This window comes from Ewingella americana ATCC 33852 (assembly GCF_000735345.1).
Taxonomy (GTDB): domain Bacteria; phylum Pseudomonadota; class Gammaproteobacteria; order Enterobacterales; family Enterobacteriaceae; genus Ewingella; species Ewingella americana.
Genome location: NZ_JMPJ01000064.1, coordinates 171766 through 228423, shown reverse-complemented (window position 1 = coordinate 228423; position 56658 = coordinate 171766). Strand labels below are relative to the sequence as shown.

Genomic DNA, 56658 nt, shown 5'->3' with positions numbered 1-56658 from the left:
GTGCGGCCTGAGTCTCTTCGCCAAGAGCCGCCAGTTTGCCATTGCGCGCCAATAGCTGGTCGAGTGCCATGGCCGCCGGAGCAGCGCCATTGCTGACGATAAGCAAGCGCTCACCTCGCAGCGGATGCATGTGGCTCAGGGTCTCTACGGCGGAGAACAGCTCGTGGGTGTCCTGCACGCGTAGCAAGCCCGCGCGCTGAATGGCCGCGTCATACGCCACGTCCAGACTGAGCGGGCTATTGAGCAATTTCTGCGCCTGCGTGCTGCGGCCGCTTTTGATCACCAGAATCGGTTTGTTGCGCGAAGCACTGCGCGAAGCTGACAGGAAGCGCCGGGCGTCGCTGACGTGCTCCAGATAGAGCAAAATGGCGCTGGTTTTGCTGTCTCGGGCTAAGAAATCCAGCAGGTCGTCGACATCAATGTCGAGGCTGTCGCCAAGAGAAATAAAGTAGGAGAAGCCTACCGAGCGCTGCTGCGCCCAGTCGAGAATGGTGTTTGCCACGGCGGCCGACTGGGAGATAAATGCCAGTTTGCCGGGCAGGATTGGCACCGGCGAGAAGCTGGCATTGAGCCTTTGCCACGGAGCGAGTATCCCAAGGCTATTCGGCCCGAGCAGGCGCATGGCGTAACGTTGGGCACAGGCTTTGAGTTCAGTAAATTGCTGGGAATGCGAAGAGAGGATGATCACCGTCTTGCAGCCGCGCTCGCCCAACTGTTCGAGCAGCGCGAGGTTGCGCTCGGCGCGGGTGCAGAGAATGGCTAAATCTGGCGTAATGGGCAGGCTGGCGACATCGACATAAGCCAGCACGCCGCACACCGCGCGGTAGGCCGGAGTGACTGGCAGGACTGGCCCGTTAAAGCCGCCATTCAGCAGATTGCGCATCATCAGATACCCGGCGCGGCCCGGCTTGTCGCTCGCCCCTAATACCGCAATGGATTTAGGTCTTAGTAAGGCTTCTAGTCCACGCTGGCTCATTCTCTTTCCTCAAATCCGTGATGCTTTTGATTCTAGAAGCTTTCCGGCTCTTTTGCTGTGAGTTGGTGCACCGGATGATGAGGTTTTCCGGCTAAATATTGGGTGCGGAAGTGGGTAAAGTGGCGCGAAAGGCCCGCCGAGGCTGCGAGGTCTCCGGCTTTTTCTAGTGCCGCCGCCGCCACTTCCACCGTGCAGTGCAGCTCCGGGCGCGAGGCTTCGCGCAGGATGTAGTCGGAGCTAGCACTCACATCAAGCGAGAAGACTGGGAGATGATCCAGATAAGGACTTTTGCGGAACATCTTGCGCGCTTCGGTCCAAGTGCCGTCGAGCATGATAAATAGCGGCGGCTTACTGTCTGGTGGGATCTCAGTAAATACCTGACGCGGAGGCTGGGCGAAGGAGGCCGGGAACACCACGTAAGCCTGGCGCGTTGGGTCTGCGATGGCTTCCAGCAAGGCCGGATCGGTTTCAGTGCGCGACCACATAAAGGCTTGAGTATCAGGCAGCACGTCCGCGATCAATCGCCCGGTATTGCTCGGCTTCATCGGTTCGGTGTCGAACATCACCAAGCAGAAGCGGCTGGTGGCCTGATGAGTCTCGCGCGTGGCGCAGATGCAGTTGCGTTTAGGCAGCAGGCAAGACTGGCAGCGAATAGCCCGCGAGCCGCGCGCCAGAAAGGGACGAGTAGATTGAGCTAAACGCTGCGCACGCAGGCGAAGAACGGCATTGTCTGACATAAGCATTCCGCGGGTGGAAAACCGGCTATTCTAATCGCCGTTGCCCGCAAGTGGTAGGTTCTTGTCAGTATAAAAGCCAATGGCCCGCATCAGCAGGCCATTGGTCAGGGCTTAATTCTGACTTATGCGTTACAATGATTCATTCAGCCAATTGTTGAAAGGCGTCTTGGGCATTGCACCGCCCAGAGAGTCGACCATTTTGCCTTCATTGAATACCATAATGGTAGGAATGCTGCGGATGCGAAAACGCGCACTCAGCTCCGGCTCGGCTTCAGTATTGACTTTAATGAAGCGGATTTTACCGGCACGTTCCTGCGCGACGTCTTCGAAGATCGGCGCAAAGCTCACGCAAGGGCCGCACCACGGGGCCCAGAAGTCGATCACTACCGGCAGATCATCTTGCAGGTATTTATCCAGCGTACTGGCAGTTGCATGAACCACACTGCCTGAGAATAGGGCATGGCCGCATCGGCCACACTTAGCGCCGTCATTGATACGATCCTCTGGCAGGCGATTAGTGGCCTGACATGATGGACAAATCGTATTCATAAAATAGCCTCTGTATTGCTCAAATGGGATCGGATCAACCCGAACCTGTAGCGGTAACCGCGGGGCTGATATGTTACTTATTTGTTGTAAGTATGGAGAGATGCGGGCGGGTGGACAACGTGGTTTATTCAATGAATACGATAGTTTTAAGCTTTTGGTCCAAAGCAAGTGGCTTAGCACCCAGACATCAGGTAATCTTCGCGCCCTGCGCGTAGGTGGAGAGAGAAATGAACGATTCATTCAGTGGCAAAAACGGCAAAGTCAAAGTGATGTACGTCCGCAGTGACGACGACGGCGATAACCGCAACAACGATAAACGTCCTTCCAACAATAAAGGACGTCCAGGCGATAAACCTCGCCAAGGCTCCCGTCCAGACGATGCCCGCCGCAATGAGCGTCGTAGCAGCGATAACCGTGGTGATTCACGCGGTCCTGACGCACGTCGTGGCGATGCTCGCCCGCAGCGTTCAGGTCGTGATGCACCTCGTCCTGCGCGTTCCACGCGTGACGATGACGGCCCGTATTCTTCTCCGTGGAAAACCGTTTCCCGCGCGCCAGACGATGAGTCTGCTCCGGACCACGGTGGTATCAGCGGCAAGAGCTTTATCGATCCCGAGCAGCTGCGTCGTCAGCGTCAGGAAGAGACGCGTGTTTACGGCGAAAACGCCTGTCAGGCACTGTTCGCTAGCCGTCCTGACTCTATCGTTCGCGCTTGGTTCGTGCAGTCTGTGACGCCACGTTTCCGTGAAGCACTGCGCTGGATGGCGGCGAATCGCAAAGCGTACCACGTGGTTGAAGATGACGAGCTGGCGAAAGCCTCTGGTACTGAGCACCACGGCGGCGTTTGCTTCTTGATCAAAAAACGTCAGGGCTTGGATGCAGAAACTTACCTGCAAACGGCTCCGGCGAAAGATTGCGTACTGGCGCTGGAAAACGTCGGTAACCCGCACAACCTCGGCGGCATTATGCGTAGCTGCGCGCACTTCGGCGTGAAAGGTTTGCTGGTCCAAGACCCGGCTCTGTTGGAGTCTGGTGCTGCGGTGCGTACTGCCGAAGGCGGCGCGGAACACGTTAAAGCCATTAGCGCTGACAACTTCCTCGACGTGCTGGCTAGCTTCCGCAAAGCCGGTTACACCATCGTGACCACTTCCAGCCACAAAGGCACCGCGCTCGGCAAAGCCGAACTGCCAGCCAAAATTGTGTTGGTGCTGGGTGAAGAGAGCGACGGCCTGTCCGATAGCGCATGGCAGCAGGGTGACATCAACATCTCTATCGGTGGTACCGGTAAAGTGGAAAGTCTGAACGTATCTGTTGCAACCGGCATCCTGCTGGCCGACTGGTGGCGTCAGAATCAGGGGTAATTCCCGGCAGATTCACTCGCCGTAAGCATTAAAAAAGGACGCCTCAGGGCGTCCTTTTTATTTGTGATTTACTTGGCGAAAAGCCTATTCAATCAGCGGCTTAGTGCGCACCGCCACCGTCCTTGCTGCCACCCGCACCGCCAAACGGAGGTCGGGCAAACCAGATTAAGACCAGCAACACCAAGAAGGCTCCACCGGATAGCCAGAAAATCTCATTGGCAGAGATGATCAGCCCCTGATTGGTAATCTCCCGCGCAATCCAGCCTGACGCCTGCTGGTGGCTCATTCCCATCCCTTCCAACTGCTGATAGGTCTGCTGCGCCTCTGGGTTGAACGGTGTGATGTTCTCACTCAAGTGCGCATGGTGCAGCGACTCGCGATTGGACCACATGGTGGTGGTGATCGACGTGCCAATCGAGCCGGCCAGCGTACGAATAAAGTTCGACAAGCTGGACGCCGCCGCCATGCGTTCTGGCGGCAAGCCGGACAGAATGATGGTGGTCAGTGGCATAAAGAAGCAGCCGACGGCAAAGCCCTGAATAAACTGCGGCCACGCCGAAGCGCCAAAGTCCATGCCCGGTTCGAAGGTGTAAGCTCGCCAGTAGAAGCACACCGCGTACATGATAAAGCTGAAGGTGATCAGCTTACGCATGTCCAGCCGGTGGGCGAAGCGGCCGATGATCGGCGACATCACTACCGGCAATATCCCCACCGGCGCGGATGCCAGACCCGCCCAGGTCGCGGTATACCCATAGACCTCTTGCAGTAACTGCGGCAACAGAACGATTGCGCCGAAGTAGAGCATGTAAGCCAGACTGATACAGAGCACGCCGATGGTGAAGTTTCGCGACTTAAATAGCGACAGGTCGACTATCGGGTGGTCGTCCGTCAACTCCCAAACCACCAGGAAGCAGAGCGCCACCACCGCCACGGCGGCAAGCACGATGATTTCCGTGGAGTTGAACCAGTCGAGCTCTTTGCCCCGGTCGAGCATCACCTGCAAGCAGCCGATCCCCAGCACCAGCAGCACCAGCCCAACGCTGTCGATTGGCCGGATCTGCGTTGCCGTTTCGCGCCCTTTAAGGGTTTTCAGCGTCAAGGCCACCACGGCGATACCGATCGGCACGTTGATGAAGAAGATCCAACCCCAGTGGTAGTTATCACTGATATAACCGCCGAGGATCGGGCCGCAAATTGGCGCCACGATCACCGTCATCGACCATAGCGCTAAGGCGGTACTTCGCTTGGCTGGCGGGTAGTTATTCAGTAATAAACTTTGTGACAGCGGGATCAGTGGACCTGCCACCACGCCCTGCAATACACGGAAGAAAATCAGCATTTCAAGGCTGTTGGAGATGCCGCACAGCCATGAGGCGAAGGCAAACAGCACCGTCGACCACAGGAACAGTTTGACCTCGCCGATGCGCTTCGCCAGCCAGCCGGTGATCGGGATCGAGATGGCGTTTGCCACCCCGAACGAGGTGATAACCCAAGTACCCTGTGAGTTCGAGGCACCGAGGTTGCCGGCAATGGTCGGAATAGCCACGTTGGCGATGGTAGAGTCCAGCACCTGCATAAACGTGGCCAACGACAGCGCCACCGTCATCCAAGCTAACGGCGCGCCGACGAGTGGTTTCTTATCCACATTGGCCTCCGAAGCCTTTAGCCAGCATTGGCGTTGATCACATCAGCAATAATGGCGTTAACCGGTGCCAGATCCAGCGTCAGCGCGGTAGTCTGGTACAGAGGTTCGGTACGCACTTTATCTGCCAGCACCAAGCCGTTCAGGTCTTGGGTATCGACCGTCACCAGCGTGGACAAGCCAATGCGCAGCGGGTGTTTCGCCACTTGTTCGTCATCGAGCTGAATACGCACTGGCAGGCGCTGAACCACTTTGATCCAGTTACCGGTGGCGTTCTGAGCAGGCAGCAGGGAGAACGCGCCGCCGGTACCCATATCCATCCCGACCACTTTGCCTTTATAGGTCACGTCGTCGCCGTACATATCGCTGACCACGGTAGCGGATTGGCCGATACGCATGTTCGCCAGCTGAGTCTCTTTGAAGTTAGCATCCACCCATACGTGATTGGCTGGAACTACTGCCATCAGCGCGGTTCCTGGGGTGATTTGCTGACCTACCTGCACTGTACGGCGTGAAACCAGACCGTCGATTGGGCTGACCACTTTGGTACGTTGCAGGGATAACCAGGCATCGCGCACCTGTGCGGCGGCCTGCAACACCTGCGGCTGTTTATCAACCGGGGTATTGAGGATCATCGCCTGATTGGCGTTGTACTGCTGCACGGCAACGTCGAGCTGGGCCTTGGCGGTGTCTACGGCATCATGAGCATGTTGCAGCTCTTCGCGACCAATCGCATCGACGCTTCCTAGTACCACGCGGCGTTTCAGGTCAGCTTCAGCCTGTTTCAGCTGGGTCTGGCGCAGGGCAACGTTCGCCTGATATTGACGGCCATTGATGATTGACTGGTGCGTTTGACGCACGCTATTGGCCAGCGCGGTTTTGGCGCGCTCGAAAGCCTGTTGGGCGTCAGTCGGGTCTAATACGACCAGCGTGTCGCCTTTCTTGACGTAGTCGGTGCTATCAAAGTTCACGTCGGTCACGCTACCCGATACCTGAGCCATGATCTGCACTTGGTTACCGGCGACGTAGGCGTCATCGGTACTTTGGAAATGACGCAACACCAGCAGCCAGTAAATCAAGTAGGCGATGGCGATGATGACAAACACACCCGTTAAGAACAGCAAGGCAATTTTGCGTGATTTCTTCTTGTTATGTGGCTGCTTAGTCGCAACCGGCTCCTGCGGAGGCGTTGACTGAATGCCCGCATTATCGCTCATGGTTTTCTCCATCCACGCTTAGGTTTTTATTATTGGTTTTTGTCCGCTGCCGGGGCCTGATAACCGCCGCCGAGCTCGCGAATTAGACTGATTTTTGCCTGCAACAAGTTGCTGCTGGCATTCAACTGCGTCTGTTGCTGCTGCAACAAGGCGGACTGGCTGGTGAGCAGTTCATCGCGCCCAATCACCCCGGCTCTATAACGCGCATCCGCCACCCGATAGACATCTTCAATCGACTTCACGGCAGAAGAGGCTTGCTGCAACTGAGCCGCGCTGCTTTGAGCGACGGTCATGGCATCAGCCGTTTGCTGAACCGCAGTCAGGATAGTCTGGTTATAAGACTCCACTGACTCGTCGTAGCGCGCGGAGTCCCCGGCTAACTGGGAACGCAATTCGCCGCCGTGGAAGATTGGCAGAGAGAGGGCCGGTGTGATGTTCCACGCCTTGCTCGCTGCTTCTAACAGGTTCGGGTGCGTACCGCCGTAGTCAGTGGTGTTCAACCCGGCAAAGGCGCTGATAGTCAGGCTTGGGTAGAACTCTTTCTTAGTGGCTTTGACGGTCTGCAAATAGGATTCAACCAGCGAGCGCTGCGCGGCAATGTCCGGGCGTTTACCCAGCAAGTCCAGCGTCAATTCACTCTTCGGCGAGATAGCATCGTCGGCAGGCAGCGACACTTCGCGCAGATTATTCATCGCGTCAGGACCTTGACCTGCAAGAGCCGCCAACTGGTGTTTCAGTTGATCAATCTGGGATTGCGATTCAATCAGCTGCTGCTTGGCGCTGTCGGCCTGAGCCTGAATCTGCTGCGGCACGTCCACGCCGTAGATCCCCGCCTGATACTGCGCTTTACGCAAATCGGCCAGACGCTGATTGTTGTCGACTTCCTGCTTCAAGACTTTCTGCACCGCCAGATTGGCCTGCAACTGATAATAAGCAGAGGCGACGGAGCTGGTCAGATTAAGCGCGGCCTGAGCCTGCTCGGCGCGGGCGGAGTCAACCTGCGCTTTGGCAGCATTGACCTGATTTTGGAACTTGCCCCACCAGTCCAGCTCATAGTTGAAGTTCAGCCCGAGCGCGTTACTGGTGTCATAGATAGGCGCTGACGGGTAGCTGGTCAGGAAAGGCGGGATGGTATTTTGGGAAATACGTTCGCGACGCCGAGAAGCCGTAGCATCAATATTCGGGGTCTGCGCCGCGTGAGCGCCTCCAAGGATGCTTTGCGCTTCGCGTACGCGAGCCGCGGCCTGACGCAGTGACGGCGAATTTTGCAATGTCGTCGTCATCAGGGCATCAAGTTGCGGGTCATTAAGACTGCGCCACCACTGCGGGCTTATCGCCATTGAACTGACTTTCGGTTGTGCCAGTTTCAACTGCTGGGTATCCAGCAAGGTTGACTGCGGAGCGAGATTATCGCTGGAGGCGCAGCCCGCCAATAACAGAACGGCGAACAGCGGCGTAAGTCTCCAGCTGGCTTGGAGTGACATGTGTGGTTTACCTGAACAGAAATTAGAAAAATTGTGTCGCGGTGACATCCATCTGATCGAGGCGGGTTAACAATTTGCGAGTCAGGATTTCCAACTGCTTTTGTTCATCAGCATCAAGAGTCGACCAAAGGAAATGCAGGCACTTATGTTGAGGCGGTAAAACCTTCTGGATGAAAGCTTCGCCATCCGTCGTTAAATGCAAATGTAGGCATCGACGGTCATTATCGCTCTCACGGCGCTCAATCCAGCCGCGCTTCTCCAGTTCATCGGCAATACGGGTGGCGTTGGTACGCGAAGAACCCAGTGCGGAACTCAGCTCTGAAGGCTGAATGCTGTGGCTCTCCTGAGCATCCAGAGTCAGAAGCGCCATAAACAGCGTTTCATTAATACCCTGTGCTTTCAGCATCTTATTGCGATTTTCTAACAATTTACTTTGCATGTGCATCGACAACCGAGTCAGCAAAATTTCCTGATAAGGGAAATCTTTCTGTTTCTTGGCGCGGATATTTAACATGTTTTCAATTGGCGCGAACGAGCTGTCCATATGAGAAGCCTCATTAGTTACGGTTGACATAGTAACGATCGTAATTAGTAATATCAATGTCAGGAATCACCAAAACTTTAGCAATAAGTGTGATTCATAACTCCGGTGAATTATTCGAAAGGTAATACGTTCCACTGGCGGAATTGCGCCTCGACCAACGAATGTTTTTCTGTCTGGTAGCAACCAGAATCTAAACGCCTGCCCAAGGAAAACGGCGCCAAAAAGCGCGAATTGACGGGCGCGAAAAGGCCGCCAAAGGCAAAAGGGAATGCGAAAGGGAGATAACCAGTAGTGATGGGCGGACCGTCAACCATTCCCAGCGTGCACAAAGCGTCATGCGGGGTAAGTGTCGTTTTTAAGACTCTGTGGGTTTGCATAGGACAGTCGGTGCGGCGTCAACGATGTATATCGTTCATGAATAATTTATAGCGCAAACATTACCAGACTGTCAGTAGTGATAACACCCTCGGAGGAAAATAAATTTCCTCCATTATTATTTGCATGCTAATCAGGGGGCGTGATGATTGCCCCCGTTTGTCAGTTTTTATAAAGGCTTAGCCAGGCTGGGCTTCAGGCCATTTTGTACTTGTAGCCCGACCACCAGACCAGCAGGTTTAGGGTACTCATCACCACGCCAGCGGCGGAAACGCCATACCATCCGGCCCACTGGAAGGCTGAGGCAGAGACGACCGAACCTATCGCGCCGCCGATGAAATAGGTGGTCATGTAACCTGCGGTGAGGCGGTTACGCGCCTCCGGCATCGACTTATAAATCACGCTCTGGTTGGTGATGTGCACACCCTGCGCCGCCAAATCCAGCACGATAATGCCGATGATCAGCGAGACAACCGAGTGCTGGCCGTAGGCGATTGCCGCCCATGACAGCAAGATCAGAATCAGGCCATAGGTGGTGGTCAGGTGCGCCTTGCCTTTATCCGCCAACTGCCCGGCGCGAGTTGCCGCCAATGCGCCCGCCGCGCCGACCAAGCCGAACAGCCCAATCACCCCTTCGGAATAACCATAGGCCGGGCCCGCCAGCAAGAAGGCCATTGAGGTCCACAAAATGCTGAAGTTGGCGAAGGAGCACAGGCCGATCAAGGCGCGGGTACGCAGCACCGGCGTCTTGAAGAACAGGCTAAAAATGGATTTCAACAGCTGGCCGTAGTTCAGGTCAGTGTGCTGTTTGTGGGTCGGCAGACGGCGCCAAAGCACGACCGCCATTATCAGCATCAGCACGCTGGCTACCCAGTAGACGGTGCGCCAGCCGCCAAGCTGCGCCAGCGCGCCCGCCACGGTTCGCGCCAGCAGAATACCCAGCAGCAGGCCGGACATAATCAGCCCGACTACTTTGCCGCGTTTCGCCGGTTCAGCCAGCGTGGCGGCCAGCGGTACCAGAATCTGCGCCACCACCGAGAACAGCCCGGTCAGCGCGGTACCAATAAGCATAATAGTCAGCGTCGGGGCCATCGCGGTGATAAACAGGCCGGCGGCGGAGAGGGCGGTCATCACCACGATAAGCTTGCGGCGCTCGAACATATCGCCCAGCGGGACAATAAACATCAGGCCGCAGGCATAGCCGAGCTGGGCGATAGTGACGATAAAACCGGCCTGATTGACCGACAAACCAAAGGCGCGAGCGATGGTTTCCAGCAGAGGTTGCGGATAGTAGTTACTGGCGACCGCCAGACCCGTGGCTATCGCCAGCAGAATGATCAGCCCCGGTGTGAGAGGAGAATGTTTGGTTGAATTAGTCATTTTGTTTTCATTTTTAGAGAGGGAAGCAGGTTTTGGCCCATTCGCGGCGTTGCGCCACATTGAGCGAGGGCGAGTATCACCCAGCTATAAATAGTAAACCAATGTATAATTTTCATCTTAACTATCTCATTTCGCGATGAATCGATGAACCTCAAACAGATCCGTTTTGCCCTAGCCGTGGCGCAAGAACAGAATTTCACCCGTGCGGCCCAGCGCTGCCATACGGTGCAGTCGGCCCTCAGCCACCAGATAGCCAAATTGGAAGAAGAGCTAGGCTGCGTGCTGTTTGAGCGCACCTCGCGGCAGGTGAGATTGACCGAGGCGGGGCGAGCGTTTATCGGGCCAGCGGAGCAGTTACTCGCCGCGCAAACCCATCTGCTGGATACCATGGACGCCTTGAAAGGCGAGGTGAGCGGCACCCTGACCGTCGGCATTATTTCAACGCTTAACGCGATAGATGTTATTGGCCAATTGGCGAGCTTTACCAAGCGCTACCCACGGGTGAATATCCGCATGTATGTCGCGATGAGCGAGAAGCTGCTGGAGGATGTGCAACAGCTGCGCACCGACGTCGCCTTTGTCGGTTTATGGCCGGGAGACAGCGCCGCGCTGCGTTTGCCCAACCGCCTGCTGGCCGACGAACCGCTGGTGGCGCTGCTCAGCCCAACGCATCCCTACGCCAACTGCCCGCAGCTGACCCTCAGCGAGCTGGCGCAGGTGCCGCTGGTGGACTTCTATGCCGGAGCCGGAGCAAGGCGGCAAACCGACAGCGCCTTTAGCGAAGCGGGGATCACTCGCCACGTCAGCTTTGAAATCGACCACATCGAGTGGCTGGAAAGCATCGTTCGCCGCTCGCTGGCGGCGGGCATTGTGCCGCTGTCTCACGCCCAACACGCCAAAGACCTGATCTCGGTTCCTATCGAAAACGCCCCGCGCCGACAAGTGTTGTGCGTCTGGCAAAACAGCCTCTCCACCGCCGCCGAACGCTTTTTGGCCTTTGCTCAGGAGGAGGAAAAATAAAAAGGCGCTGAATAATCATTCAGCGCCTTGGTCGACTTCACCCCATGAGAACTCGAGGCGTTTATAAAGAAGCTGTTACGACTTCGCTGCCGCGGCCGCTTCTTTTACCCAGCCATCGAAGGTGGCTTGGTGAGCTTTGATCCAACCGTCGGTCTGGTTGTTGATATCCGCTTCAGAACTTTGACCTGCGTGCATCGCTGAGTTCTGTGCGTTGATGTCTTTCAGAGGCAACTGCATGATGGCGAACAGTTTGGCGGCGGCTGGGTTAGCTTCGGCCCATTTCTTGTTCGCGACGATGTGCATGGTGCTGACTTTGAAACCGTAGTTTTTGCCATTCGGCAGCGCGGTGTCGGCGTCTTTCTCTCCCGGAACTACGGAGAACGGCACCTGCATCCACAGCACGTCTTTACCCGGCACTAACACGTCGCTGACCCAGTACGGCGTCCACGTGTAATAGAAGATAGGTTTACCTTCTTTATAACGGGTGATGGTGTCGGCGATCATCGCCGAGTAGTTGCCCTGATTGTGATTGACGGTTTTTTCCAAACCGTAGGCTTTCAGCTGTTCATTCAGCGCGGCCTCACAGCCCCAGCCCGGCGTACAGCCCGTCAGGTCTGCTTTGCCATCACCGTTGGTGTCAAACAGCTTGGCGATTTTGGGATCTTTCAGCTGTTCGATATTGGTGATGTGGTACTTCTCGGCGGTTTTCTTGTCGATCAGGTAACCCTGCGCGGCGCCGTTGACATAGGTCCCTTCGCGATAGAAGGTCTTGTCGCCACCGGCGGCTTTGTACATTTCGTCATGCAACGGCGACCAGTTTACGGCGGTGAAAGTGGCATCACCGGCGGCGATGGTGGTGTAGCCCACGTTGTAGTCCACTTCGCGAATTGGCTGAACGTCATAACCCAGTTTTTCCAGCGCCTTGCTGACCAGCAGCGTCTGGAAGGTCTCTTCACTGATGGTGCTCTGAATCGGGGTGGCGGTGACGCCTTTACCCGGCAGGTCAGCGGCGAACGTGGTGGCCGAGGCCAGCGTGGTCAGGGCGGCGGCCGCCCAGAGAGTTGATTTACGCATAGAAGAATGTCCTGTTTATTGTCGATTTATCGTCATTGTTATTGCTGCTGTGCGGATTAGGATTTTTTAGCTGCGGCGGCAGCTTCGGCAATCCAACCGTCGAAAGTGGCCTGATGGGCTTTGATCCAGCCATCCACGTGCTGCTGAATGTCAGACGTTGAGGCTTCGCCTTCGTGCATCCGTAGGTTCTGCGCATTCACGTCAGCCAGCGGCAGTTTCATGATGGCGAACAGCTTGGCGGCGGCCGGGTTAGCTTCGGCCCACTGTTTGTTGGCCACGATATGTTCATTGTTGACTGGGAAACCGTAGTTCTTGCCGTTAGGCAGCTTGGTGTCCAAATCTTTGTTCGAACCCGGATTCGCCGAGAATGGCACCGTCAGCCAGACCACGTCTTTGCCCGGCTTCATCTCGTTGCTCACCCAATACGGCGTCCAGGTGTAGTAGAGCACCGGCTTGCCGCTTTTGAAGCGCGTCAGGGTGTCGGCGATGATGGCCGAATAGTTGCCCTGATTCTGCTGCACCGTGCTGTCGAGGCCATAAGCCTTGAGCTGGGTGCTAATCACGTTGCCGCACTCCCAACCCGGATCGCAGCCTGCGAGGTCGGCCTTGCCGTCGCCATTGGCGTCAAATAGCTTGGCGAGCTTGGGATCTTTCAACTGATCGAGGCTGGTGATGTGGTATTCATCGGCGGTTTTTTTGTCGATCAAATAACCCTGCGCTGCGCCGCTGATGAAGGTGCCCTGACGGTAGAACTTCTTGTCGCCGCCCGCGCCGTCATACATATCAACCTGCATCGGATCCCAGTTCACGGCCATGTAGGTGGAGTCGCCGCTGGCGATGGCGGTGTAGGCGACGTTGTAATCCACTTCACCCGTCGGCTGCACGTCATAACCCAGCTTTTGCAGGGCGCGATTGACCAGTTCGGTCTGGAAAGATTCTTCTGGAAGCGTGCTTTGCAGCGGCTTCACAACCACGCCTTTACCCGGCAGGTCGGCGGCGAAAGCAGCGGGCGCTGCCAGTAATACGGAGAGAGCAATCGCTCTGATGTGTGTGTTGCGCATAGTGAACCCTTATTGTTTTATTAAATAATTTAAGAGTGGACTGCGTTTTGTGAGGCGAAGGAGCGTTAACGCGTAGCGGGACAACTTTATGTCCCGGCGGCGAACCGCCGGGATGAACAGCGAGCTGTTAGGCTTTTTTGGCGAAAGGCTTGGTCAACAAGCCAATCGGGCCACGGGTAAACCAGCGATGGCCACCCTTGCTGCGGGTATCTTGACCCATAGACTGCGTCAGGCGGTCGAGGATAATGGCGAGGATAACGATACCTGCACCACCCACTGACGCCAGACCCATATCCAGACGGCCGATGCCGCGCAGTACCATCTGACCCAGACCGCCCACGGCGATCATCGAGGCGATAACCACCATCGACAGCGCCAGCATCAGCGTCTGGTTAATACCGGCCATGATGGTCGGCATCGCCAGCGGCAACTGCACTTTGAACAGCATCTGGCTTGGGCTGGCGCCGAAGGACTGCGAAGCTTCAATCAAATCTTCCGGCACCTGATTAATCCCGAGGATGGTCAGACGCACGATTGGCGGTAGGGCGAAGATAATGGTCACCACGACGCCCGGCACGTTACCGATACCAAACAGCATGACGATCGGCACCAAGTAGACGAACGCTGGCGTGGTCTGCATGGCATCAAGCAGCGGACGAATGATTTTCGCCGCGCGCTGGCTGCGTGCCAGCCAGATACCGAGCGGAAGCCCTATCAGCACACAGAAGAACAGCGAGGTGAGCACTAACGCCAAGGTGACCATGGCTTGTGACCACGCGCCGATAGCGCCAATCACCACCAGAGAAACCAGCGTTGCCACACCCATGCCTAGACCTGCCATCTGCCAAGCAATTAGAGCAAAAATCAGCATGGCGATAGGGGCCGGGAGTGACTCAAGGCCGTGTTGGAAACCACTGAGCACGAAGTCTACCGGCACGCGGATCCCTTGGAACACCGGGCGGAAATTGGTTACCAGCCAGTCAATCCCCTCGGTGACCCAGCGGTCGAGAGGAATGAGCGTGGTGTGAAACGGGTCGAGAATGTTGAACTGGTCATGCTGCGCCGGGGCGACGTTCAGCCAGTCATTGGCCTGTGACGCAGCCTGATGCGTGGCATCCGGCGCGCTGTGGGCAGTCGTTGCTGCGGCATCGCTGCCGCCGGACGTGCCGCCCCAAGGGTCACTGCTGCCCGCATCGGCAGGTGCCGAGGTGGCTGACTGCGCGGCATCAACATGGCCGCCGCTGGCGTTATCGGCACTCCATGGATCGACGGACGGATCGAGTTCTTGAGTGGCAGCCTGCGCGTGTTGGACGATGCTATCGTTATGAATTGAATGCTTCATTATTCGTTACCCCCTTCTTTGTCCAGAGCACGAAGTAGCATGGCTTTGGAAATAATACCGATATAGTTATTGCTCTCATTGACCACCGGCACGGCGTACGGCGCGGCGGCAACGTGAGAGATCAGTTCACTGAGCGGCATGTCTGCCTGCACCGGTGCCGGGAACTCAAGCAGGGCGGATTCCAGTGAAAGATTGGCTTTTAGCGCGGTTTTCAGTGAGTCAATCGACACAACGCCGATAAAGCGCTCACCACGCTCCAGCACATAACCATATTCGCGGTCGGCGTCTTCCAGCAGCTTGAGGGCTGCCCTCGGACCAAAACCGGGGGTTTTACGAATTAATGTCCCGCGACGGCGGGCGATATCTTTGGCGCTGAACACCTGACTGATGTCCACGCCGCGGAAGAAGGTGCGCACATAGTCATTGGCCGGATTATTCAAAATCTCTTCCGGCGTGCCGACCTGCACCACTTCGCCGCCCTGCATAATGGCAATACGGTCACCAATGCGCATGGCTTCGTCGAGGTCATGGGAAATAAACACAATGGTGCGCTGGTGCTGCGATTGCAGCTTCACCAGTTCATCTTGCATCTCGGTACGGATCAGGGGATCGAGCGCGGAGAAGGCTTCATCCATCAGCAGGATGTCGGGGTTATTGGCCATGGCGCGGGCAAGGCCAACGCGTTGACGCATACCGCCGGACAGCTCATCGGGATAAGAATTAGCGTAATTTTCCAAACCGACCTGACGCAGCGAGTCGAGGGCTTTTTGATTGCGCTCCTCGGTCGGCACGCCAGCCAGCTCCATACCAAAGGCAGTGTTGTTCAACACGGTCAGATGGGGCATGAGGGCGAAGGATTGGAAAACCATGCTGATTTTGCTGCGGCGAACCTGACGCAGTTTGGATTCGGAGATCTTGGCGATGTCTTCGCCGTCAATCAGCACTTCACCGCGGGTGGGTTCTATCAGACGATTGAGAAGGCGTACCATAGTGGATTTACCGGAGCCGGATAATCCCATGATGACGAAAATCTCGCCTTCTTCAATGGCCAGACTGGCGTTTTTAACACCCAATGACAGCCCGGTTTTCTCAAATATTTCTTCTTTACTCTTGCCGGAATCTATCAGCTTAAATGCGCGCTCAGGGTGCTCGCCAAATACCTTATACAGGTTCTTTACTTCGATTTTAATTGTCATGCAATGTGCATTCCTTGGAAAGAAATAGCCATCGGCTATAAATGGGTCTAGTTGTGTTTGAACTCTATAGAATCTACTTAGTACGCAAAGTACGGAAATATCGAACGGTTTACACCCTACCACAACGAGAGACTGAGACAAGTCTCAATCTTTCTGAATAATATTCCTCGGCGCGTTTCCCATTGGCTAATTCGGCATGAAATTTTGTTGGAGAAATTTGTTATTTCACGCCAATTATTGGCTGTTTTTTGCATAAATTAGTGCAATGAAATTACAGGTTTTTTTGACTATTATTTCATGCTGAGATAATTATTATATTTGATTTAATTAATTGATTTTTATGAATTTAATTTCTGCATTGTTTTTGTGGTTTATGCGCAGAATAATATTCTGTTAGCGCAAAATAGAGATATTTCAAGTGATTTTGTCTTTTGGGTGAAATAGTCATTTCACTAACGGGCTGAGAAGAGGTGGAAATCAGCTGAAGAAAAAAGTTGTCAGCTGGGAATAATCCACCCGATATTGGTGGAGAATCTGTCGAAATGTAACGTAGTTGTGTCGGCGAAACGAAAAAATTATCCGGCCCTTGAGCCGGATAATTTAGTCATGAATAGGGGCCTGATCTTCGCGGAATATCAGCCGGTAAAGTCGCCTTGGATGGCCAATATTTCCGTACTGCATTTCCACCGCGATAAAGCCAATTTCCACGCAATATTCCAGATATCGCCGCCCGGTGGTTTTGCTAATTCCCACCTGTTCCACCACCTGATCGACTGACCAATTGCGGTCCGGCTCGGCGATAAACACCCGGCGAACCAGCTCCAGCGTATTCGGCTCAATGCCTTTGGTCGCGGGGGCTGCGGGCATGTCGGTGGCGGGCAGGTTATACAGCCTGTCGAGGGCCTGCTGGTCGAGCACCTTCACATTGCGCAACTGGTGCACAAACTGCAAAAAGCGCTCGAGCGAATTGCGCAGGCGCTGGAAAGAGACCGGCTTGATGATGTAGTCAAACGCGCCATAGCGCATCGCCTGACTACAGGTATTCATGTCACTGGCGGCGGTGATGAAAATCACCGAGCAGTCGAGGCTTTTCAGCAGCGCGCTGTCGATAAGCTCAATGCCTTGGCCGTCCGGCAGATAGTTGTCCAGCAGCACTAGCCGCGGCCGGTAGAGTTGCAGCTGAGTTCTGGCCTGCGCCAGCGTGGCGGCGATGCTCACCACCCGCAGATTGAAGTTTTGCTCAATAAAGTCACGGTGCAGGCCGGCCAGATAAGGCTCGTCTTCGACAATCACCACGTCCAGCGCGCTGCCGTTATTGATACTGCCCCCGTTGTTGAAACTACTCTTGTTCATCGTGTTTCCTGACATGCTCATAAAGTAGGTTAGGTCATGATTTTCTTATTAAAATAGTGCGCTTAGCGCTGTTCCAGTCTGTCAAATTTTAGCTGTTGCTGCCCGGCGGTTTCGGATTGGGGATAAACAGTGAGAACACCGTGCCCCGAGGCTGATTGTCTGAAATCTCAATCATGCCCTGCGCCTGATGCACGTAGCTGGCGACCACGTACAGCCCGATGCCGTGCTCCCCGCCGGTTTGGTCAGCCGAGGAGAGTGGCTTGGTGGTCGCGCCCTGTTCGAAAATACGCGGACGGATCTCCGCCGACAACCCCGCGCCCTGATCCGCCACTTCAATCAGCAGCTCGTCATTGCGGTCAGTCAGATAGAACTCTACCGGCTGATGCGGCCCCGGCGCGGCCAGCGTGGCGTCTACCGCGTTATCGATCAGATTGCCGATAATCGACATCAGCTCCGACTCGCTCAACGCCGCGGGCATGCGCTGAAGTTGGCAAGCCGGGTCGAAGGTCAATTCAATGCCTTTTTCCCGCGCGCTGGAGTACTTCCCTAACAATAAACCGCAAATCGTCGGCGAGGCAAAGCGCTCTGAAACAAAATCCAGCACCGCCTGCGCTCCTTCGGACTGCGCCTGAATGTAGCCCATCGCCTCGTCATAGCGTTTCATCTGCAACAGGCCCGCCAGCGTCGCGGTCCAGTTAAGCTGCTCGTGGCGCATGATACGCAGGTTGTCAGCATAGCGTTTCACCTGACTGAGCTGGCTGCTGAGGGTGTTGATGTCGTTTTTATCGCGGAAACTGACCACCCAGCCGATCTCCGACGACGGCCCAAGCTCAATGCGCACCCGGTTGACGATCACTTGCCGCTGGTTGAAGCGCGTCACCTCATCGTGGCTGTTGGGCGTTTCGCGGTCGCCGGTGAAGAACTCCGCGCCGGTGTGGATGATGTCGCGGATGTGCTGGCCGACCAGCAGGTCTTCCGGCTGGTGTATGTCCAGCAGCTCACGGGCGGCGTGGTTGATAGATAAAATCCGCTGCTGGTGATCAATGGCGATCACCCCTTCATAAATAGCTTCCAGCAGCGCTTTCTGTTGGCGAACTAATAACGCAATTTCTTTAGGTTCCAGCCAGAACATCTGTTTCTTGAGGTTCTTACTGAATAGCCATGAGAAGAGGAACAGCAGGGCTAATAGCAGAATGCCGGACAGCGCGGTCTGCGCCAGCAATTTCACCGTCACGTCATCAATATAAGAAATCAGGTAACCGACGGAGACAATACCGATGACTTTATTATTGGCGTCCACAATGGGCGCTTTGCTGCGTAAAGAGATTCCGATGCCGCCCTGACGCACGGTAATAATGGTTTTGCCCTCGAGCACTTCGGCGTTATCCCCGCCGACCAGCGGCTTGCCGAGGCGTTCTGGCGACTGCGAATGGTAGAGGTGGTCGGCATGCACATCGCCAATAACGATATAACTGGCGTCGCTTTTAGCGCGCAGCGGCGCGACCAGTTTTGCCACTCCCGCGCTGTCTTCGGCCTCGACGCGCTCAGCCAGGCCGGGCATCAGGGCGATTTGCGAAGCCTGAACTTTGGCGCGGCTGCCCAAATCTTTATGCAGTTGTTCATCAACGGTGCGGAATAAAAGCAGCCCGAGCACTGCCAAAAGCACGCAGGAAAAGCCCACCAGTGAGAGAAAGAGCTTTATTTGAAAAGTGAAACGTAATCGCATTCTGGCAGCCACCAAGTCAACAGAGAATAAGCCTAACATGGCGTTTTCGGCGGCGTCATTCCCAGAGCGCGGTGTTGTGAGGAAATACGCAACTGCCGCGCGCCACGGGGCTTAATAGCCACAAAAATAAAAAGGCTAAAGGCGTGATTTACTACAAAGCTGATAAGCTTTGCAGACTAAGTAACATTAACGCCATTAAAACCATTACAACCTTTAAATCAGCGATTTTAATTTGAACAGCCTCACAACGATGCGGGGTCGCTATTTTTTATCCTCATTACTAATGAAGTTTTAAAGCATGAGGAAAGTATTATGAGCACCACTGATGATTCCTACGTTGTTGTGAAAAAGAAGGAAACCCCGGCCGTTTCTGCCAAGGAGCGCTGGTGGCATATCTTGGATAACTACAAGATAGGGATCATTCCGCTGCCTTTCTTCCTGCTGGCGGGCGTGCTGATCCTGCTTGATTGCCTAAATGGCAAACTGCCGAGTGATATCGTGGTGATGGTGGCGACGCTGGCCTTCTTCGGCTTTGCCTGCGGCGAGTTCGGCAAACGCCTGCCTATCATCGGCAAGCTGGGCGCGGCGGCAATCTGCGCCACCTTTATCCCTTCCGCGCTGGTGCATTATGGCCTGCTGCCGGACGTGGTGGTCGACTCAACCATCAAATTCTATAAATCCACCAATATTCTCTATCTCTACATCTGCTGCATTATTGTCGGCAGCATCATGAGCATGAACCGTCAGGTGCTGATTCAGGGCTTCCTGCGTATCTTCATCCCGATGCTGTGCGGCGAAATCGTCGGCATGGTGGCCGGGCTGGCGATGGGCATGGCGCTAGGCCTGCCGCCGTTCCAGACCTTCTTCTTCCTTATTCTGCCGATCATGGCCGGTGGCGTGGGCGAAGGCGCAATCCCGCTGTCGATGGGTTATGCGACCATTCTGCACATGGAGCAGGGCGTGGCGCTGGGCCGCATTCTGCCTATCGTGATGCTGGGTGGTTTGACCGCTATCGTGCTGGCGGGCGTGCTGAACCAAATCGGTAAACGCTATCCGCACCTGACTGGCGAAGGCCAGCTGATGCCAGCGAAAAACGGCCTGATTGGTCACGGGTTGGAAGAGTTCAAAGGCAAGCCTGACGTCAACGCGCTGGCCTGCGGCGCGCTGCTGGCGGTGCTGCTGTACATGGTGGGGATGCTGGGTCAGCGCCTGATTGGCCTGCCAGCGCCGGTCGGCATGCTGTTCGCGGCGGTGGTGGTGAAACTGCTGAATGGCGTGTCGCCGACTATTCAACAAGGGTCGATGACGGTGTACAAATTCTTCCGCACGGCGGTGACTTACCCAGTACTGTTCGCGGTGGGCGTGGCTATCACCCCGTGGCAGGAGCTGGTTAACGCTTTCACCATTTCGAACCTGTGCGTGATCGTGACCACGGTCTGCGCGCTGGTCGGCACGGGCTATTTTGTCGGCAAGAAAATCGGCATGCACCCTATCGACGTGGCTATTGTTTCTTGCTGCCAGAGCGGGCAGGGCGGCACCGGCGACGTGGCTATCCTGACCTCGGGTAACCGCATGGCGCTGATGCCTTTCGCGCAAATCGCCACCCGCATTGGCGGCGCGATCAATGTGTCGGTTGGCCTGCTGGTCTTGGCGAAATTCTTCGCCTGATTGCTTCTTCTGTGTCACCAAGGCCCGGTTAATCACCGGGCCTTTTTCGTTTTAGCATTCCGCCGTTTATGCTTCGGGGTGCGCTACACTGACAGTATGAAATTCGCCGCAACCACACTTCAGGGACGGAGCTGTTTATGTTGAAAATGATGTACGTGACGATGCGCGACCGCGCCAGACTCAAGCAGATCACCGAGGTGCTGATCCGCTACGGTTTGCAGGATTTACTGGCTATCGTGGGCCTAGGCGGGCTGGTGAAATCGCGCCTTGCCGCCAATGATGACGCGGATATCCAGACTATGCCGCAGCGGCTGCGCGCCGCGCTGGAAGCCCTCGGACCAACTTTTGTGAAGTTCGGCCAGATACTGGCGACGCGCTCCGACCTGCTAGACCAGCGTTGGATTGATGAGCTGGACAAGTTGCACAGTCAGGCGCAGTTTCTGCCATGGGAGGCCATCAGAGGACAGGTGAGTCAGGATTTAGGTGGCGACCCGCAACAAGTATTCGCCCAGTTTGATTTAGAGCCGCTGGCGGCGGCTTCCATGGCGCAAATCTACCGCGCCCGGCTGCACAGTGGCGAAGAGGTGGTGGTTAAGGTTCTGCGACCAGAGCTGGAGAAAACCATTCGGGCTGATTTACGCCTGCTGGCCTATCTGGCGGATACCGCCGCCGAGCAAAGCCCGATGATGGCGCGCTTTCGCCCGCAGCAGATTGTCAGAACGCTGGAAATTGCGCTCAACCACGAATTAGATCTCAGCCACGAATGCTACAACTGTCGGCAGATCGGCGACTATTTCCGCGATCAGCCGGAGATCGTCATCCCTAAGATCTACAGCGAATTCTCTTCGCCCCGCCTGCTGGTGCAGCAATATTTGCCCGGCGTCTCACCCTCTAATCCGGCTGATTTGATCGCCGCAGGTTTTGATCGCCCGCTGCTCGCGCGCCGTGGGGCGATTGCCTTTATGAAAATGGTGCTGGATCTGCGCCTCTACCATGCCGATCCCCATCCGGGGAACCTGATGGCGCTGGCGGGAGACAAAGTCGGTTTTATCGATTTTGGCATGGTCGGCAGCCTCTCCGAGCGGCGGCGCAATCAGCTGCTGCTGTTGCTGCACGCGCTGGTGGAGCGCGACACGGCGGGGATCGTCAACACGCTGGTGGCCTGGACCGACACCGACGCGGTGGATTTGATGGACCTCGAGCTGGCGGCGCAGAACTTCTTTGACCGGCAACTCTCGGCCCCGATGACCCTCGGCGGCGCATTAACCGATTTCCTGCTGATGGCCCGCGAGCATCAGTTGATCCTGCCGTCCGATCTGGTGCTGTTGTTTAAGGCGCTGATCACCGCCGACGGCGTGCTGCACAGGCTCGATCCGCAGTTTGATATTGTCGCCACGCTGCGCCCGATGCTGGAAAAAATGATGCTGCAACGCTTCTCGCCGGAGGCAACGCGCCAGCGTCTGGTGAACTTGGGGATTGAAGCCGTGGAGGCCAGCGAGGAGTTGCCGCAAACCCTGCGTCTTATCACTCAACGGCTGAAAAGCGGCAGGCTGCACGCCGGAGTGGAGATCAAAAACCTCAGTGAACTGAGCCGTTCGCTGGAACGCTCGGCCATTACGCTGGCGATAGCCATCGTCACTGCCGCCTTCGCGCTGGGCATCGCGCCCTATTTGATGAATTCGACCGTCAATCTGTGGGGAATTCCGTTGTTCCCACTGCTGGGAACAACGGTGTGTATCGCGGGATTGGTACTGCTGGTGCTAAGACTGCGGCGTTAGAAGTCCCAGTCTTCGTCTTCGGTATTCACCGCCGTGCCAATCACGTAGGACGAGCCGGAGCCGGAGAAGAAGTCGTGGTTTTCATCGGCGTTCGGCGACAGGGCTGACAAGATGGCCGGGTTAACGTCCGCCATGCTGGCCGGGAACAGGGCTTCATAACCCAGATTCATCAGCGCCTTATTGGCGTTGTAGTGCAGGAACTTCTTCACGTCCTCGCTCCAGCCCACGTCGTCATACAACTCTTCGGTATAGCGAATTTCGTTGTCGTACAGATCCTGAATCAGATCAAACGCCTGCGCTTTGATCTGCCGCTGGCGCTCTTCGCTTTCCAAAGCCAAGGCTTTCTGGAACTTATAACCGATGTAATAGCCGTGAACAGCCTCATCGCGAATGATCAGGCGGATCAGGTCGGCGGTGTTGGTCAGCTTGGCGCGGCTCGACCAGTACATCGGCAGATAGAAGCCGGAGTAGAACAGGAAAGATTCGAGGAACACGCTGGCGACTTTCTTCATCAGCGGATCTTGCCCGTCATAGTAGGAGAGAATGATCGCCGCTTTGTTTTGCAGCGCGACGTTCTCTTCACTCCAGCGATAAGCTTCGTCTACGTCCGAGGTGGCGCACAGCGTGGAGAAAATCGAGCTGTACGAGCGGGCGTGTACCGCCTCCATAAAGCAGATATTGGAGTACACCGCCTCTTCGTGTGGCGTGACCGCGTCTTTCATCAGGGTCGGCGCGCCCACCACGTTCTGCACGGTGTCGAGCAGCGTCAGGCCGGTAAACACGCGGATAGTCAGCTGCTTCTCTTTCGGACTCAGCGTGGCCCATGACGGAATGTCATTGGACAGCGGCACCTTCTCCGGCAGCCAGAAGTTGGAAGTCAGGCGGTTCCACACCTCCAAATCTTTATCATCCTGAATCTTGTTCCAGTTGATGGCTTTGCTAATTGGCTGCGGAACTAATAATTGTTTTACTGCGCTCATTTTTAAGTCCTTTCAATCGATCACAGTGTGCAAGACACGCAACCCTGAACTTCAGTACCGGCCAGCGCCATCTGGCGCAGACGGATGTAATAGATAGTTTTGATGCCTTTACGCCAAGCGTAAATCTGCGCTTTGTTGATGTCGCGCGTAGTGGCGGTGTCGCGGAAGAACAGCGTCAGCGACAGCCCCTGATCGACATGCTGGGTGGCTTCGGCATAGGTATCGATGATCTTTTCTGGCCCAATCTCATAGGCATCCTGATAGTAATCAAGGTTGTCATTGGTCATGAACGCCGCCGGATAGTAGACGCGGCCAATCTTGCCCTCTTTGCGGATCTCCACCCGTGAAACAATCGGGTGAATGCTAGAGGTCGAGTTATTGATGTAAGAGATAGATCCGGTCGGCGGCACCGCCTGCAAGTTCTGGTTGTACAGCCCGTGCTGCATCACCGAGGCTTTCAGCTCTGCCCAGTCTTGAGTGGTTGGGATATGAATTCCCGCCTCGCTGAACAGCTCGCGCACGCGTTCGGTCTTCGGCTGCCACTTGTCGGCCTGCGCTTCATCGACATATTTGTCGAAGTAGCTGCCGCTAGCGTAGGTCGAATCCTCGAAGCCTTTAAAACGCTGGTTGCGCTCAATTGCCAACTGGTTGGAGGCGCGCACTGCGTGATAAGCCACGCTGTAGAAATAGATATTGGTGAAGTCCAAACCGGCTTCGGAACCGTAATAAATGCGCTCGCGGCACAGATAGCCGTGCAGGTTCATCTGCCCAAGGCCGATGGCGTGGGAGTCCTGATTACCCTGATCGATAGAAGGCACCGAACGGATATTGCTCATGTCGGAGACCGCCGTCAGCGCGCGGATAGCCATTTCTACCGTTTTGCCGAAGTCCGGCGAGTCCATCGCCGAGGCGATATTCAGCGAGCCGAGGTTACAGGAGATATCTTTCCCCACCTGCTGATAAGAGAGGTCTTCGCCATAAATCGTCGGCGTGTTGACCTGCAAAATCTCTGAACAGAGGTTACTCATGTTGATGCGACCCTTGATTGGGTTCGCGCGGTTCACCGTGTCTTCAAACATCATGTACGGGTAACCGGATTCAAACTGAATCTCTGCCAAAATCTGGAAGAACTCACGGGCGTTGATTTTGGTTTTATGGATGCGCTTGTCGTTAACCATTTCACGGTATTTCTCCGTGATGCTGATTTCGGACATTGGCACGCCGTAGACCTTCTCCACGTGATACGGCGAAAACAGGTACATATCTTCATTGTTCTTCGCCAGCTCGAAGGTGATATCCGGGATAACCACGCCGAGAGACAGGGTCTTGATGCGGATCTTCTCGTCGGCGTTTTCGCGCTTGGTATCCAGGAACCGCAGGATGTCCGGGTGGTGCGCGTTGAGATACACCGCGCCCGCGCCCTGACGCGCACCGAGCTGGTTGGCGTAGGAGAAGGCGTCTTCCAGCATTTTCATAATTGGAATGACGCCGGAGGACTGGTTCTCAATGCGTTTAATCGGCGCGCCGACTTCACGGATGTTGGTCAGCATAAAGGCCACGCCGCCGCCGCGTTTCGACAGTTGCAGCGCCGAGTTCACCGAGCGACCAATCGACTCCATATTGTCTTCGATGCGCAGCAGGAAGCAGGAGACCAGCTCGCCGCGCTGCTTCTTGCCGCAGTTCAGGAAGGTTGGCGTGGCAGGCTGGAAGCGGCCAGAGATGATTTCATCGACGAAGTGGCCGGCGAGGGCGATATCACCCTGTGCCAGCGTCAGCGCCACCATGCACACGCGGTCTTCGTAACGCTCAAGATAGCGTTTGCCGTCGAAGGTTTTCAGCGTGTAGCTGGTGTAATACTTGAAAGCGCCCAGAAAGGTCTGGAAGCGGAATTTTTTGGCATAAGCCTGTTTAAACAAACGTTTAATGTCTTCGAAGGCGTACTGATCCAGCACCTGCGCTTCGTAATAACCTTCTTCCACCAGATAACGCAGCTTTTCCGCCAAATTGTGGAAAAACACGGTGTTCTGATTCACGTGTTGCAGGAAGTACTGGCGCGCAGCAAGGCGGTCTTTGTCGAATTGGATGCGGCCTTCGGCATCGAACAGATTCAACATCGCGTTCAGCGCGTGATAGTCCGGGCTGCTGGTGTCTGCCTCGGTAAGACTCATTTCTGTCGTTGCCAAAATTCAGTAACTCCCTGTGTAACCTTTGCAACGTCTTCCGGCGTACCCAGTAATTCAAAGCGATACAGGTAAGGCACCTGACACTTTTGGGCGATGATGTCACCGGCAATACAATACGCTGCGCCGAAATTAGTGTTCCCGGCGGCGATAACGCCGCGGATAAGTGAACGGTTGTGTTCGTCGTTCAGAAAGCGAATGACCTGCGTAGGCACGGCGCCCTTGGCCGAGCCGCCGCCGTAGCTCGGCACTACCAGAATGTAGGGCTGAGTGACGCGTAACTTCTCGGGCTGGCGGTCAATCGGAATTCGAATCGCCGGCAGACCTGTCCTGCCGACGAAACGATGGGTGTTCTCTGAACTACTGGAAAAATAGACCAACGGATTCATCCGTCTGGCCTCAGAACGCGGTTTGCAGTTGGCGCAACTCGCTGATTTTGTCTGGGCGGAAGCCAGACCAGTGGTCGTCACCGGCAACGATCACCGGCACTTGCTGGTAACCCATAGCGCGAACCTGACCCAAGGCTTGTGCATCCTGCGTTAAGTCGATGACTTGATAAGAAATGCCTTGTTTATCTAAAGCGCGGTAGGTGGCGTTGCATTGGACACAGTCTGGCTTGCTGTAAATAATAATGCTCATGATTCGTATTCCCATCCATAATGAAATCAGAGACAATTTTTGCCCGGTCGCTGTGGCGATGGCTTCAGCAGTAAGGGGGCGCGGGTATCGGTGCTGTAGTAGCGTCCCGACGAATTGAATACTAGATGTGGTGATTTAAATAATCAACCACACAAGATATAGTTTTTTGAGATTTGCGAAGTTCGAAAAAGCAAAAAGCCGCCAGAGGCGCGGCGGGCGCGGGCTGGCGGCTAATGCTTATAAAATGTACGGGAAACTGTTTGGCGATTATTGACGCATTCCGACCGCAAGACGGTTAAACGCATTCATCAGACCAATAGCAAAGGTCAATTCAGAGATTTCTACGTCACTAAATTGCGCCTTTAAAGGCTCATAATCGCCGTCCGGTGCGCCGGTCGCGGCAATCAGCGTCAGGCTCTCTGCCCATGCCAAAGCGGCGCGCTCTTTGTCAGAGTAGGCGTGGCTGACGCGCCATCCGGCCAGCTGATCCAATTTCCCTTGTGGATAGTCCGCCTTGCGCAGCGCCTTCGAGTGCATATCCAGACAGTAGGCGCAGCCATTGATTTGCGACACGCGCAGGAACACCAGCTCAATGATGATGTTGTCCAGCGGGCCTTTTTCCAGCGCGCCCAGCGCGGCTCTCATCGGTTCGATCACGCTGGCAGACAGTTGGTAGTAAGGCAGGCGAAGCTGAGTCATGTTGATTTCCTCTTTGGGTTGATGAGAGGTACTTTAGCGGCCGCATGGACTATACTACAGAGCCATAATATGACTTTTTGATAGGGCCATGAATGTCAGCGTTTTCGGCTTCCTTCCAGCTGGATCCCCAGCTCTCCGCGCCACTTTATCGGCAGATTTATCAGCGCTTTAAGCAGGCTATCATGCAGAACCAGTTGCAGGCCGGAGAGCGCGTGCCCTCGGCGCGCAGTCTGGCGAGCGAGCTGGGTGTCGCCCGCGCTACGGTGGATAACGCCTATGGACTGCTAATGGCCGAAGGCTTTTTGCAGAGCCGCGGGCAGGCGGGGACGCGCGTCAGCCTGTCGCTGCCGACTCTTTCCCCCTTGCCGGAACGCATCCCCGAGCCGCCGCGCTTTACCGTCAACCCGATGCTGCCCACCAGCAGCCCTTTCCCCTTAGAGCTTGGTCTGCCCGCGCTGGACGCCTTTCCGCGCGCCATCTGGTCGCGCATCGTGGCCCGGCAAATTCGCCACACGCGGATTGAAGATCTCGGCCACGCGCCGCTCAACGGCGACGCCGCCCTGCGCCATGAAGTGGCGGCCTACTTGCAGCTGTCGCGCGGCTTCTCTTGCCGACCGGAGCAGGTTTTTATCTGCTCGGGCTACGCGGCGGTGCTGGATTTAGTGATGGGTAGCCTGATGCAGCCGCAGGACGGCGTTTGGCTGGAAGACCCCGGTTATCCGGTGACGCAGGCCTTTTTCCGCGCGGCGGGCGCGACGCCAATGGGTATCCCGGTGGACGGTGAGGGGATGAACATCGACCACGCCATTCAGCACTTCCCTCAGGCGAAATTTGCCGTGGTCACCCCCGCGCACCAAAGCCCGATGGGAGTATCGCTCAGTCTGTCGCGACGCATGGCGCTGCTCGAGTGGGCTGCAAGCCGTGAGGCGTGGATCATCGAAGACGACTATGACAGTGAGTTTCGCTATCAGGGCCAGCCGCTGCCGTCGCTGAAAAGCCTTGATGCGCAGGGGAGGGTGATTTATGCCGGAACCTTCAGCAAGGTGATGTTCCCCGCGCTGCGCCTCGGCTACGTGGTGGTGCCGGAAAAGCTGGTGGATAAGGTCAGTGACTACTGCCATCTGCGCGCCTGTGCCAGTCCGCGATTGATGCAAACCAGCGTGGCGGAGTTTATCGCGCAGGGCCATTTCTATCGCCATCTCAAGCGTATGCGTCAGCTTTATGTCGAGCGCCGGGCCTTTTTGACTCAGGCGTTGGAGGCGCGTTTCCCAAGAGATCGGCTGTGGGTTAATCCGCAGGCCGGGGGTATTCAGCTGTGTGCCAACTTAGCCGCCAGCTTCGATGACGCCGCCATTGCGCAGCACGCCCGCTCGCAGGGGCTGGCCATTCAGGCGCTGTCAGATTGGCAAGTAGAGCCGAGGGAGAAGGGCGATGCGCTGAGACCAAATGGCTTACTGATGGGCTTCCCCAATATTCTCAATCAACAGCAGGCCGACAAGCTGGTCGACAAATTAGCGGCGATATTGGTTGAGAGCGCGGAGAGAAGAGAATAGTCGGAAAGGAATGTTAGAAGGATAGATATAGAAAACGGGGCCAAAAGGCCCCGCTTCTAAGCGGAATAATGAGGGGGTCAACTTCCGCTCAGGTGCTGGTACCCGACACAGGAATTAGCACCTGTCTTACTTACTACTCAGGTTACTTCTGCACATTACCGAGGCGCTTAGCGGCGACCCAGTAAAACACCGAGCACGATACCTACGGCGGCACCGACACCTACGCCGTGCCACGGGTTATCTTTCACGTAGTTGGTCGCCTGGTTAGCCGCGTCAATCGCGTGCTGTTTAATGTTGCTGTTGCCGTTAAAGCGGGCACGAGCATCGCGTAAAACGCCTTCGGCTTTACCGCGAATTTTTTCCAGCTCATCTTTCGATTTAGCGCCCGAAGATTGCAGCACCTCGTCAAGGGTATCGGCCAGCAGAGTTACATCCTCATTAATGTCTCGTTCTACTTTTTCTGATTTCTTAAACATTTGGCTCTCCTTGTTTGAACTGTACTTTAACTATAGTCCAAAATGCTGCGATGGAAGGATCCATAGGGGAATCACCCGTGATTTTCGGCGATATTAGCGGTTCTCACTATGAAGCGGCACCAGTCTCCACGCGGCTTAGCGTGACGTGGCTCAGACTTTTCTGTAAGTGGCAGAAGGTTTTACAGCAGATAACATTTTTCCCCGGCATTTAGATTTCTACTTCAGCCAAACCTGTTTATCCTATAAATATTCAATCTGTGATCTCCGTTCGGGTTCTCCCATGTCAGTAAGTACGCTGCGCACCAATCTGCAATTAAATAAACGCATTTTGTCATTCATGACATTTACCTTTGTCTGCTATCTGACCATTGGCTTGCCGCTGGCGGTGCTGCCGGGCTTTGTGCATAACAGCTTAGGTTTCAACTCGGTCTTGGCGGGCCTGATCATTAGCGTGCAGTACTTCGCGACGCTCATCAGCCGCCCGCACGCCGGGCGCTATGCCGACCAGCTCGGGCCGAAGAAGGTGGTGCTGTTTGGCCTGACCTGCTGCGGCATCAGCGGCGTGTTCTACATGTTGGCGGTGCTGCTGGCGGGCTATCCGCTGGTTAGCTTGCTGATGCTGTGCGTCGGACGCCTGTTCTTGGGCGTGGGCGAAAGCTTTGCCAGCACCGGCACCACCCTGTGGGGGATTGGCGCGGTGGGAGCCATGCACACGGCGCGGGTGATTTCATGGAACGGCGTCGCTACCTACGGCGCGATGGCGGTGGGCGCGCCGCTGGGCGTGATGCTCAATGCGCAATTCGGCCTGACCGGCGTCGCGGTGCTGCTGGTACTGGCGGTGTTGCTGGCCCTCTGGCTGGCGAGTCGTAAGCAGGATATTTCTGTGACGACGGGTAAGAGAATTGCGTTCAAAGCCGTGCTGGGGCGCATGTGGTTGCACGGTTTGGGCCTCGGCTTCGGTACCGTGGGCTTCGGGGTGATCGCCACCTTCATCACTCTCTACTATGCGGAGAAAAACTGGAGCGGCGCGGCTTTCACCCTGACCCTGTTCAGCTTGGGCTTTGTGGGCATTCGACTGATCCTTGCTAACACCATCAACCGTTTTGGCGGCCTGCGCGTGGCGTTGGCCTCTTTCTTGTTCGAAGCTTTGGGCCTGCTGATGATCTGGCTCGGCACTGACCCTATCACCGTGCAACTGGGCGCATTGCTGACCGGCTGCGGCTTCTCGCTTATCTTCCCGGCGCTCGGCGTCGAGGCGGTGAAGCAGGTGCCGCCGCAGAATCAGGGCACCGCGCTGGGGACATATTCGGCGTTCCTCGACCTCGGTTTGGGCCTGACCGGGCCGATTGCTGGCCTGCTGATCGCGCACGCGGGCACCTCGTCTATCTATCTGGCGGCGGCGATTATGGTGGTGTTGGCATGGTTAATGACGCTGCGCCTGTGGGCCAATGCCAAAGCGGCCCCGCCCTCGGTCTGAGGGCCAAAACGTATAGCGTAAAACCCCGAGAATTTATCTTTATTGGCTTTAGATAAATCCTAAAGAGGCCAAATCTCGGGATAAAGTGGTTATTCAGGCGGATGAATACGGTAAGGTCGCTCTGCGGTTAAAGAAGCGAGGAGCAACCATGTATTTACGGCCAGATGAAGTGGCGCGCGTTTTAGAAAATTCAGGTTTTGAGCGCGATTTTGTTGATGATAAAGCCTACGGTTACCACCGGGGTGAGCACTACGTGTATGTGAACCGGGAAGCGCGGTTTGGTCGGACTGCCCTGGTGATACATCCGGCGCTGAAAGAGCGCAGCGAACGTTTCGCCGAGCCAACGGCCTCTTTTCGCAGCAGTCAGGTTTACACCCGTTTTCCGCTGGATGTAGCCAGTGAGAACGAAGCTTATTACGGCATCTGCCACGGTTTCAGTTCACGCCAGATTCTGGCGAGTTATCTCGAAAACGTCTTCCGCTAAGCCGGTCGAAAAGAAAATAGCGCTGAATATTCAGCGCTATTTTTTTGTCTGAGATTGGGCGAACGGCTATTTCAGCGGCAGCAGAATGTCCGTTTGCTGGGCGTGCTCCGGCAACTCTTGGTCAAGCTGCAAATAGCGGAAATAGACCGGGAAATCACGCAGCTCTTCACCACTTTGCGGCAGCCACTGGCGATACAGGTTGTAGACCGTTTCACTGATGCGATCGTAAGAACCCACGTGGCGCACCACGGCGCAGCGGCCACCGGGCAGGGTTTTACTGATAACTCCCTGAGAATTAGCCGGGACTTTGCCCTGCGCCTGCGGGTTGAGTTCGCCACAAATGTCAAAGCGAAACTCCTCGCCCGGCGTGACCAGCGGGTCGTTATAAGGCACGCCGTAGGTGCCTTGCGTTGTGTAATCTGACAGCCCCGAGGCTTTGCGCCATTCAATAAAGGTCGCCACCGAGTTGCTGACCCGCATTGGATCGCCGTGGTGCTCAAGCACCGCCACCGGTATCGGTTCAACTTCAATAATTTTGACGTCCATCTTCTCCATCCTCTTCTGGGTTTCCATGCCGGGAAACTGGAAATGTTTATGCCAGTCCATCCATACGGGTGCCTTGCGGAACTCGCTGGGGGTCAGGCCAAAGGTATGCTTGAAGGCGCGGGAAAAGGACTCCGGGTTTTCAAAGCCGGCATCTAACGCAATATCAATAATCTTGTCCGGCGACTGCTGAACCAGCCGGTACGAGGCGCGCTTCAGGCGCATCAGCGTGATATAGCGGCTGACGCTCACCCCGCAGAACTGGCTGAACTGGCGGTGAAAGTGGAACCGCGAGAAGCAGGCCACTTCGCTGAGCTGTTCAACCGTCAGCGCGCTGTCCAGATGCTGTTCAATAAAATCAAACACCTGCTCGAAACGCCGGGCGTAATCATCAAATTTGTCGTTATTCATTTTCCCTCTCTTCAAGACACCACTTTGCCAGCGGCGGGAGGAGTCATCCTGACTGAGATTGCTCTTTTCAGTGCCAGAAACAAAAACGGCCCATATAAGGGGCCGTTTCGCGCTGCACTAACCCAGAGTCAGGCTTCAGACTAAGTGAATCTGATTATAGGTCTCATTGTACTGGCGGCGGAACTGCGCCAGCTCGAACGGCTCAATATCCAGCTCGGAGAAGTAGAACAGCGCCAGCTCGGCGTGTTCGCTGGAGAGCTGCGGCGGCAGGTGCGCGCGGATCAGAATTTCGCGCCATTTGATCACGTTTTCTTCCGAAGCGTCTTTAATAAAGGTGTGGTAGATAAACACCACATAGGCCGCCTTGCGGATCTCTTCGGCATAGCCACCGCTGATCGAGCGGGTAAACATCTGGCTCTGGCGTTTGCCCATTTCCAGCAGCATGGAATCGATATAAACCGGCTTAATTTTCAGCAGACTGGCAAGGGAGTCATTCGCCTTACGGGTGTCTGCAGTCATGAACCAATACCCAACGATAAACACGACAACAACTGCAGCTAACATAATCCATATCATTCTGGACGTTGGCCTCCGGCCTTTGACTGACGTAATGAGAAAGGTGCGCGACACCCGATAGTGCGAGTTTATCTGGTTATTAGCTGAAAAGCTTAAGGAGAAAATCAAGAATTTGCGCCGCGTCGATTAACCTTACCGATGTCACTGTTGTTTCATCATGATAGGGTAAAACGGCTTACTTTTATGGAGTGCTCTTAAGGAGATAGCATGGCCAGAAATGTTGAAATAAAAGCCAGAATTGATGATTTTTCAGCGATGTATGAAAAGCTTGCCTTACTGGCTGATGGTTTACCGACACTGATTGATCAAGATGATACTTTCTTTGTCTGCCCGCATGGTCGCCTCAAGCTGCGCACCTTTGCAGCAGATCGCGGTGAGCTGATCTTCTACCAGCGACAGGATCAGTCCGGGCCGAAAACCAGTTTCTACACCCTGACCGAAACCGCCGATCCCGAAGGGCTGCGCCACACTTTGACGCTGGCCTACGGCGCTGCCGGGCGGGTTATCAAGCAGCGCACCTTATTTATGATTGGCCAGACGCGGCTGCATTTGGATCGCGTCAAACACCTCGGCGACTATCTGGAGTTTGAAGTGGTGCTGGCTGACCACGAGACTCAAGAGCAGGGCGTGGCCATTGCCGAAGATCTGCTGGAAAAGCTGCACATAGACCGTCAGGAGTTAATCGATCAGGCCTATGTGGATCTGCTGAAAGCCAAAGGCCAGCACTAGTTACCGCTCCACCACTGCACCAGCGACGGGCCGGGGCTAAGGTCGTAATGCGCCTCGCCGAGCAGGTGGTTGAGGATCTTCGCCGAGCGCCACGCGGTCAGGGTTAGCTGGCCTTCGGCGCTGCCATGGCTATGGATCCCGGCGTTCACCGCGTAAATGCGGTTATTGACCGGGCCTTCCCATTGCAGGTTGAAATTGGGCCGTAGCGGCAGGTGCTGCTCGCGGTCATAGGGAATGCGATCCAGCAGCGGCGCAAGATAGTCCGGCAGGGCCGGGCGGTAGCCGGTGGCTAAGATAACCACGTCAGCGTCAAATTGCTCCTCAACATTCTCCAGCCCGTGCAGCGCCTGTAGGCGATAGCTGCCGTCGGCCTGCTGGCGAATGGCATCCAGCGCGCGGTGCGGGAACAGGCGCACATTGCGCGGCTGATGCAGCACGTCAAACTTGTGATAAAGCTGCTTATAGATGGCTTCCAGCGTGTGGTAGCTGATGCCGTCCGAAGGCAGTTTCTGGGTTTGAATCTCGCGCTCGCGGATCTCTTCCGGCAGGGTGTAGAAATAATCGACGTATTCCGGCGTGAAATACTCATTGGTGAAAATCGACTCATCCAGCGGCTGGAAGTTGGGGCGGCGCGACAGCCAACTCAGCTCGGCGAACTCGCCCCAGTGGCCGTCGAGAGCGTTGAGCACGATGTCAGCGCCACTCTGGCCGCCGCCGACAATCATCACTCTTTTGCCGGTAAAATCATGCTCGCGCAGCTCAATTTCGGCGGCGTGGAAACACTGTTTGCCTAGCGCCGCGCGGGCGCTTTTCGGCACCCACGGCGCGTGGCCGGTGCCCAGACAGATGTTGCGCGCCCGGTGGTCGCCCTGCGGCGTATGCACCACAAATTCCTCGGCCGCGTCGTCAAAGTCGATGGCGTCTACCGGCTGGGAGAAATGCAGATTGTCGATGCGGTCGCAGGCCCACTGAAGGTAGTCTGAGAACTCATCGCGGCTGATGATCAGCTGCTCGGTGGCGAGGAAGCGATAAATCTTCTTCTGCTCCACCAGATAATTAATAAATGAGAATTCGCTGCGCGGCGCGACGGTGGTCACCAGATCCTGCAACACGTAGGTCTGCATGGTGGCGGTCGGCAGTAGCATGCCGGGGTGCCAGCGGAAGGCGTCGTTGGCATCGAAAAAATGGCTTTGCACTTTGCCGGAATCTTTCGCCAGCGCCGCGAGGCTCAGATTGAACGGCCCGATCCCGACCCCAATCAGGTCAACTGCTGAACTCTTTTCACTGCTTTTAGACACAAATGGCGTGGTGGACATACAAGTCTCTTTTGACTTTCGGATGCAGTAATCATAGAACACTGCTTTGAATGTGGATTTTTAATCGCTGACTTTAGACAGGATCTCTCATGACCCAGACCCGCCGCTTTAAGCAAGTCGATGTTTTTACTGCTGTTCCACTCAAAGGCAACCCGCTGGCCGTTATCTTCGACGCCGATGACCTGAGCGATGAAGAAATGAGCGCCATGGCGCGCTGGACCAATCTTTCAGAAACCACTTTTGTGCTCAAACCGACCGACCCGGCGGCGGATTATCGGGTGCGTATTTTCACCCCGGACACTGAGTTCCAGTTCGCGGGCCACCCGACCCTAGGCACCGCGCACTCGCTGCTGGAAGCTGGCCTGAAGCCGAAAAATGCCGGTCATTTGATTCAGGAGTGCGGCGTCGGGCTGGTGCCAGTCAAGATGTTGGAAGAGGGTGGTTTGGCCTTCCGCGCGCCGCCTGCCAGCCTGTCAGCGCTGGCGGCAGAGCACCTGCCGCTGCTGGATAAAGCCTTAAAAGGGGCGAAACGCCAGCAGGACGCCGTGCCGGTGGCGGTCAACATGGGGTTGGGTTGGCTGGTGGTGCGCGTGGAGAGTGCCAAAGCCTGCCTCGCGGCGCAGTTTGACGCCGACGCCTTGCAAGAAATCGTGCATAAGTCAGGGATGCACGGGTTGGCGCTGTTCGGCCTGCATGACCAAGACGGCCCGGCGGATTACGAGCTGCGCGCCTTGATTATTGAGCAGGGCGTGCTGATCGAGGACCCGGTGACCGGCAGCGCCAACGCCTGTCTGGCGCGGGTGCTGAAGTCTCAAGGCTTCCCGGACGGGGCGCAAACCGGCGAACGCTATCAGGTGCGTCAGGGCACCATTCGCCAGCGCGAAGGCTGTGTGGCGGTGGAGTACATCGACGGCGAACCTTGGATTGGCGGCAACACCTGCACGCTGATTGACGGCACCGTGACCCTCTAAATTTTAGTTGCCGCGGTTCAATTTCTCGCCTCGCCGTGCAGCGCCATTTGCATCAAATGGATAAAAGGCTGCATCACCGGCGAGGTGTCCAAATTATGGCGGTGAAGCAGCCAAGTCCGGTTCTTCACCGTTTTGCCATCGACCGTGATCGGGCGGCGATAAAGGTGCTCGGCCAGAGGTAAGTAGCTGGCAACAATGGCATAACCCAGCCCGTGCTCGACCATCGCCAGACAAACTTCCAGCTTATCGACCTCCATCGCAATATTTGGCGCGTGGGAGAAATTGGCATTCCACCAACGCTCAATCAACTGGGTGACGTGCGCGCCGTGGTGGATTTTTATCTGCGGCATTTGCGGCAATAAAGAGAAGTCGAAATCCTGACGGTTCACTAAAAAATAGTCATCCTCCTCCACCAAATGTTTGCCTTCCTTCCAGCTAAAGTCGTCCTTTACCAGCGCCATGTCGATTTCGTTACGCAACAGCTTTTGGAAGATCTGCTCGCTAAAGCCACTCATTACGTGGACGCGAATGCCGGGATGGCTTTGCTGGAACTGTTTGAGCAGGGCGGGCAGGCGATAAGCCGCGTAGTTGCTGGAGACGCCGAGAGTTATCTCCCCCTGCTGGCCGCGCTCCATGCTGTGCAGGGTGATTTTCAGCTGCTGCAAATCTGCCAGCACCTTCAGCGCGTGCTGGGCGAGGTACTCCCCCTGCGCGGTAAACACCAGCCCCTTTTGCCCGTCGGCAAACAGCCGAATCGCCAGCTTGCGCTCGATTTGCCGCAGGCGATAACTCAGCGCGGGCTGCGAGGTGTAGAGCTGCTCGGCGGCCCGGGTGATGTTTTTATGTTGATACACCGCGCGCAGTATCAGCCAATCTTTTTCATTCATTGCCGCCCTGTTCCTCGTTTCTCGATGAAATGCCTCAGCCATAAAATAATTTTTGGCTAATAAGCGCAACAGATAAAAAGGCTCAATTTGACCCTGTCGGCAAAAAGCCCTATTTCTGAGGGTGTTCGTGTTGCTCGGAGATAATTTCTTCAGCGGATGGCGAAAATAATTTTTGGTTTATTGCACCACGGCAGGGATAAGAACATGGCTTTTTGCACCATTACAGAACATAAAAATAGCGTGATTGGCGCCGTTGACCGGCTTTCGGATGAGTTAACCCTGCTGGCCTTAAACCTGCATGCTAACCCTGAATTGAGTTTTGAAGAGGTGAAGTCCGCCGCCGCGCTGATTGCGCCACTGCGCGCCGCCGGTTTTAGCATTGAAGAAGGCATTGGCGACCTGCCGACGGCGTTTCGCGCCACCTTCGACAGCGGCAGACCCGGCCCGACTATTGCACTCTTAGCCGAGTATGACGCGCTAGAAGGTCTGGGCCACGCCTGCGGCCACAACCTGATCGGCACGGCGTCAGTCACTGCCGCGCTGGCCTTAAAAGCCTGCGGCGATGCCCTGACCGGCAAACTGCAAGTGATTGGCACGCCAGCAGAAGAAGAGGGCGGCGGCAAAATCATTCTGGCAAACCTTGGCTATTTCGACCACGTGGACGCCGCGATGATGTTCCACCCGCGCGATAAAACCATGGTGACGCGCGGCGGCTTGGCCTGTGTCGACGCCACCTTTAAATTCTACGGCAAGGCGGCCCACGCGGCGTCTGCGCCGCAAAACGGCATCAGCGCGCTGGACGCGGTGATCCACACTTTTGTCGGCATTAACGCCCTGCGCCAGCTGTTCACCGATGACGTCCGCGTTCACGGCATCATCACTAACGGCGGCAGCGCGACCAACATCGTTCCGGCCTATGCCGAGGCGAAATTCCTGATGCGCGCCAACACCGTCAAAGGGCTGGCTATCGTCAAACAGAAAGTGTTTGCCGCCGCGCAAGGGGCTGCCGACATGAGCGGCGCGCGGCTGGAAATCGAAGAAGGTCTGACCTACGCCGAGCGCAATAACAACCTGACGCTGGCCGGTTACTTCCAGCAGAACCTCGAGATATTAGGCGTCGAGGTGGTACCACCTCCAGTGAGCGGCGGCATTGGTTCCTCTGATATCGGCAACGTCAGCCAGATCACGGCGGCGATCCACCCTTACTTGCGCATTGGCGACGTGCTGCCGCACACCCCGGAATTTGCCGAGGCCGCGGGCTCTCCGGCCGGGCTGCAAACCATGTTACAGGCCGCCAAGGCGCTGGCGATGACCGCAGTCGATTTGTATCAGGACCCGTCGATGCTCAGCGCGGTACGCGAAGAGTTTTCACAGTGGCATTCACAACGATAACCTTGGGAAAGAGAGAACATAATGATTAGAAAAACACTGGCAATGGCTGCTTTCGGCCTGATGATGAGCAGCATGGCGCACGCCGAAGGTGAGACGCTGCGCGTCGGCGCGGATTTAGCTTTCCCTCCGTTTCAGTTCCGTGATGCCAGCGGCAACCCGAGCGGCTTTGAAATTGACGTCACCAACGCCATTTGCAAGGCGGTTAACGTCAAATGCGAATACGTGGTCAGCAGCTTCGACGCAGAAATCCCTTCGCTGATGGCCAAAAAGGTCGATTTCATCTCGCCACAGGGCGCGACGGAAAAGCGCCGTAAAGTGATTGATTTCAGCGACTTCGTGTTCCACATCCCAACCAAGCTGGTGGCCCCAAAAGGTAGCCCGCTGCTGCCAACGCCGGAGTCTCTCAAAGGCAAGCGCGTGGCGGTACAGCAAGGGTCGATTCAGGAGATGTACGCCAATACCTTCTGGCTGCCGAAAGGGGTAGACGTGGTGGCTTACGCCGATCAGGACACCATCTATCAGGACCTGATTGCTGGCCGCCTTGATGCCTCACTCAGCCCCGGCGTGGCGGTGACCTTTGGCTTCCTCAACAAGCCGGAAGGCAAAGACTTCGCCCTGACCGGCCCGGAAGTGCGTGACGACAAGCTGTTCAGCATCGGCTCCGCCTACGGCCTGCGCAAAGGCGACGACAAGGTGAAAGCCTTGCTCAACCAAGGGCTGGCGAAAATCATCGCCGACGGCACGTGGGAGAAAATCAAAACGCACTACTTTGGCAATTTAGAAATGGCGGTAAAACGCCCGGCAGGCCAGTAAGCTTCACCCCAACAGCCCTGATGTCAGGGCTGTTGAGTGACAGACAAGATATAATGACCAACAGCTTCGACCCGTGCAGAATGAAAAAGCAAGAGTCGGAGGGGAGGAGAAAGCACGTGGCGCTAGACTGGCCTCACTGAATGCGCTTCACTCCGCCTAACAAGAGAGGTCTGTTATGTCAGCTAATTCGAAACATAATGTGCAAAACGATCCGCGCTGGCAGGCGGTGGTGAGCTGCGACGCCACCGCCGACGGCCAGTTTGTCTATGCGGTGAAAACTACCGGTATTTACTGCGCGCCGTCTTGTGCCTCACGCCAACCAAATCCTGAAAATGTGCAGTTCTTTAGCGACGCCGCCAGCGCCGAGCAAGCCGGGTATCGCCCTTGCAAACGCTGCCGCCAAGGGATGATTTCGCTGGCGCAGTTCCACGCCGAGCGTATTGCCCAAGCCTGTCGCCTGATAGAGCAAGCCAGCGAGCCTTATCCGCTGAAGCAGCTGGCGAGCGACGTCGGCATCAGCGCTTACCATTTCCATCGCCTGTTTAAAGCTCACACTGGCGTGACCCCGAAGGAGTACGCGCAGGCTTTGCGCGGCAAACGTCTGCAACAGAACCTGTCGCAGGATGGGCGGGTGACCGATGCGATTTACCAGTCTGGCTATGCTTCCGACGGCCGATTCTATGAGAATGCCACGGCGGCGCTGGGCATGACGCCAAAAGTCTTTAAAGACGGCGGGCGAGATGTCGAGGTGTGGTTCGCCGTCGGCCAGTGCAAGCTGGGGCATATTCTGGTGGCTGAAAGCGCGCGGGGCATTTGCGCCATTCTGCTGGGGGATGACCCGGACGCCTTGGTGCAGTCGCTTCAGCAGCGTTTCCCGCACGCCGCGCTACAGGGGGCGAACGCTGAGTTTGAACAGCGGATCGCGACCATCGTCGGCTTTGTCGATGCGCCGGAAACCGGGCTAAACCTGCCGCTGGATATCCGTGGGACGGCTTTCCAGCAGCGCGTCTGGCAGGCACTTCGCGACATTCCGCTCGGCAGCACGGCGAGCTATTCGCAAATCGCCGAGAAGATTGGCGCGCCGAAGGCCGTCCGCGCCGTGGCGGGAGCCTGTGCTGCGAATTGGCTGGCGGTGGCTATCCCTTGTCACCGAGTAGTGAAAAACGACGGTCAGCTCTCAGGTTATCGTTGGGGCGTTGAGCGTAAAAAAGCCTTGCTCGATCAAGAGCATAAAAGCCACGCGGCTAGTCGAAAATAGTCATTCCGGCATAAGGCTGGTTTCTACAGGCGACCAGCCGATGTTGCAGGCCGCCGTCGTGCGCTTCCAGCTTGTGGCCATCCGGGTCGAGAAAATAGCAGGAGTCGCCCTGACTGCGGTTCTGCTTCCACTCAACCACGCCCGCCTCCTGCAACTTCTGCCTAAACGCCGCCATATGCTCACTGCTAATGGTAAACGCGTAGTGAGTGTATTCCTCGTGCGGCGTCGGCGGTTTGACCTGCTCTTTGCTCAGGCAGAGCCACAGGCCGGGCAGCGACAGGTAGGCACCGTTGTCCCAAATGGCGTCCAACTTAAAGCCCAACAGATCGCGGTAAAACGGCACGCTTTTCTCGAGGTCGCGGCAAGAGAGGGTCAAATGATTGAAACCGGTGAGCATTGTTGTCTCCTTGAGTGAAGGACTCAGTCTATACTGGCGCGATGACTTTCCGATGACGGAAGCCAAACCCAATAATCACTAAAGGATATCTGCCTGTGACGACTCTGGCTATCAGGGATGCAAGAGCATCCGACGCGGCTGAACTGGCTCGCCTGCACGTGGCCGTATGGCGTGAGACTTATCGCGAATTAGCTCCCGCAGAGGCGTTTGCGGCACTGGATGAAGCCCGCCGTCTGGCTTTTTGGCAGGACAAATTCGCCAACCCGGCACCACGGCAGTTTGCTTTGCTGGCTGAGATTGACGGGCAACTGGTGGGGTTCACGCTGGCCTCTGAGTCGAGCAATCCGCAGATTGGCGAAATGGCCGAGATTAAGCTGCTGTATGTCGATACCCAGTATGCGCGACAGGGGATTGGCCGCTGTTTATTAACCGAAATCGCCCAGCGCCTGAAAAAACATGGCTTTAGCGCCGCCGGGTTGGGCGTGGTGGTGGGCAATCAGCCCGCCATTAATTTCTACGCGGCGCTCGGGGGCCAAGAGGCCGGACGCTATACCGATTCCGGCCCTCTGTGGCTTTCCGACAATCTGATTTATGCGTGGCAAGACATCAATCAGCTGCTGCCTTCACGCTAAACCGGCTATTTTCTGAAGGCTTCTAAACGCTGTTTCTGCTGGCCGTCGGCATCGTAGTTGTCGGCGCTCAGCCACTGCTCCAATTCTGCCTTACGCTCTGGCCATTCGCTGTCCAACATCGAGAACCACTGGGTGTCGCGGTTGCGGCCTTTAGTGACAATTGCCTGGCGGAATGTCCCTTCGTACTGGAATCCAAATCGCTTAGCGGCGGCGCTGGATGGCGCGTTCAGGCTGTGGCATTTCCACTCGCAGCGGCGATAGTTCAGGCCGTCAAACACGTATTTCAGCAGCAGATAAATGGCTTCGGTGCTGTGGCTGCTGCGTTTCATCAGCGGCGACCAGTTCACCCAGCCAATCTCAATCACACCGTTGACCGGATCGATGCGCATCAGCGCGACGCTGCCAATGGTGCGCTGCGTGGCGTTATCCACCACGGCGTAAAACAGCGGATCTTTGCTGGCGGCGTTGGCGGCGATATAGGCGTCGCACTCGGCTTGGGTCGCCGGGCGCTCCACGGCGAAATAGGTCCAGTCGCGGCCATCGTCGATGGCATGCCAAGCCTCAAATAGCTCTTTGCTGTGGCGCTCAACGCTCAGCGGCTCTAAATGGCAAAAACGGCCATCCAGTTGAATGCGTTGCGGGAGTTCGCGAGGCTCCCAGCCTGACAGTTCATCGCCGACGGGTTGTCCAAAGTGGTTCAGCTGGGTCATGTCTCATTCCATTTCGTCAGTAAGTAGTAAAACCTGCGTCTATAACAGCAGATGCATGGCTATCCTACAAGCCGCCAGCGAGGTTAAAACTGTTATAACTGACTTATCTGCAACCTGCTGACAGCGCGTTTCATTTCGCTGCCAGCGGGGAGATTAGAGGGAGGGGTTAAGCAGAAGGTTTGTTGTTTTTGAACACGTCGAAGGTGAAGTATTTCTTCTCTAACAGCTTATAAACGCCGTTGGCATGGATCCCGGCCAGCGCCTTGTTGATGATATCCATATGCGCCTGATCGTCTTTGCGCAGTGCAATGGCCGCGCCTTCGCCGAGGTACTGCGGGTCTAATACCGTTTTACCCACAAAAGCAAAATCAGCTCCGGCCTTGGTTTTCAAAAAGCCGGTTTCTGCCGCCGCGGCGTTGGTAAAGGTGGCATCAATGCGGCCGGATTCTAAATCCAGATTCACTGCGTCCTGATTCTGATAAGAGACCACCTGCACGCCTTTCGACTGCCATACCGCCATGGCGTAGGTTTCCTGCGTGGTGCCCTGAGAGACGCCGATAACTTTGCCTTTTAAGGCTTCGGCGGTGGCATCCAGCGTGCTGCCTTTCTTGGCGACTAATACGCTAGGAATGTTGTACAGCACGTCGGTGAAATTGACCTGCGCTTTGCGTTTTGGCGTGATCGCCATGGCCGACAGCACGGCATCGAACTTCTTGGCATTCAGCGCCGGAATAATGCTGTCATAGGCGGTTTCCACCCATTCGCACTTCACGTTGGCCTGCTTACAGATGGCATTGCCTAAATCGATATCAAAACCCACCAAGGTGCCGTCAGCGGCTTTGGATTCAAAAGGCGGGAATGAAGGATCCACCCCAAACTTAAGCACGGTTTCCGCGTGGCTCATCGCACTAAATGAACCCAGTAACGCCAACACCAATGCACTGTATTTTTTCACGATATTTCCCCTGGATAAGACAACAAGTAGAAAGTAAAACCCACTGATTGAATTTAAAGCAAGTTGTGTGCCGTAACCCAGAAGTATTTATCAGCGCAGTGATTTTAGAGTGATTTGCTTATGGAGATGTGGGTGGTGGAAGGGGCTGGCAGTAGGGGAAGCAATGGTTTCACCGGCTTCCGTCAGCCCTCGCTGGGGCAGGGTTTGCAGAGATATCGATATACTTTCTTAAGCCGATTGGACGCTTTACGCCGCGAGGATCAGAGAAGGGCAGTTTAATCATCGGCGATTCAGAGACTCGCACTGTCCAATTTGTATCACCAATAAAACGGAAGCTCGCCGAGTTGGAGGAGACGGTTAAACCTTCAAAATACCCCGAGGTATAAGCACCTCCGATAACCACTTTTTCAAGTACGCCATGAGAGCAGTCAATCAGCAAAATGGTCAATGCTTCTTCAAAGACAATGTCGTCAGTCACAAACAACAGATAATGGCCTTCATCAACTTTTATTGCGGCTTCAAGTACTTTGCCGGGAATGATTACTCCTGTTGCACGGTTTTCAATTAAAACCTCAGACCGAGCGCGAGCGGTATCCGTAGCTTCGCTTACTTCCACTAATGATAGTGTAGTGACTTGTTCCATTTTCATTTCCATCTATCTCCATTATCAGATTTCAGGTCTCTTGAGCCTCCAGTGCTGCTTTTTCCCAACTGATAATGCCAATATTTGCCTTACCACTGAGGTCAGAGGCTATTTCTTTAATGCGTTGAGAGTACTCAAGGCGTAGTGGGGGATCTACTGATAATGTAGTCGCTGCGGCAGACACATCACCTTGTAACGCATTGACTGCACTCTCAAATTTAGCTTTGTCATCGGAGTCTAGCGAGCTTAGTAAAGCAGTATCCATTTCAAGTCCCTTTAAGATGAGCCGTGTTTTAAATATAAAAGCATGTTTATGAAAAGTGAAATGGGCTTCAAGAGGGATCAGATACGGAAATGTTAGATTTTTTATTAAGCTTTTGATTTGAAATTTATTTATTTCCGATAGATGTGCGCCTCTAGTCGTAAAAAATACCGCGTACAATTAACTATGGTTAGAGTGGCTTAAGTTTTTTAGCGGTAATGTCTTAAACTGGTCATAACTGGGCTGGGGGAAGTTGAGGTAATTCCCTAACTTACTGTTTTAAAATGTTAATTATGAATTCAGATTTGTGGCGTATACCTAAAAGTATACCAATGCTGATTTTGAGAGGGATTCTCTGTTAAGGCCACTTGAATTCCGAAATCTAACCTATAAAAAATGTGATCTGTCTGTTGGTTATTTATTATAATTTTATAAATGCCAACTTTAAGAGTTCCATAAAACACAATTTACCGGCATTCTTTGCTTTGTAACCATCAATGATGATGTAAATTCCCGGCACTTAATAGGTATACCATCTTGCCGTAGTTCCTATCTGGCCTACAGTAGGTGTTCTGTTGCAACTTTACCAATCAGTATTGAGCTAAACTGGGTGCGGTGAATTTAATTCGTAAATGACGACTGGTCGTCTGCTGAGAGATAGAAGCTGCCAAGTCGATACTGTGTTCAAAGATTATCGAGTTAATATGAGTACAAGTGATTGATATGAATTGGCGAACAGGTCAATAGATGTGACGACAGTCTGGGCGTTAGGTTATATTAGTTTAATTGTATTATCCATATGCCCAGACTAATTATGTGTTAGAGTATGTTATTCTTACTTGTTAAACCTCACCGGTATCTTCTTCCAAATTATCATCTATTCTATCTATTGGAAGGCAGTCATAGATTGAGAAATCAAATCCATCTGGAAATCTACTCTTTGCTGCTTTTAAGATTCTTACTGAGTCATTACCATCCCTAGAACGATTTCTCCAGTAACATTGATTGTTATTATTTGTCCCAACAAGAAGAACTTCCAGTTGCTCCTTTGTATAATCTTTAAGGTTATTATCTATATATCTGTCGAAATATAGGTCTGCACGTGAAAAATCAACGCTGCTTATAAAACATGCAATACCAAAATCATGATACTCTGACTCGCAGCCTCGTTCAAAGCATACAGATTTAAATTTATCTAAATGCTTTTCGTTTAGATAGTCTTGGCCTGATCCATATTTTTTATAATACGTTTCGGATATCCTCTTTGTTACACGTTTCACATGTTCTTCTGGCGATTCAGAAATAAAAAAAGCGATACCGAAATATGAGAGATGATCTTTTAGGATTGGCTTTATTAATTCTTTCGCGAAGTCATCCAAAGCATCATAAATTTCCTTTTCCATTGAAATGAATTCAATTAGTGCTTTAATAGCATCCTGATCTCTTGATATATTAGAGTAATAGGATGCGTCTCCTTTAACCGATTCCACCATAAGCTGTCTTGCTTTTGAAAATATTAGCTTCATGGCTCTAATGTTAATCTCTCTATTTTCAACTGGTTTTGCATCCTCAGATCTGAATGAAAATTTCCATAATCCTTTAAATAATTTAACTAAAACGTCTTTGTTTAGAGATTTTAAATATTTTGATTCCAAGTATTTATTGAGGGCATTATCAGAAGGAAATAAATCCTTTACATTTTCAAGGTCTGATACAAAAGTGGACAGTATTGCCTGAGACATAAATGGTGGTTTGCTTAGTACAACCTCAATGCTATTTCGAATATCACTTCTGATCATTTCCTGTGTTGGTTCGAACAAAATGTCGTCATCACTAATTACAGGGTGAGCAGATAAATGTCGGTGAGACTGTATGAGCAGGACTTTATGATTGGAAGCTGTATCCAATAGTTGAGTCCTCTCAAAAACTTTCTTAATGAGTTCATTTTCCCATTTAGGTGAGTATGGTTCGTTTTTTTGCAATGCTTCGATTTCAATTATTATCTTTTCAGCAACTTTATCATTATGAATGTCTCGCAACTCTTGGAGTTTAAAAATTATATCACATACGACTACTGACCAGAGCATTACCGTTGAGGAACGGTAGCAATCATTAGCATAACTCTTATAGACCTCCTCAAAATATTTCCTAGTCCTTCGATCATAAATTTTGCTTTTCTGCGATTCTAATGAAAAAATTTTGGCATCCATATACTCTTCCTGAAGTATAATGCAATCTAACTGCATGACCCTTAAATAATTATAAAGTAGAGCCATAACGAATAAAGATTGCTATGGTTAACATTGAAAATACATCCTTAACGCTTTCGGAACTCCCACGAAAATATATTAACGATCACGTACACCTATTTCAATCGATTGTTTTAATATCTCTGTGAATTTAATCACTTTTTAATGAATTATATTGATGGTTTATGCTGAAAAAGAGGATGTTTAAGTAACTGCGAATGTCTGTTTCTGGCACATATCCGACTCTAAAGTTGGATTTCATTCACATCATCGCAAAGATTATCCTTTCGAGGCCCAATGGCCCTTTTTGTCACAGTAGATCAAAATAACTTAACCGTGAAAATGCCCGATAGTTATAAAATTCAGCGTAATAAAAGATTTATGGATAAAACTGATCACACTGTGCACCTTTACATTCTTTGTTTTTAATTTCATGTGGTTAGGTGGTAATGGCTTTATTCGAAATTATCCACAACTCATCACTTTAAAGTGACCAGTCGCCATTTTGCACATAAAAGACCGGCCTAAGCCGGTTCATATGAGTAGTTATAAAGTTTCGCACTTCGGCAACCAATCCGCCTCACTGTCATCGTTTAAGGTGAGGTTGGTCTGCATTCCCTGATTAGTTTTTCGCTTTAAGAATTCAATCTCATACTCTCTTAATGTTTGCGGTACTGCCTGACCAAAAGCCGTCAGGCTCATAGGCCGCTGATGCCCCCGCGCCCCCATAAATGACAGGTACGCGTCATAGAGATACTTTCTAGGGTCAGCCGAAATAATGTTGGCGTTGCCAATATAAAGGCCGTTTGGCGTGCTGACAGCAAGCAGGTGCCGTTCTGCTTGCTGCACATAGAACGGCCATGACAGCATGTTGCAGAATATACCATCGATAATGCTGTGGATGAATTCACTAAAATCATTCTAAATACAGATGTTATTAATGCCTGTGTAGTGGCTGCACGTGCCTATAGCGTATATCAGAGCAACGCGACGGAAATTATCGGAAACCGACTGATGGAAGCACTAGACGAGCGTATCGCTGCAGCTATGGCAATGCAGCTCGTCGAAAATCCAGTATTAAAAGAAATAGAGCTAATACGGCCTAAAGCTACAGGCGTATTAATGGAGCTGCAAAATAGCCCATTATGTCGGACGCAGGCTGAAACAGAGCTTGCCGAAAAACACCTTCGTTTTCAGCAACGAGAAAGTAAATAATGCGTTGCCCGTTGTGTACTCATGTCTCTTATATTCGAACGAGTCGTTATGTTACTGATCAGACGAAAGAAGCTTATTATCAATACACCAATCTCGATTGCTCATGTTCCTTTAAAACGATTGAGAGCATAAGCAAGGTAATAAGCAGAAAGGGCTGAATTAGCTGAGAATTATATTTCGGCTACCTACTAAAACTATATGATTAGCCGCTTTCAATTAAGGCGGCTTTTTCACGACATATCCACAAAGCCCACGTTCCAGAAGCCCCTTTCTCTGGTTAGCCGTCTTTAAAGACCTGTGCATGCATAGGGCGCATGGATTTGCATGCAATCAGGAGTGCTCAAAATGGCTTAAAACCCTTGCTACCCTGGCTTTTAGAGACTTTACTTTATGCATTAAAACCAGTGAGCTAAGTCAGCAGCGGGCAGGCGGGTAGAATTGCGCGCGCAGAGGTTTGAGCGACTTTTCGTTTAGTGCGTCAATGCTTCGGTGAGGCGTCTATTTATTGCGATTTAACTCAGCAGGATGCTGGCGCTATCACGCCGCAAACAGGTTGCTGCGGGTGCTTCTTTTTAATGCATGAGTGGGGAGTTGGTTACTATGTTTAAAAGCCGCCATAATGGCGGCGATGGTTGGCAACGATACATATAGCAAATTATTACGGAGCTTTTATTCCTAATTCAAACTCTTCTCCATCTTTTACCTTCTCAAGAAGTTCACGTAGATAGTTTGAATATCTATGAGATTGAATTTCCTCTCCGTTCATAATTGCGTAGTGATATTTATTATCAAAGGTCTTTATGTCTACTCCCGTGATGTTTTTAACTATTTCTAAAAGTTTGTTTGCATCATGCCAACCTTTGAAACCAAGTGCTTGCCCCAGTGATGTTAACGTGAAAGGATAGCTGGCATTAAATGCCATCCCATCAGAGGAGGTAGCTATACCATATAGTTTTGCAAGCTCACCCTCTGATTCTGTAATGTTTGATAAAACTCGATAGTCAACTTGCACGGGGTTTCTAGGAATGTCTGTTCTTACAAGGTCGTAGGTACGGGCTAATAACGCACGTAGTAATTTTGGATTTATATTGTCAAGTGCCCTGTTGGCTCCAAATGCTGAAAAAACCCATGAGAAATTAGTGGCAACTATACTTTTTATCCTGATGCTCTTGTTTGCTGATACTTGAATTAACCGCTCTCTGCGTGGGTATTCGTTCTCATTTTGTCTATCGGTCCATTCTAATATGTATATGTTAGGTATTACATCTCCATTCTCGGAAAGGAGTTCATCAATATCAGATAAAATGTTTTTTATGTTCGCGTCTTCAGCACTGTAACCTATAAATAAAAGTGGGTGCTCAGCGAAGAATGTTAACAATTTTGCACTGAGGTATTTCTTTTTCTTTATAAAATCATCGTAGTCATCGCGATTTATTACTATGCTTTCAGGTGATGAACAGCAACCGTGTATTTTTAGTATCTCACCAATACTGCCGTGATTGGCATATAGAATTTTTTGTCCTATTATTGGTGTGAATTCAGGGTATATTGATTCTAACAACCCATCATAGTTTGTTGTGATGATTGAATGAGGATGTACTTTCCTTAAAAGCTCAACCTCATCATTATCTACAATTTGCTTTTCTTGGATTAGTGAATTAAAAATATTTGATATTTTGTGTTTGAAGTAAATGCTTGGGTCATTGCCTTCTTCAAATAAAGTAGGTGGGAATTCACTTTCGCCCTCACTCCATGCCCACTCGTTATAAGCATCAGAGAAAATAGTGCCAATATCAATAAGCTCAGGGTATTTTTGTTTGTAATAGGCAAATTTTTTATCTATGTTAGGGCATTCAGCCGCAAGTTGTTGTAGCAATTCTTCCCAGTTCGGGCCGGCGAGGTATCTTTTTGTTAAACCCGAGCCAACGAAAAGTATAGGCTGACATCCCATGCCCTCAAGGCAAGTTTTTATATCATCGCTGACGTCTTCAATGTATTGATGGTAATTATTTGGCATCCAAGACTCCTTTGCTGTGCAATAATTATTAAATCGTCTTTATGAGCTGGTGATGGTTATAGTTATAGGTGAAACTCCCCCACCATTTCATCAAGTCTATACGCAGTTCAAGATAAGTTGAACGGTTGTATGCTCTGCGAACTTCATTTTTATCACTATGTGCCAATGCGGCTTCAATTACATCTGCATTAAATCTGGCCTCATTCATTGCAGTGCAGGCAATAGAACGTAGGCCATGAGCAACCAGCTTTCCCCCATACCCGATACGTTTCAATGGTGCATTCGCAGTTTGGTTATTGATCGGCTTGCGCGGGTCATTCCGGCTAGGAAATACATACTAACGATTACCGCTGATTGGGCGCATGATTTCTAGCAGCTCTAAAGCTTGTTCTGACAAGGGTACGATATGCTCGCGTTTTGCTTTCATCCGTTCTGCTGGAATACACCATTGTTTATTTTCGATATCAATCTCGGCCCAAGCTGTTGCAGAAGCTTCGGCGGGACGTATGAGCGTCAGTAACTGCCATTTAAGCAGATAGCGGGTTGGTATAGATAAGTTGCTCATAGAAATGGTGCGCATCAACTTGGGCAGCTCTTCGGGCCGTATGGTCGGCATATGCTGCTTCTTAGGTCGTGAAAGCATTACCAATACCTAAGGCCGGGTTTGCGTCAATTAGCCCGACATTAACCGCGTAAATCATTATCTCGTTTATGCGTTGTACTAACCGCCTGACCGTCTCTAACGCTCCACGTGCTTTGATTGGCTCTAACACTTGAATCAGGGTTCATGCTTTCAGCTCTTGAACAGGAACATTTTCGATACTGGGTAAGATATCCTTTTCGATAGAACGCCAGATATCTTTCGCGTGATCTGCGCTAACGTAACTTTGTTTCAACTCGAACCATTTACGCGCCACGTTAACAAATATGCTTTCCTGAGCAATCTGGAGCTTCTCAGCCTCTTCATCGGCCCTTACCTGCGGATCTATCCCACAGACTAGCATCGCTAACTTCTCCGCGCGAATTTCTCTGGCATCTGCAAGGGAGAGGGCAGGGTAAGCGCCGAGGCTTATCATGGTTCATTTGTTAATGTTGGGCAGTTGGTAGCGGAAACGCCAAATTTTCTTGCTGGTGGTTTTCACCAACAAAAGAGTCCGTCACCGCCGCGAGGGTTAGGTCTTTGTCGAGGGCTTTAGCTTTTGTACTTTGGTGTGGGTGTGGGTGTGGGTGAGGGTGCGTGTAGTCCGCGCCATGCAAGGATATTCACTTGATTGGTATACGTTTGTTGGTATAACAAGAGGTGATGGCTTCAGTCGGATCTTCTCGGACTTCTACAGACACAAAAAAGCCGCAAACCCTTTCAGGTTGCGGCTTTCTTTGCGGTAACGGCCTTATCTGGTGATAACCGAAACCTTGTTTGGTGGAGCTGGGGGGATTTGAACCCCCGTCCGAAATTACTACACCGTCGGCACTACATGCTTAGTCTAGTCTTTACATTCGCCGGTTAGCTGCGGACAGACACGCCACTAACAAACTATCCTGATTGGGTTTAACGCTTTCACCCCAGGCAAGGTGTCCACGCGATCTCTTTTAGGTTTGACCTCTCTTGATCCCCGTCCTAAGAGCGGAGGCTAGGGAGAGAGGGCTCTAAGCAGGGTATTAAGCTGCTAGTGCGTAGTTTTCGTCGTTTGCGACTATTTTTTTGCGGCTTTTTACGAGGCCAACCGCCCCTCGGCATGCTCCTTGGGCTTCGCAAATCCCGTCGAATCCAGAATCAGCCCCAAGTACTGTCGTGCAGTATATCAGAAAAACTGCATGCTAAGCCAGTAGCTTAGCGATTTGCGTGCTTCATGATACGTGCTTTGTCTAACTTCCATTCGCGATCTTTGATGTCATCGCGCTTGTCGTGCTCTTTCTTACCTTTCGCCAGACCGATTTTGACTTTCGACCAGGCATTTTTCCAGTACAGGGAGAGTGCGACAACAGTGTAGCCGTCGCGACTGACCTTGCCGAAAAGCGTTTCTAACTCGCGCTTGTTGAGCAGGAGTTTACGCGTACGCGTAGGGTCACAAACGATGTGACTCGACGCCACATTGAGAGGTTGAATAGTTGCGCCAAACAAAAAGGCTTCACCGTCGCGGAATGTGACATAGCTGTCAGAGATGTTTGCTTTACCAGCACGCATCGATTTGACTTCCCATCCCTGCAAAGCAAGCCCCGCTTCGATTTCATCTTCGATGAAATATTCATGGCGAGCGCGTTTGTTCATCGCGATAGTCGCGGAACCGGGTTTATGTGCTTTTTTCTTTGTCATAGTGTCACTTATTATACTGTAAGCATTGGGGAATGAAATCCCCACGGGGTAACAGCCTGCGTTTTTTGGCCTTTGTTGCTTTCGCTCCGAGGTAGTTTTTTGTCTCGAGGTCGATAAATGGTATGATTTGTACGATTTATGATACTTGGAAAATGATATGCCACAGATAAGTCGTTCTGCGCTCGTGCCGTTCAGCGTAGAACAGATGTACACCTTAGTGAATGATGTTGATGCCTATCCTCAATTTCTGCCGGGGTGTACGGGTAGCCGAATTATTGAGCAAGGCCCAGATTCCATGACCGCCGCGGTTGATGTTTCTAAGGCGGGGATCAGTAAAACCTTCACGACGCGCAATACGCTGTTCAGCAATAAGCGCATCGATATGCAATTGGTTGATGGCCCTTTCCGCAAGCTGATGGGCGGTTGGAATTTCACCGCGCTGAGCCCTGAAGCCTGCAAGGTCGAGCTCAATCTTGATTTCGAGTTCACCAACAAATTGATTGAACTGGCGTTTGGTAAAATATTTAAAGAGCTAGCCGGCAGTATGGTTCAGGCTTTCACCCAGCGCGCGAAAGAGGTCTACAGTGTCTGAGATCCGCGTTGAGGTGGTTTATGCGTTACCTGAACGGCAGTATCTGCGTACTGTGAAGCTGGAAGAAGGCAGCACGGTTGAACAAGCGATCGTTGCCTCGGGTTTATTGGAGCTGAGGAAGGATATCGACCTCAAGAGCAATAAAGTCGGCGTGTACAGCCGCCCCGTGAAGCTGGCGGACACTATCTCCGACGGCGACCGAATTGAAATTTACCGGCCGCTGATCGCTGACCCAAAAGAGCTTAGACGTCAGCGAGCAGAAAAGTCTAAAAAATAAGGCGCCTTGAGCGCCTTATTTTTTTACCCTGAGGATGGATTCTGGCTGCTGCCAGCAAGCATCAGGAGGGAGATTAATTCTTGTCGCTTAACGCAGGTTTGTTATCAACGTTAGTCAGCGTTCCCGCACTGTTAAAGGTCAGCGTCAAGGTTTGTTGCTTCACGCCTTCATGACCAGGCTGCTGGCGGAAAACGTAGTACCAAGTGTCATTACCGAACGGGTCGTCCAGCATTGGGGTACCAAGGACATAAGCCACTTGTTGCTTGGTCATGCCAGTATGAATCTTTTGAACATCAGCAGGAGCCAAGTAGTTCCCCTGATTGATGTCAGGCCGATAAACCACCTTTTCCAGTGTGGAACAGCCCGCAGTCAGCATTACAAGAGTTACTGCGGCGGCAGTTAGCGTTTTACAGCGCATAGTCGTTACATTCCTTTAGGGCATAAGATGCCGATGATAATAGACCTTTCATCAGTTTGAAACCTTTGCAGGGCACCTGTATGACCGCAGAATCGTAAAAAAGTTGAGCTTTTTAAGCTGCGAGCAGTTCTTTGGCGTTAGCAAGGGTGTTTCTGGTGACTTCGCTACCCCCCAGTAGACGCGCCAGTTCCTGCAATCTGGCTTTTTTATCCAGACGATTCATTTGGGTTTCAGTGGCTTCCCCGTCGGTATCTTTGCTCACAAAATAATGTTGATGACCACAACCGGCAACCTGCGGTAAGTGGGTCACACACATCACCTGCGTGGATTCACCCAACTGACGCAACAGTCTGCCGACGATAGCGGCGGTCGGGCCGCTGATACCCACGTCCACTTCATCGAAAATCAGCGCCGGGGTTTCCATTTTCTGAGCAGTGATCACCTGAATTGCTAAGGCAATACGCGACAGCTCACCGCCGGAGGCCACTTTCGCCAGAGCCTGTAATGGCTGGCCGGGGTTGGTGGTGACTTGGAATTCCAGACGATCCGCACCTTCTTGGCTTAAATGCTCAGGAACAAACTGTACTTGAATCTTAAACTTGCCGTGTGGCATCGACAGGCTCTGCATGCTGTCGGTGATCAGGCGAGTCAGCTCGTCAGCATAGAACTGGCGCTTATCATGCAGCTGCTGGGCGATGCTCAGCGCTTGCTGATAGTGCAGGTTCACGGCTTCGCTCAGCTCGGCCTGATTGGTTTCGTGGTCGTCGAGCATCTGCTGCTCGTCTAAAAGCTGGCGGTGCAGGGTTGGCAGCTCTTCGGCAGAAACGTGATGCTTTTTCGCCAGACTCAGCTGGCGAGAGAGTCTCTGCTCTAGTTCAAACAGGCGATTCGGGTCGATTTCCATCCGTTCGCTATAGTGGCGCAGCTCGTCACTGGCTTCGCTGATTTGGATAGAGGCGTCGTCCAGCATCACGATCAGCTCATTGATTTTGCTGTCGATTTCAGCCAATTCGGTCAGCTGGCTTTTGGCGCTATACAGCAGGCTAACCACGTTTTGGTCGTCGCCGTCGGCCAGCAGATAGAGCGCGTTTTGGCTCAATGACATCACCTGCCCGCTATTAGCCAGCAACTTGTACTCTTCGTCGATCTGTTCGTATTCGCCGGCCTGCGGGGCGAACTCGTTCAGCTCTTTCAATTGGTACTGCAGCAGTTGCCGACGCGCCTCGCGCTCGGTGACTTGCTGCTGATACTGCGCCAGTTGGCGGCAACTTTGGTGCCAGTTCTGGTACGCCTGACGCATCTGCGCCAGCAGCAGAGGCTGGTCTGCATAGGCATCCAGTAGCTGTTTTTGGTGTTCGGGCTTAAGCAGGAGCTGGTGCGCATGCTGGCCGTGGATCTGGATCAGATGCTGGCCAATTTCACGCATTTGGGAAAGCGGGACAGGGGTGCCATTGATAAAGCTGCGAGAGCGGCCGTCAGCGCTGATGGTGCGGCGCAGTAGGCAGTCATTGCCTTCGTCGAGCTGGTTATCGGCAAGCCATTGTTTAGCAGAAGGGGTGTCAGCCAGCGTGAAGCGCGCGCAGATATCGGCACGATTAGCGCCCAGACGCACGGTGCTGCCATCAGCGCGATTGCCGAGACACAAACCTAAGGCGTCGATAGCAATAGATTTACCTGCGCCGGTTTCACCGGTGATTGCCGTCATACCGCTGTGAAAATCGATATCTAACTCACGAACGATGGCAAAGTTACTGATAGTTAATTGCGCCAGCATGATCACCTTCCTGTACAAAACAACAGACCTGTAATTTCATACAGTATAAACTGGTTTTATATACAGTAAAGTCCCTGACGCAATATTTTTTATTTGGCCGCGTTTGCCATCAGAACAATTTCTTCGACCAGCCGAGTTTAGTGCTCAAGGTGTTGAAATAACTGTAATCTTTCGGATGGATCAGATTGAGATGATATTCGCTGCGGCGGATCACCACTTCCTCCCCTTGCTGAATCGGCAGGGCGATTTGGCTGTCACAGCTTATCTCTAAGTCACTGCTGACATTAGAGAATTTCAGGCAGATGGTGCTGCTGCTGTTGATCACCAGTGGTCTGGCCGACAGGGTGTGCGGGAACATCGGTACCAGCGCGATAGCATCCAGCGTAGGAGTTAAAATCGGGCCGCCGCCGGAAAGCGAATAGGCAGTCGAACCCGTCGGCGTCGAGATGATCAGGCCATCGGAGCGCTGGGAGAAGGCGAATTTGTCATCAATATAGACTTCAAATTCAATCATATGTGCGACTTTACCGGGGTGAAGCACCACTTCATTGATGGCGGTGCTGACGCGGCATTGGCGATCTTCGCAGCGAACCAAGGCTTCCAACAGGAAACGCTGCTCGCTGAGATATTCACCTTTTAACACGTCGTCGAGCTGCTGAAGGGCATTGTCGGGGTCAAGATCGGTAAGAAAACCGAGGTTGCCCCGGTTGATACCAATGACTTTGATGTCATAACGCGCCAGCACCCGCGCTGCGCCCAGCATGTTGCCGTCACCCCCCACCACAACGGCTAAATCGGCCTTTTTACCGATATCTGCAAGGCTGCCGGTTTGCGCGCCTTCCAGCTTAAGATCTTGGGCCACCGTGCGTTCCACCACCACTTCATAGCCTTTAGAGACCAACCAGTGATAAAGCATTTCATGGGTGGCGAGTGCTGATGGATGGCGGGGATGGCCAACGATGCCTATGCACTCAAATTTTTTATTCATTGCGGTGGTTATCCTCAATAGGCTTTTGTAACGCCTGCATTATGTCTGAACCTTTAAAAGCAAACCTTGAAACAACGGTTTTGATCCCCATAATAAGCCCAGTAGCAAGATTAATGCTAAAACGCGGAGAGATTCATGAGTAGTAAAGAACATAAGACGCCTAACGAGCAAGTCTCTGATGAGTTAAATCAGGAGCAAGCGCTGCATACGGAAGCGGAAACTGAGGCGGCAGACGTCGTTGATCCGCGCGACGAGCGTATTGCAGAACTGGAAAATCAATTGAAAGAAGCTCAGCAGCGCGAGCGTGACAGCTTGCTGCGTGCTAAAGCGGAAGTGGAAAATATCCGCCGCCGCACCGAGCTTGATATTGAGAAAGCCCATAAATTTGCACTGGAGAAATTCTCCGGTGAGCTGTTGCCGGTTATTGATAACCTGGAACGTGCGCTCGACTTGGCGGATAAATCCAATGCCGATCTGGCTGCTCTGGTCGAAGGTGTTGAATTAACGCTGAAATCACTGCTGGATGCCGTTCGCAAGTTTGGTCTGGAAGTGGTTGGTGACATTCACGTGCCTTTCAACCCTGAATTGCATCAGGCCATGACGCTAATGGAGTCAGAAGATTTGGCGCCTAACCACGTCATGATGGTTATGCAGAAAGGTTACACCCTGAACGGTCGCCTGCTTCGCCCTGCGATGGTTGCGGTGTCAAAAGTCAAGGCATAAGCCTGTCGCTTTTGTGAGAAAGGCATCCTTAGGGATGCCTTTTTTGTTTGCAGAATCAGCAGTTAAGCCGGAAGTTCTGGCATCCAGTTTATCGGCTCCAGCCCCTGTTTCTTCAGCAATTCATTGGTGGCGGAGAAGTGTTTGCAGCCGAGAAAACCGCGATGAGCCGACAGCGGCGAAGGGTGCGGTGCTTTCAGCACGTGGTGGCGCTGGGCATCAATAAAGCTGCCTTTTTTCTGCGCGTGTGAGCCCCAGAGCAGAAATACCACCCCTTGGCGATGCTCATTCAGCGCGGCAATCACTTTGTCGGTGAAGGTTTCCCAGCCTAATTTGGCGTGGGAGTGCGCCTGCCCCCCTTCGACGGTCAGCACGGTGTTGAGCAGCAGCACGCCTTGGTCAGCCCAGCTTTGCAGATAGCCGTGAGAAGGGCGCTCGAAGCCCGGAATGTCAGTCGCCAGCTCTTTGTACATATTGACCAAAGAGGGCGGAGCAGGAATGCCCGGGCGTACGGAGAAGGAGAGGCCGTGTGCCTGATTCGGCCCGTGATAAGGGTCTTGGCCCAAAATCACTACTTTGACATCGGACAGTTCGGTGGAGCGGAAGGCGTTGAACACGTCAGCCTGCG

Annotated in this window: 54 protein-coding genes, 1 other RNA gene and 2 pseudogenes (2 of these 57 cut by a window edge); 18 read left to right on the top strand and 39 right to left on the bottom strand. The window is 53.3% G+C overall.

Features of this window, described 5'->3' with window-relative positions; translation table 11 throughout:
• The 3 genes from GEAM_RS14400 to trxC form a co-directional block, all read right to left on the bottom strand.
• Positions 1-976, bottom strand: the beginning of a protein-coding gene (locus tag GEAM_RS14400; protein WP_034792693.1) for a bifunctional acetate--CoA ligase family protein/GNAT family N-acetyltransferase. It extends 1703 nt beyond the left edge of the window; the window shows 976 of its 2679 coding nt (coding positions 1-976); it begins with the start codon at positions 974-976; its stop codon lies beyond the left edge, outside the window.
• A 32-nt stretch (positions 977-1008) separates the two neighbouring features.
• Positions 1009-1713, bottom strand: coding sequence for a tRNA-uridine aminocarboxypropyltransferase (locus GEAM_RS14395; protein WP_034792691.1), 705 nt, complete (start codon positions 1711-1713; stop codon positions 1009-1011).
• 129 nt (positions 1714-1842) lie between these two features.
• Positions 1843-2262: a thioredoxin TrxC gene (gene trxC / locus GEAM_RS14390; protein ID WP_034792689.1), complete on the bottom strand. Its 420-nt coding sequence runs from the start codon at positions 2260-2262 to the stop codon at positions 1843-1845.
• Positions 2263-2489: 227 nt separating this feature from the next.
• Here trxC and GEAM_RS14385 point away from each other — a divergent pair, with 227 nt between their 5' ends.
• Positions 2490-3623, top strand: a complete 1134-nt coding sequence (locus tag GEAM_RS14385; protein WP_034792686.1) for a tRNA/rRNA methyltransferase — start codon at positions 2490-2492, stop codon at positions 3621-3623.
• A gap of 100 nt (positions 3624-3723) precedes the next feature.
• Here the strand turns inward: GEAM_RS14385 and emrB are convergent, their stop codons facing one another.
• The 5 genes from emrB to GEAM_RS14360 form a co-directional block, all read right to left on the bottom strand.
• A complete protein-coding gene (gene emrB, locus GEAM_RS14380; protein ID WP_034792683.1) occupies positions 3724-5268 on the bottom strand; it encodes a multidrug efflux MFS transporter permease subunit EmrB in 1545 nt (514 codons plus the stop codon).
• Positions 5269-5285: 17 nt separating this feature from the next.
• Positions 5286-6482, bottom strand: a complete 1197-nt coding sequence (gene emrA, locus GEAM_RS14375; protein ID WP_034792680.1) for a multidrug efflux MFS transporter periplasmic adaptor subunit EmrA — start codon at positions 6480-6482, stop codon at positions 5286-5288.
• A 29-nt stretch (positions 6483-6511) separates the two neighbouring features.
• The gene (locus GEAM_RS14370; protein ID WP_034792677.1) at positions 6512-7966 is read right to left on the bottom strand and encodes an efflux transporter outer membrane subunit; all 1455 of its coding nucleotides are present in this window, start codon (positions 7964-7966) and stop codon (positions 6512-6514) included.
• A gap of 22 nt (positions 7967-7988) precedes the next feature.
• Complete coding sequence (mprA, locus tag GEAM_RS14365; RefSeq protein WP_034792674.1) at positions 7989-8510, bottom strand: transcriptional repressor MprA; 522 nt, start codon at positions 8508-8510, stop codon at positions 7989-7991.
• A 570-nt stretch (positions 8511-9080) separates the two neighbouring features.
• Positions 9081-10265 (bottom strand): MFS transporter, encoded by a 1185-nt coding sequence (locus GEAM_RS14360; RefSeq protein WP_034792743.1) that lies wholly within the window; start codon positions 10263-10265, stop codon positions 9081-9083.
• A 144-nt stretch (positions 10266-10409) separates the two neighbouring features.
• Here GEAM_RS14360 and GEAM_RS14355 point away from each other — a divergent pair, with 144 nt between their 5' ends.
• Positions 10410-11285, top strand: coding sequence for a LysR family transcriptional regulator (locus GEAM_RS14355; RefSeq protein WP_034792672.1), 876 nt, complete (start codon positions 10410-10412; stop codon positions 11283-11285).
• A gap of 75 nt (positions 11286-11360) precedes the next feature.
• Here GEAM_RS14355 and proX (GEAM_RS14350) read toward each other — a convergent pair whose 3' ends face one another.
• The 6 genes from proX (GEAM_RS14350) to GEAM_RS14325 form a co-directional block, all read right to left on the bottom strand.
• The gene (gene proX, locus GEAM_RS14350) at positions 11361-12359 is read right to left on the bottom strand and encodes a glycine betaine/L-proline ABC transporter substrate-binding protein ProX (RefSeq protein ID WP_034792669.1); all 999 of its coding nucleotides are present in this window, start codon (positions 12357-12359) and stop codon (positions 11361-11363) included.
• Between the two features lie 56 nt (positions 12360-12415).
• Complete coding sequence (gene proX, locus GEAM_RS14345) at positions 12416-13420, bottom strand: glycine betaine/L-proline ABC transporter substrate-binding protein ProX (protein WP_034792666.1); 1005 nt, start codon at positions 13418-13420, stop codon at positions 12416-12418.
• 127 nt (positions 13421-13547) lie between these two features.
• A complete protein-coding gene (gene proW, locus GEAM_RS14340) occupies positions 13548-14762 on the bottom strand; it encodes a glycine betaine/L-proline ABC transporter permease ProW (protein WP_034792664.1) in 1215 nt (404 codons plus the stop codon).
• Positions 14762-15958 (bottom strand): glycine betaine/L-proline ABC transporter ATP-binding protein ProV, encoded by a 1197-nt coding sequence (gene proV, locus GEAM_RS14335; protein WP_034792662.1) that lies wholly within the window; start codon positions 15956-15958, stop codon positions 14762-14764. The genes proW and proV overlap by 1 nt, the downstream gene beginning before the upstream one ends.
• A 600-nt stretch (positions 15959-16558) precedes the next feature.
• Positions 16559-17278, bottom strand: a complete 720-nt coding sequence (locus tag GEAM_RS14330; RefSeq protein ID WP_034792741.1) for a response regulator — start codon at positions 17276-17278, stop codon at positions 16559-16561.
• Between the two features lie 121 nt (positions 17279-17399).
• Positions 17400-19037 (bottom strand): ATP-binding protein, encoded by a 1638-nt coding sequence (locus GEAM_RS14325; protein ID WP_034792739.1) that lies wholly within the window; start codon positions 19035-19037, stop codon positions 17400-17402.
• A gap of 312 nt (positions 19038-19349) precedes the next feature.
• Here GEAM_RS14325 and GEAM_RS14320 point away from each other — a divergent pair, with 312 nt between their 5' ends.
• On the top strand, positions 19350-20705 hold the full coding sequence (locus GEAM_RS14320) for a 2-hydroxycarboxylate transporter family protein (RefSeq protein ID WP_034792660.1): 1356 nt from the start codon (positions 19350-19352) through the stop codon (positions 20703-20705).
• Between the two features lie 137 nt (positions 20706-20842).
• Positions 20843-22483: an ABC1 kinase family protein gene (locus GEAM_RS14315; protein WP_034792659.1), complete on the top strand. Its 1641-nt coding sequence runs from the start codon at positions 20843-20845 to the stop codon at positions 22481-22483.
• On the opposite strand, the gene nrdF is transcribed toward GEAM_RS14315, so the two are convergent.
• The 5 genes from nrdF to GEAM_RS14290 all read right to left on the bottom strand — a co-directional run bounded on the left by nrdF (position 22480) and on the right by GEAM_RS14290 (position 26981).
• On the bottom strand, positions 22480-23463 hold the full coding sequence (gene nrdF, locus GEAM_RS14310) for a class 1b ribonucleoside-diphosphate reductase subunit beta (protein WP_034792655.1): 984 nt from the start codon (positions 23461-23463) through the stop codon (positions 22480-22482). The genes GEAM_RS14315 and nrdF overlap by 4 nt on opposite strands.
• A gap of 20 nt (positions 23464-23483) precedes the next feature.
• Positions 23484-25646: a class 1b ribonucleoside-diphosphate reductase subunit alpha gene (nrdE, locus tag GEAM_RS14305; protein ID WP_034792652.1), complete on the bottom strand. Its 2163-nt coding sequence runs from the start codon at positions 25644-25646 to the stop codon at positions 23484-23486.
• The gene (gene nrdI / locus GEAM_RS14300) at positions 25628-26032 is read right to left on the bottom strand and encodes a class Ib ribonucleoside-diphosphate reductase assembly flavoprotein NrdI (protein ID WP_034792650.1); all 405 of its coding nucleotides are present in this window, start codon (positions 26030-26032) and stop codon (positions 25628-25630) included. Before nrdI ends, nrdE begins: the two co-directional genes overlap by 19 nt.
• A 10-nt stretch (positions 26033-26042) precedes the next feature.
• Positions 26043-26282 carry a glutaredoxin-like protein NrdH gene (gene nrdH, locus GEAM_RS14295; RefSeq protein WP_034792646.1) on the bottom strand — a complete coding sequence of 80 codons (240 nt, stop codon included), beginning with the start codon at positions 26280-26282 and terminating at the stop codon, positions 26043-26045.
• Between the two features lie 267 nt (positions 26283-26549).
• The gene (locus tag GEAM_RS14290; protein ID WP_034792643.1) at positions 26550-26981 is read right to left on the bottom strand and encodes a carboxymuconolactone decarboxylase family protein; all 432 of its coding nucleotides are present in this window, start codon (positions 26979-26981) and stop codon (positions 26550-26552) included.
• 92 nt (positions 26982-27073) lie between these two features.
• On the opposite strand from GEAM_RS14290, the gene pdxR reads away from it, so the two are divergent.
• On the top strand, positions 27074-28534 hold the full coding sequence (gene pdxR / locus GEAM_RS14285) for a MocR-like pyridoxine biosynthesis transcription factor PdxR (RefSeq protein ID WP_034792641.1): 1461 nt from the start codon (positions 27074-27076) through the stop codon (positions 28532-28534).
• 167 nt (positions 28535-28701) lie between these two features.
• Here pdxR and GEAM_RS14280 read toward each other — a convergent pair whose 3' ends face one another.
• The gene (locus tag GEAM_RS14280) at positions 28702-29010 is read right to left on the bottom strand and encodes a DUF883 family protein (RefSeq protein WP_034792638.1); all 309 of its coding nucleotides are present in this window, start codon (positions 29008-29010) and stop codon (positions 28702-28704) included.
• A gap of 280 nt (positions 29011-29290) precedes the next feature.
• Between GEAM_RS14280 and GEAM_RS14275 the strand changes: the two genes are divergently transcribed.
• Together GEAM_RS14275 and GEAM_RS14270 are read left to right on the top strand one after the other, a co-directional pair.
• The gene (locus tag GEAM_RS14275; protein ID WP_034792635.1) at positions 29291-30487 is read left to right on the top strand and encodes an MFS transporter; all 1197 of its coding nucleotides are present in this window, start codon (positions 29291-29293) and stop codon (positions 30485-30487) included.
• A gap of 148 nt (positions 30488-30635) precedes the next feature.
• Positions 30636-30971 carry a DUF2002 family protein gene (locus tag GEAM_RS14270; protein WP_034792632.1) on the top strand — a complete coding sequence of 112 codons (336 nt, stop codon included), beginning with the start codon at positions 30636-30638 and terminating at the stop codon, positions 30969-30971.
• 66 nt (positions 30972-31037) lie between these two features.
• Here GEAM_RS14270 and GEAM_RS14265 read toward each other — a convergent pair whose 3' ends face one another.
• Complete coding sequence (locus GEAM_RS14265) at positions 31038-31925, bottom strand: AraC family transcriptional regulator (RefSeq protein WP_034792623.1); 888 nt, start codon at positions 31923-31925, stop codon at positions 31038-31040.
• Between the two features lie 135 nt (positions 31926-32060).
• Positions 32061-32501: a DUF1198 domain-containing protein gene (locus GEAM_RS14260; protein WP_034792620.1), complete on the bottom strand. Its 441-nt coding sequence runs from the start codon at positions 32499-32501 to the stop codon at positions 32061-32063.
• A gap of 207 nt (positions 32502-32708) precedes the next feature.
• On the opposite strand from GEAM_RS14260, the gene GEAM_RS14255 reads away from it, so the two are divergent.
• Positions 32709-33230, top strand: coding sequence for a class IV adenylate cyclase (locus GEAM_RS14255; RefSeq protein ID WP_034792617.1), 522 nt, complete (start codon positions 32709-32711; stop codon positions 33228-33230).
• Here the strand turns inward: GEAM_RS14255 and GEAM_RS14250 are convergent.
• Complete coding sequence (locus GEAM_RS14250) at positions 33227-34546, bottom strand: lysine N(6)-hydroxylase/L-ornithine N(5)-oxygenase family protein (RefSeq protein ID WP_051899530.1); 1320 nt, start codon at positions 34544-34546, stop codon at positions 33227-33229. The genes GEAM_RS14255 and GEAM_RS14250 overlap by 4 nt on opposite strands.
• An 89-nt stretch (positions 34547-34635) precedes the next feature.
• Between GEAM_RS14250 and GEAM_RS14245 the strand changes: the two genes are divergently transcribed.
• The gene (locus GEAM_RS14245; protein WP_034792615.1) at positions 34636-35517 is read left to right on the top strand and encodes a PhzF family phenazine biosynthesis protein; all 882 of its coding nucleotides are present in this window, start codon (positions 34636-34638) and stop codon (positions 35515-35517) included.
• Positions 35518-35534: 17 nt separating this feature from the next.
• On the opposite strand, the gene GEAM_RS14240 is transcribed toward GEAM_RS14245, so the two are convergent.
• Entirely contained in the window at positions 35535-36404 is an 870-nt protein-coding gene (locus tag GEAM_RS14240; protein WP_034792612.1) for a LysR family transcriptional regulator, read from the bottom strand.
• A 204-nt stretch (positions 36405-36608) separates the two neighbouring features.
• Here GEAM_RS14240 and GEAM_RS14235 point away from each other — a divergent pair, with 204 nt between their 5' ends.
• The 3 genes from GEAM_RS14235 (at position 36609) to ada (ending at position 39867) form a co-directional block, all read left to right on the top strand.
• Positions 36609-37796 (top strand): M20 family metallopeptidase, encoded by a 1188-nt coding sequence (locus GEAM_RS14235; protein WP_034792609.1) that lies wholly within the window; start codon positions 36609-36611, stop codon positions 37794-37796.
• A gap of 21 nt (positions 37797-37817) precedes the next feature.
• Positions 37818-38609 carry a transporter substrate-binding domain-containing protein gene (locus tag GEAM_RS14230; RefSeq protein WP_034792606.1) on the top strand — a complete coding sequence of 264 codons (792 nt, stop codon included), beginning with the start codon at positions 37818-37820 and terminating at the stop codon, positions 38607-38609.
• A gap of 175 nt (positions 38610-38784) precedes the next feature.
• Entirely contained in the window at positions 38785-39867 is a 1083-nt protein-coding gene (gene ada, locus GEAM_RS14225; RefSeq protein WP_034792603.1) for a bifunctional DNA-binding transcriptional regulator/O6-methylguanine-DNA methyltransferase Ada, read from the top strand.
• Here ada and fos read toward each other — a convergent pair.
• Entirely contained in the window at positions 39854-40264 is a 411-nt protein-coding gene (fos, locus tag GEAM_RS14220; protein ID WP_034792601.1) for a fosfomycin resistance glutathione transferase, read from the bottom strand. The two genes, ada and fos, sit on opposite strands and share 14 nt — an antisense overlap.
• A 95-nt stretch (positions 40265-40359) precedes the next feature.
• On the opposite strand from fos, the gene GEAM_RS14215 reads away from it, so the two are divergent.
• Positions 40360-40896, top strand: coding sequence for a GNAT family N-acetyltransferase (locus tag GEAM_RS14215; RefSeq protein ID WP_244956667.1), 537 nt, complete (start codon positions 40360-40362; stop codon positions 40894-40896).
• 5 nt (positions 40897-40901) lie between these two features.
• Here GEAM_RS14215 and GEAM_RS14210 read toward each other — a convergent pair whose 3' ends face one another.
• The 6 genes and pseudogenes from GEAM_RS14210 to GEAM_RS22410 all read right to left on the bottom strand — a co-directional run.
• The gene (locus GEAM_RS14210) at positions 40902-41606 is read right to left on the bottom strand and encodes a GNAT family N-acetyltransferase (protein WP_034792597.1); all 705 of its coding nucleotides are present in this window, start codon (positions 41604-41606) and stop codon (positions 40902-40904) included.
• 166 nt (positions 41607-41772) lie between these two features.
• The gene (locus GEAM_RS14205) at positions 41773-42561 is read right to left on the bottom strand and encodes an ABC transporter substrate-binding protein (protein ID WP_034792595.1); all 789 of its coding nucleotides are present in this window, start codon (positions 42559-42561) and stop codon (positions 41773-41775) included.
• A 169-nt stretch (positions 42562-42730) separates the two neighbouring features.
• Complete coding sequence (locus tag GEAM_RS14200) at positions 42731-43216, bottom strand: hypothetical protein (protein ID WP_244956666.1); 486 nt, start codon at positions 43214-43216, stop codon at positions 42731-42733.
• A gap of 19 nt (positions 43217-43235) precedes the next feature.
• The gene (locus GEAM_RS14195) at positions 43236-43469 is read right to left on the bottom strand and encodes a hypothetical protein (protein WP_034792733.1); all 234 of its coding nucleotides are present in this window, start codon (positions 43467-43469) and stop codon (positions 43236-43238) included.
• Positions 43470-44308: 839 nt separating this feature from the next.
• Positions 44309-45676, bottom strand: a complete 1368-nt coding sequence (locus GEAM_RS14190) for a hypothetical protein (protein WP_034792593.1) — start codon at positions 45674-45676, stop codon at positions 44309-44311.
• Between the two features lie 585 nt (positions 45677-46261).
• Positions 46262-46546: pseudogene (locus tag GEAM_RS22410) on the bottom strand (winged helix-turn-helix domain-containing protein); the annotation flags it as partial.
• Between the two features lie 66 nt (positions 46547-46612).
• Between GEAM_RS22410 and GEAM_RS14185 the strand changes: the two are divergent.
• Positions 46613-46930 carry a hypothetical protein gene (locus GEAM_RS14185; RefSeq protein WP_051899528.1) on the top strand — a complete coding sequence of 106 codons (318 nt, stop codon included), beginning with the start codon at positions 46613-46615 and terminating at the stop codon, positions 46928-46930.
• Positions 46930-47088, top strand: a complete 159-nt coding sequence (locus GEAM_RS22800) for an ogr/Delta-like zinc finger family protein (protein ID WP_244956665.1) — start codon at positions 46930-46932, stop codon at positions 47086-47088. Before GEAM_RS14185 ends, GEAM_RS22800 begins: the two co-directional genes overlap by 1 nt.
• Before the next feature lie 500 nt (positions 47089-47588).
• Here the strand turns inward: GEAM_RS22800 and GEAM_RS14180 are convergent, their stop codons facing one another.
• The 4 genes and pseudogenes from GEAM_RS14180 to smpB form a co-directional block, all read right to left on the bottom strand.
• Positions 47589-48947, bottom strand: a complete 1359-nt coding sequence (locus GEAM_RS14180; RefSeq protein WP_034792591.1) for an SIR2 family protein — start codon at positions 48945-48947, stop codon at positions 47589-47591.
• 28 nt (positions 48948-48975) lie between these two features.
• Positions 48976-50200: pseudogene (locus tag GEAM_RS14175) on the bottom strand (integrase domain-containing protein).
• A 165-nt stretch (positions 50201-50365) separates the two neighbouring features.
• Positions 50366-50729, bottom strand: a transfer-messenger RNA (tmRNA) gene (ssrA, locus tag GEAM_RS22795).
• Between the two features lie 49 nt (positions 50730-50778).
• Positions 50779-51261 carry an SsrA-binding protein SmpB gene (gene smpB, locus GEAM_RS14170; RefSeq protein WP_034792587.1) on the bottom strand — a complete coding sequence of 161 codons (483 nt, stop codon included), beginning with the start codon at positions 51259-51261 and terminating at the stop codon, positions 50779-50781.
• Between the two features lie 157 nt (positions 51262-51418).
• Between smpB and GEAM_RS14165 the strand changes: the two genes are divergently transcribed.
• Positions 51419-51853, top strand: coding sequence for a type II toxin-antitoxin system RatA family toxin (locus GEAM_RS14165; protein ID WP_034792585.1), 435 nt, complete (start codon positions 51419-51421; stop codon positions 51851-51853).
• Positions 51846-52130, top strand: coding sequence for an RnfH family protein (locus GEAM_RS14160; RefSeq protein WP_034792582.1), 285 nt, complete (start codon positions 51846-51848; stop codon positions 52128-52130). The genes GEAM_RS14165 and GEAM_RS14160 overlap by 8 nt, the downstream gene beginning before the upstream one ends.
• 73 nt (positions 52131-52203) lie before the next feature.
• On the opposite strand, the gene bamE is transcribed toward GEAM_RS14160, so the two are convergent.
• The 3 genes from bamE to nadK form a co-directional block, all read right to left on the bottom strand.
• On the bottom strand, positions 52204-52548 hold the full coding sequence (gene bamE / locus GEAM_RS14155; RefSeq protein WP_034792579.1) for an outer membrane protein assembly factor BamE: 345 nt from the start codon (positions 52546-52548) through the stop codon (positions 52204-52206).
• Between the two features lie 112 nt (positions 52549-52660).
• A complete protein-coding gene (recN, locus tag GEAM_RS14150; RefSeq protein WP_034792576.1) occupies positions 52661-54322 on the bottom strand; it encodes a DNA repair protein RecN in 1662 nt (553 codons plus the stop codon).
• 109 nt (positions 54323-54431) lie between these two features.
• Positions 54432-55310, bottom strand: coding sequence for an NAD(+) kinase (gene nadK / locus GEAM_RS14145; RefSeq protein ID WP_034792574.1), 879 nt, complete (start codon positions 55308-55310; stop codon positions 54432-54434).
• 135 nt (positions 55311-55445) lie between these two features.
• On the opposite strand from nadK, the gene grpE reads away from it, so the two are divergent.
• Positions 55446-56033 carry a nucleotide exchange factor GrpE gene (gene grpE / locus GEAM_RS14140; protein WP_034792571.1) on the top strand — a complete coding sequence of 196 codons (588 nt, stop codon included), beginning with the start codon at positions 55446-55448 and terminating at the stop codon, positions 56031-56033.
• Between the two features lie 62 nt (positions 56034-56095).
• Here grpE and ung read toward each other — a convergent pair whose 3' ends face one another.
• Positions 56096-56658, bottom strand: partial view of a uracil-DNA glycosylase gene (gene ung, locus GEAM_RS14135; RefSeq protein ID WP_034792568.1) — the 3' portion only. It continues 118 nt past the right edge of the window; 563 of the gene's 681 nt are visible here — the last part of the coding sequence; its start codon lies off the right edge, out of view; it ends in the stop codon at positions 56096-56098.

Bases quoted from the DNA above. Each gene is read 5' to 3' on its own strand.
- GEAM_RS14255 (WP_034792617.1), top strand. From the start codon at position 32,709: ATGGCCAGAAATGTTGAAATAAAAGCCAGAATTGATGATTTTTCAGCG.
- GEAM_RS14235 (WP_034792609.1), top strand. From the start codon at position 36,609: ATGGCTTTTTGCACCATTACAGAACATAAAAATAGCGTGATTGGCGCC.
- ada (WP_034792603.1), top strand. From the start codon at position 38,785: ATGTCAGCTAATTCGAAACATAATGTGCAAAACGATCCGCGCTGGCAG.
- GEAM_RS14210 (WP_034792597.1), bottom strand. From the start codon at position 41,606: ATGACCCAGCTGAACCACTTTGGACAACCCGTCGGCGATGAACTGTCA.
- bamE (WP_034792579.1), bottom strand. From the start codon at position 52,548: ATGCGCTGTAAAACGCTAACTGCCGCCGCAGTAACTCTTGTAATGCTG.
- emrA (WP_034792680.1), bottom strand. From the start codon at position 6,482: ATGAGCGATAATGCGGGCATTCAGTCAACGCCTCCGCAGGAGCCGGTT.
- GEAM_RS14280 (WP_034792638.1), bottom strand. From the start codon at position 29,010: ATGTTTAAGAAATCAGAAAAAGTAGAACGAGACATTAATGAGGATGTA.
- GEAM_RS14195 (WP_034792733.1), bottom strand. From the start codon at position 43,469: ATGGATACTGCTTTACTAAGCTCGCTAGACTCCGATGACAAAGCTAAA.
- GEAM_RS14395 (WP_034792691.1), bottom strand. From the start codon at position 1,713: ATGTCAGACAATGCCGTTCTTCGCCTGCGTGCGCAGCGTTTAGCTCAA.
- GEAM_RS14250 (WP_051899530.1), bottom strand. From the start codon at position 34,546: ATGTCCACCACGCCATTTGTGTCTAAAAGCAGTGAAAAGAGTTCAGCA.
- nadK (WP_034792574.1), bottom strand. From the start codon at position 55,310: ATGAATAAAAAATTTGAGTGCATAGGCATCGTTGGCCATCCCCGCCAT.
- proW (WP_034792664.1), bottom strand. From the start codon at position 14,762: ATGAAGCATTCAATTCATAACGATAGCATCGTCCAACACGCGCAGGCT.
- grpE (WP_034792571.1), top strand. From the start codon at position 55,446: ATGAGTAGTAAAGAACATAAGACGCCTAACGAGCAAGTCTCTGATGAG.
- GEAM_RS14290 (WP_034792643.1), bottom strand. From the start codon at position 26,981: ATGACTCAGCTTCGCCTGCCTTACTACCAACTGTCTGCCAGCGTGATC.
- GEAM_RS14325 (WP_034792739.1), bottom strand. From the start codon at position 19,037: ATGCGATTACGTTTCACTTTTCAAATAAAGCTCTTTCTCTCACTGGTG.
- nrdI (WP_034792650.1), bottom strand. From the start codon at position 26,032: ATGAATCCGTTGGTCTATTTTTCCAGTAGTTCAGAGAACACCCATCGT.
- fos (WP_034792601.1), bottom strand. From the start codon at position 40,264: ATGCTCACCGGTTTCAATCATTTGACCCTCTCTTGCCGCGACCTCGAG.
- nrdH (WP_034792646.1), bottom strand. From the start codon at position 26,282: ATGAGCATTATTATTTACAGCAAGCCAGACTGTGTCCAATGCAACGCC.
- GEAM_RS14355 (WP_034792672.1), top strand. From the start codon at position 10,410: ATGAACCTCAAACAGATCCGTTTTGCCCTAGCCGTGGCGCAAGAACAG.
- GEAM_RS14265 (WP_034792623.1), bottom strand. From the start codon at position 31,925: ATGAATAACGACAAATTTGATGATTACGCCCGGCGTTTCGAGCAGGTG.
- proX (WP_034792666.1), bottom strand. From the start codon at position 13,420: ATGCGCAACACACACATCAGAGCGATTGCTCTCTCCGTATTACTGGCA.
- GEAM_RS14190 (WP_034792593.1), bottom strand. From the start codon at position 45,676: ATGGATGCCAAAATTTTTTCATTAGAATCGCAGAAAAGCAAAATTTAT.
- GEAM_RS14315 (WP_034792659.1), top strand. From the start codon at position 20,843: ATGTTGAAAATGATGTACGTGACGATGCGCGACCGCGCCAGACTCAAG.
- GEAM_RS14360 (WP_034792743.1), bottom strand. From the start codon at position 10,265: ATGACTAATTCAACCAAACATTCTCCTCTCACACCGGGGCTGATCATT.
- GEAM_RS14180 (WP_034792591.1), bottom strand. From the start codon at position 48,947: ATGCCAAATAATTACCATCAATACATTGAAGACGTCAGCGATGATATA.
- proX (WP_034792669.1), bottom strand. From the start codon at position 12,359: ATGCGTAAATCAACTCTCTGGGCGGCCGCCGCCCTGACCACGCTGGCC.
- GEAM_RS14200 (WP_244956666.1), bottom strand. From the start codon at position 43,216: ATGGAAATGAAAATGGAACAAGTCACTACACTATCATTAGTGGAAGTA.
- GEAM_RS14230 (WP_034792606.1), top strand. From the start codon at position 37,818: ATGATTAGAAAAACACTGGCAATGGCTGCTTTCGGCCTGATGATGAGC.
- mprA (WP_034792674.1), bottom strand. From the start codon at position 8,510: ATGGACAGCTCGTTCGCGCCAATTGAAAACATGTTAAATATCCGCGCC.
- GEAM_RS14245 (WP_034792615.1), top strand. From the start codon at position 34,636: ATGACCCAGACCCGCCGCTTTAAGCAAGTCGATGTTTTTACTGCTGTT.
- nrdF (WP_034792655.1), bottom strand. From the start codon at position 23,463: ATGAGCGCAGTAAAACAATTATTAGTTCCGCAGCCAATTAGCAAAGCC.
- pdxR (WP_034792641.1), top strand. From the start codon at position 27,074: ATGTCAGCGTTTTCGGCTTCCTTCCAGCTGGATCCCCAGCTCTCCGCG.
- GEAM_RS14260 (WP_034792620.1), bottom strand. From the start codon at position 32,501: ATGATATGGATTATGTTAGCTGCAGTTGTTGTCGTGTTTATCGTTGGG.
- trxC (WP_034792689.1), bottom strand. From the start codon at position 2,262: ATGAATACGATTTGTCCATCATGTCAGGCCACTAATCGCCTGCCAGAG.
- GEAM_RS14270 (WP_034792632.1), top strand. From the start codon at position 30,636: ATGTATTTACGGCCAGATGAAGTGGCGCGCGTTTTAGAAAATTCAGGT.
- smpB (WP_034792587.1), bottom strand. From the start codon at position 51,261: ATGACAAAGAAAAAAGCACATAAACCCGGTTCCGCGACTATCGCGATG.
- GEAM_RS14275 (WP_034792635.1), top strand. From the start codon at position 29,291: ATGTCAGTAAGTACGCTGCGCACCAATCTGCAATTAAATAAACGCATT.
- GEAM_RS14320 (WP_034792660.1), top strand. From the start codon at position 19,350: ATGAGCACCACTGATGATTCCTACGTTGTTGTGAAAAAGAAGGAAACC.
- GEAM_RS14165 (WP_034792585.1), top strand. From the start codon at position 51,419: ATGCCACAGATAAGTCGTTCTGCGCTCGTGCCGTTCAGCGTAGAACAG.
- proV (WP_034792662.1), bottom strand. From the start codon at position 15,958: ATGACAATTAAAATCGAAGTAAAGAACCTGTATAAGGTATTTGGCGAG.
- GEAM_RS22800 (WP_244956665.1), top strand. From the start codon at position 46,930: ATGCGTTGCCCGTTGTGTACTCATGTCTCTTATATTCGAACGAGTCGT.
- GEAM_RS14240 (WP_034792612.1), bottom strand. From the start codon at position 36,404: ATGAATGAAAAAGATTGGCTGATACTGCGCGCGGTGTATCAACATAAA.
- recN (WP_034792576.1), bottom strand. From the start codon at position 54,322: ATGCTGGCGCAATTAACTATCAGTAACTTTGCCATCGTTCGTGAGTTA.
- GEAM_RS14385 (WP_034792686.1), top strand. From the start codon at position 2,490: ATGAACGATTCATTCAGTGGCAAAAACGGCAAAGTCAAAGTGATGTAC.
- GEAM_RS14370 (WP_034792677.1), bottom strand. From the start codon at position 7,966: ATGTCACTCCAAGCCAGCTGGAGACTTACGCCGCTGTTCGCCGTTCTG.